The following is a 57,671-nucleotide window of genomic DNA, read 5'->3' as shown; positions in this document are numbered from 1 at the left end:
TATGCAGGTTTGAGAAGCAATGCGACTTCATTGATCCCTCCAGTATTCCAGCCATACCATGATGATGAGATGAAAGGATTCACACAAGATTTAGACAAAGCGAAAAAACTATTGGATGATGCCGGCTACAAAGATGTGGACGACGATGGTTTAAGAGAAGACAAAGATGGAAACAAACTAACCATTAACTTTGCTTCGATGTCCGGTGGAGAAACAGCGCAACCATTGGCAGATTACTATATCCAACAATGGAAAGAAATCGGTTTGGATGTCCAATACACAACAGGTCGTCTGATTGAGTTCAACTCTTTCTACGATAAATTAGAAAATGATGATCCTGAAATCGATGTTTACCAAGCTGCTTGGAATACAGGAACTGATCCAAATCCAAGTGGACTATGGGGACCAAATGCAGCATTCAACTACACTCGTTATGAATCAGAAGAAAATACAAAATTGATCAACGATATCAGTTCAAGCAAAGCATTTGATGAAGACTATTTGAAAGAAGCCTATCAAAAATGGCAACAATATGCGTTTGAAGAAGCATTTGCGATTCCAACGTTGTTCCGTAACGAAGTATTGCCAGTCAACGACCGTGTCAAAGACTGGGATTGGTCCTATGATGTACCAAACCCATGGGCAAATGTTTCTGTTACAGCAAATTCACGTTCATAATCAATAAAAAATGACCGAAAAAGGACGATGTCCTTTTTCGGTTTTTTATTTATTGTTATTTTTATGTAGCGAATAAAAATAAATGTAGTTTTTTAAAATTTTATTTTAAAAACACATTGAACATAAATATGTTATTATATATAATTTAAATAAATTTAAAAAAGAAAATCTTATAAAATATATGTTATTTAATTTAAGTTTAATAAAAATTATTGTTATTTTAAACTGATGAGAATCTTTCGCGTAGTTAATAAAAGAGAAGGTTCAAACTTATCTCTTTTTAAAATAAAAAAAGGGGGACCGAACGACTGTCGCCTTGTTGCTTGTTCAAGTATGTTTCAATAGTCACTCGTGAGACACTTTAGGCACTCAAAAAAGGGAGCGGATACAAATGAAGAGAAATGTGAAAAAGATGATAGCAAGTTCATGTACACTTATTGCCTTGAGCAGCTGGATTCCACCAATCAATGCCGTTAGTGCGGCTGATCCAGCCGCTTCTTTCTTCTAAACGATGAAAAAAATCTATCGCTTCTTTTTTCTATTCACAGTCACCAGTTTTTTATATGCTATTTCTTTTGCTGGAACCGAAATGATCAAATCAGCGATTCCAGAAATCCATTCATCGATCATCATCGAAGCAGCGAGTGGTGAAGAAAATCAACAGGAAATGTACCAGACGATTGCGAAATATGCTAGAGAAAAGCAATTGGATCTCCATAAGATCCTCTTTCGAATCGGCAAAGATGGGGAAACGTATAAAGATATCTATACATTTGGTAAAGAAGGGTATTCGACCTATAGCTTTTCCCCTATAGCATCCGATTATCCTATCAATTTTTATGATTCTTCGAAACTATCTACTGAAGAAGTACTTGGCGGTTATATGATCACAGAGGAACCGCCTGCCAATATGATCGAAGAATTTTATGATATGGGGATGGAAATAACGATTGAAAGGGCACAATGGCCGCTTTATCTAGCTTCAGGTTTGCTATTAAGTATCGGTCAATTGTTCTGTATGCTTTTCTTGTGCTTATTCTTAGCTCTATTATTCTATAAGTCCTCTATGAGAAAGAAAGTCGGGATTCTCGAAACACTTGGACGAAACAAAGCAAAACTAGTGTGTAAAGATAGTTTGATAGATGCGGCCATCTTCATGGTTATTTTAGCTGGCTTTGCATGGTTTTATCCCTATCTGCACTTTCTTTATCCCCAGATCCTGTTATGGGGGATCATTGGAATCATCATCATGCACATATCAAGCAGCTGGGTGATTTATTCATGGGGATCGATTGCTGATAAAATAAAGGGACATAAACCGTATAGATGGCTGTTCTACACGAATCACCTTATCAAGGCCGCCTTGCTTGTATTTATCGTAGTAAGCGGGAATATGATCTTGTCTAGTATGGATGAGAACAAACAACTAGAACAGCAATTAGCTTATTGGAATGACATTCCTGATTATTATCACTTGAGATTTAGTAATATCACGACCAAATTACCAGATAATTCTAGAAATTTTACGAGAGAAGAAAGAAAAAAAGAAGCGAAAAGGATCAATCAGGACATGCTTCCTTTATTAGAACGAGCAGAACAATCAGGTGGGATCCTTTTGAGGGATAATGAATTTGGCCATACGAGTGAAGTTCTTACCTACATTCAAAATGATGCTTATTGGTTAGTCAACCATAATGCCGTACACGAATTGAAAGTCAAAGATATACACGGAAAACCAATCTATCCATTAGAAGATGCCTTCTTCTATGTGTTGATCCCAGAAAATAAAAAGCAATACACGGATCTAATCGTTAAAATGGCAGAAGATGAAATCACTTTTTACCAGAATTCCTTCGAGTATGAACAAGACGAGTATCAGGGGGAATTAAAGGTGATCTATACCCAATCGAATCAAATCATCTTTAATTATAATTTTGATTTACTTGAGAATATCTTTTCTTTCAATCCGATCATTGTGTCCATTTCTTTGCCTTTGATTCAACCTAATATAGAGATATGGATAAGTGAGGTATCGAACGGCTCCTATTTGTTTCGAAATGGTCGAGAAGTTCAAGTGTTTATTGAAGAGAATGGCATTGAAGATGATTTTTACGGCCTAACATCTGTGAAAGACAGAATCAGCGAAGTAATTGCGAAAGCGCGTTCAGAATTTTACACAGCACTAGTCGTGTTCTTACTGATTCTTATCAGTTTTGTTGCTATTGAACTATATGCGAGCATGATTTATACAGAAGTAAATAAGAAAAAATCATTTTTAGCGTACATTACTGGTAAACCGCTGTTCCAGCGTCACAAAACTTACTATTACATGACGGCGGGGATATCTTCAGGTGTTTTAGGGATCTTACTCATATGGCAGAAGGACTTATGGCCGATTGCACTGGCTGTATTCAGCTTTGAGCTGTTTTTGCTACTCCCAACGACTTATCTATCTGAGAAAAAGCAACGGCTGGAGGTGATCAAAAATGATTGATGTTAGAAAAATCACAAAAAAATACAAAGAGAAAACGATTTTTGAACACCTTTCTTTTTCTGTGCCCGCGGGTTCTATGCTTGCCATCACAGGAGAAAGTGGGATAGGTAAAACGACTTTATTGAACTGTTTAGGCCAGTTGGAAACGATAAATGAAGGGGAAATCTTGATCAATAGCCAAAAAATCAGCCGAAAAAATAGAAAAACATTTTTTCGGGAACAAGCTGGTTTTTTATTTCAAAACTATGCACTGATCGACAACGAAACAGTGAAGCAAAACTTGACCTTGATCTCAAAAGATGAGCAGAAAATCAAAGAATCCCTCGAAAAATTTCAGGTAGACCATTTGATAGACAAAAAAATATTTCTCTTAAGCGGAGGAGAACAGCAGCGAGTAGCTCTTGCTCGTTTATTTTTGAAAGAACCAAAGATCATCTTTGCAGATGAGCCAACAGCCTCTCTTGATCAAAAGAACAAAGGAATCGTCCTTCAAGCATTACAAGAACTGAATGCAAAAGGAGCTACGGTCCTTGTGGTCACCCATGATCCAACATTGGCAGCAGAATTCGATCATGTGTTGGACATGAATGAATGGAAGAAATCAATCCAATAAACCTTATTTATGTGTTTATTCTGTTGGTTTTGTCTGATAGTTTACCAGTGATTGGACTGTTTATTTCAATCGTTTTATTGAAAAGTCATCAGCCAAAGATTCACCCACGATGGGTAAAATGGTGTGTGTTCATTTCGCTCCTTTTTTAAGTGTTACTAACGGTGATTCTTCTATTGAGCATTCATGTTTCAGAGGTTCAGCTAGGACCCGCCCAAGAAGTCATTGAAAACATACGAGAATAAGGGATTGTACAAAAAAAGGAATGTGACAATAGTCGTGTCACATTCCTTTTTTGTATGAACAGTGTTCAATCAGCTATTCCACGGTATTCGTTCAAGAAACGGCAAAATATGAAAAGCTGTTTTTCTGTTTATTTCTCTAATACTCCAAACTAAACGGCTTTTTCACAACTTCTCGTCAATCACTAGGATTATTAAAGCTTTACTTACCTTTTACCCGAACCATTTCAAATTTAACAAAAAACCAGTATAATAAGGAAGTATCGAAAAAATATCCATAAAAGGAATGTGGAAAATGGACAACCAGCTGACAAAAGAACTAAAAGAAAATTATAACATCGTTTTTCACGATCTAAATTTGCTTGAACAAGCTTTTACCCATTCATCCTATGTGAATGAGCATCGCAATCTGCAATTATCGGATAATGAACGACTTGAATTTTTAGGAGATGCCGTTTTAGAATTGATGGTTTCTCAGTATTTATTCCGTTTATATCCTCATTTGCCAGAAGGAAAATTGACAAAAACACGAGCAGCGATCGTTCGCGAAGACAGCTTATCGAAATTTGCCAAAGAATGTCACTTTGATCAATATGTTCTGTTGGGCAAGGGAGAAGAGAATTCAGGAGGACGTACGCGACCAGCATTGCTTTGCGACCTATTCGAAGCTTTTTTAGGCGCGTTATATCTTGACCAAGGATTCGACACGACCCATGCGTTCATCGAAAAAGTGATTTTTCCTAAAGTCAAAGCAGGTGCTTTTTCACATGAGATGGATCATAAAACAAAATTGCAAGAAGTCTTGCAAAAATCAGGTGATGTATCGATCGAATACCGATTGATCAATGAAGAAGGTCCAGCTCATGAACGAGTATTTTGGATCGAAGTTTACGTAGATGATCAATTGATTGGCACTGGACAAGGAAAATCGAAAAAATTAGCAGAACAAGCTGCGGCGGAAAATGCATTGGCAGCACTGTAAAAGTAAGTGAGGGAAAGCTTTGTATTTGAAACGAATTGAAATAGCCGGTTTTAAATCATTTGCAGACAAGACAGTCATTGATTTTGAAAACAGCGTCACAGCAGTGGTTGGACCAAATGGCAGCGGAAAAAGCAATATTACAGAAGCTATCCGCTGGGTATTAGGAGAACAATCTGCTAAAAGTTTGCGAGGCGGAAAAATGCCGGATATCATCTTTGCCGGTTCCGATACCCGTAAGCAGCTGAATATTGCAGAAGTCACAGTGATTTTAGACAATAGTGATCATTATCTGCCATTGGAGTACAATGAGATCAGTGTAACCCGCCGTTACCGACGGACTGGGGAAAGCGAGTTTTTCATCAATAAACAAAGCTGCAGATTAAAAGATATCCAAGAATTGTTCTTAGATTCTGGATTAGGAAAAGAATCGTTCTCAATCATTTCTCAAGGAAAAGTAGAAGCGATTTTCAGTAGTAAACCGGAAGACCGTCGTGGGATCTTTGAAGAAGCAGCTGGTGTGTTGAAATACAAGCAGCGGAAAAAGAAAGCAGAACAAAAGCTTTTTGAAACAGAAGACAACCTCAGCCGCGTCCAAGACATCATCCATGAATTGGAAGAACAGTTAACTCCTTTGGCCGCCCAGAGTGAGGCAGCAAAGGAGTTTTTACGGCTAAAAGAAACACTGACTCAAACCGATGTTTCTTTGATGGTTGCTGAAATCAAGACAGCAAAAAAAGATTGGGAAAACAAACAAGCACAGCTTGCGAAATTCAATCTAGAATTAGGCAAACTATCTGAGTCGATCCAAGAACAAGAATCCATTTTGGCGAAGCAGCGTAAAGAAAATGCGCAAGCCGACCGTCTGATCGAAAAAAATCAGCAAGTATTATTAGATCTTTCGGAAAAACTGAAGCAGACAGAAGGACAAAAAGATGTTTTGCAGGAGCGGACAAAGCATACACAAAAAAGCTCGCAAGAATATCAAACTTCATTAGCAGAAGCACAAAAAAAGGTTAAACATTTTGAAAAGCTTCAAGAAAGCTTGATGAAAGAAGCAGCAGAAAAAGAAACAGAGATCCAAAAAGCTGAAGCAAATCTCATAAAAACACAGCAAGAATTAGAAAAATACCAAAAATCAACGAAAGAATTATTGGCAGAACTAAGAGATCAATATGTTGATTTGATGCAAGAACAAGCAGCTGTAGGAAACGAACTGAAGTATCTAGAACGTCAATATGTACAAGAAACAGCAAAAAGCAAGCAGACGTTAGCCAAGCAATCGGAAGTAGAAGCATCAGTAGACCGATTGATCTTACAAAAAGAAGAATTGACACAAAAGCAGGCGCAGCTAAAATCATCTTTAACTGAAACAAAAGAGAAGTTAGAAATGATCCAACGAAACGGGAAAAAGTTCCAAGAAGCATTAGCAAAAGAACAGCCTAAAATGTATCAATTGATGAATCAAGTCCAGCAGCTGCGTGCTCGTCAGAAAAGCCTTCAAGAGATCCAAGAAAACTATTTTGGTTTTTACCAAGGCGTTCGATTGGTCTTGCAGCATAAACAGCAGCTTTCCGGTATTGTCGGAGCAGTGGCTGAACTGATCGACGTCCCTGCAGATTTCACGTTAGCCATTGAAACAGCTTTAGGTGGAGCAGCTCAACATGTCATCGTTGAAAATGAAAAAGATGCTCGGCAAGCTATCACGTATTTGAAACAGCAAAGAGGAGGAAGAGCAACATTCCTTCCGCTGACGACAATCAAACCAAGACAGTTACCAGCTCATATATTGACACAAGCAGTAGCTGTAGAAGGGTTTATAGGGATTGCCAGTGAACAAGTTGCTTATCCTGATCAAATCCAAACAGTGGTTCAAAACCTGTTAGGAACGATCCTTTTAGCAAAAGACTTAACTAGTGCTAATGCAATCGCGCAAACGATCCGCTATCAATACCGAGTGGTTTCCTTAGAAGGTGACGTGATGAATGCCGGAGGATCCATGACAGGTGGAGCGAACAAACGAGGAAACCAAGGCAGTTTGTTTGTACAGAACCAAGAATTGAAACAGTTGACTAGTGAATTCGAAGAAGCAGATAAACAACTTCAAGTGCAAGAAAAGAAAGTTCAGGAGCTGCAACAAGAAACAGCTCGTTTAGCCGAAGAACAAGAAGTTTTGCGTACACGAGGCGAACAATTACGTTTTGAAGAACAAGAAGCGACAAATCAGTTGCAAAACATCATAAACGAACTTGAACGTTTTGAAAAAGAAAAGCAAATCTCAACTTTTGAGACACGTGAGCTGCAGCAGTTTATCGAAGATTACGAAAAACAAACGAACGAGTTGAAAGACAAACAAACAGATCTTGAAACGCAACGTCAACAAATCGACGAAGAGATCAAATCTTTAAGTCAAGAAAGTGACCAGATGGAAGCCAGAAGAGCACAAGTGCAAAGTCAAAAAGCACAAGAACAAGCAGATCTTGCTGTCTTGAAAGAGCAGTTTAATCATCTGCAGATCCAGCTCCGCGGTGCCCGAGTCCAAAAAGCAGAGGCAATCGAACGTCAAGAAGCGATAGAAAAACAGTTGGCGACATTGACAGCAGACTTTTCTGATCATGAAGTCACAGAAGAAAGTTTGGAAAAACAAATTAACGAATTATCTGCTCAGCGAGAAACATTGAAAGCCGAGTTGGCAAAAGCCAAAGAGCAGCGAGATAGAAGGCAAAGGGAGATCGATGAGCTTGAAGCATTCTTGGCAGAGCGTAATCGTGAGCAAAAAGCACGACTGTCGGAACAATCCAAATTAGAAGTCCAAAAAGACCGAGCTGAAATGATTTTAGATAATCATTTGACCTATCTGCAGTCAGAATATCAGCTGACATTTGAGAAAGCTTCCCACGACTATCAAGAAACAACCGATATCGAAGACAGCAGAATAAAGGTTGCCTCCTTAAAAGAACAAATTGAAAAGCTAGGGCCAGTAAACTTAAATTCAATCGAACAATACGAACAAGTCAGTGAAAGACATACATTCTTAGCAACACAGCGAGATGATCTGTTAGCAGCGAAAAACCAGTTGTTTGAAACGATGGATGAGATGGATGACGAAGTGCGGACAAGATTCAAAGAAGTATTTGAAGCTATCCGTCAAGAATTCAAAATTGTCTTTCCAAATATGTTTGGCGGCGGTAAAGCTGAATTAGTATTGACAGAACCAACGGATCTGCTGAAAACAGGTATTGAGATTGAAGTACAACCTCCTGGCAAGAAACTGCAAAGTTTAAGTTTGCTTTCCGGAGGAGAACGAGCACTTACAGCCATTGCGCTGCTCTTTTCTATTATCCGTGTCTGTCCTGTTCCGTTTTGTATCTTAGATGAGGTAGAAGCAGCGTTAGATGAAGCAAATGTGAAACGTTTTGGTCGTTACTTAAGCGACTTCCAAGATGACACACAATTTATCGTAGTCACACACCGCAAAGGAACGATGGTCGCAGCAGATGTACTGTACGGAGTAACGATGCAGGAATCCGGTGTATCAAAAATCGTTTCTGTACGGATGGAAGATATCAATGAAGAGGCGAAAATCAACGAAACGAAAGTGTAGGAACGAAAATGATCAAATTAGTAGCAATTGATTTGGACGGTACATTATTAAATGAACAAAAGCTGATTTCAGATGAGAATAAACAAGCATTAGCACAAGCAAAACAGCAAGGGGTCAAGATCGTTCTATGCACAGGACGCCCCTTAGCTGCGATGGCGCATTATCTGCAAGAATTAGGGCTGGTAGATGAGGGTGACTACAGCATCACTTTCAACGGCGGTTTGGTACAAAAAAACGATACTGGTGAAATCATGGAAAAGAAAGTGATGGAAGTATTAGATATCCAACGCTTATACAAATTGGCTCAGCAATTGGATCTGCCACTAGATGTTTTGTCTGACAATGTGGTTTTACAGCTGCCTAGTGCCCCAAGAAAGCAATCCTTGTACAATGTGTTGAATAAGCTGCTGCAATTCCAACCAGCGGATATAAGCGATATTACAGATGAATTTGTGCTTAATAAGGCAGTAATCGCTTATGACCAAGAAGAATTAGATCCTAAAATCAAAGAAATACCAGCAGAATTCCATGAAATGTATGAGATCATCAAAACGAGAAGTATGCTTTTGGAATTTATGCCAAAAGGTGTCACAAAAGCTTATGGTATTTCTTTATTGGCAAAAGATCTTGGTTTGAAACAAGAAGAAATCATGGCAATCGGTGATGAAGAAAATGATTTACCGATGATCCAATACGCTGGTCTAGGCGTAGCGATGGAGAATGCTGTGCCTTTCGTCAAAGAAGCAGCAGATTTCGTGACAGCCAGCAATGAAGAAAATGGCGTAGCCAAAGTGATCCAAAAATTTGTATTAGAGTAGGGGGGAGTCAAATGGGATTTTTTGATAAAATCAAGCGTGCTTTTACTGGCGAGGAGAAAACGGAAGAAGTTGAAGTACAGGAGAAGTACGACAAGGGTTTAGAAAAGACGCGTAAAACATTTGGTGAACGGATGAATGAGCTGTTTGCCAATTTTCGAACAGTCGATGAAGACTTTTTTGAAGAATTAGAAGAAACACTTATCGGGGCAGATGTAGGTTTTGAAACAGCGATACGAATTACCGAAGCGTTACGTCAAGAAGTGAAACTCAGAAATGCGAAAAAATCGGCAGAAGTCCAAAATGCAATCATCGAGAAACTTGTGGATCTCTATGAAGCGGAAGGAATCAATGAAGTAAATGAACTAAATATCCAAGAAGACGGACTAACAGTTATTTTGTTTGTCGGCGTCAATGGTGTAGGGAAAACAACAAGTATTGGTAAACTTGCCCATCAGTTCAAAAATGAAGGTAAAAAAGTATTGATGGCAGCAGCAGATACCTTCCGTGCTGGAGCAATCGACCAATTAGTTGTCTGGGGCGAACGCGCTGGTGTTGAAGTTGTTCGTGGCAATGCAGGCGGCGATCCAGCAGCTGTCGTATTCGATGCTTTGGAAAGAGCAAAGACAGAGCAGGCAGATGTTTTACTAGTTGATACTGCAGGCCGACTGCAAAATAAAGTGAACTTGATGAACGAATTAGAAAAAATAAAACGAGTAATCCAGCGGGAATTACCAGAAGCACCCCAAGAAACATTACTTGTATTAGATGCAACAACTGGTCAAAACGCGATGGTTCAAGCAAAACAATTCAAAGAAACAACAGATGTGACCGGTCTTGTTTTGACAAAATTAGATGGTACAGCAAAAGGCGGTATCGTACTTGCTATCCGTAATGAATTGCATTTACCAGTGAAATTGGTCGGGTTGGGTGAAGGAATCGATGACTTGGAGCCGTTTGATCCAAACGATTTTGTCGTTGGATTATTCAAAGGATTACTAAAAGAAGAATAACCCATGTCTAAAAAGCAGGAGCTGTGACAAAAGTTGCAGCTCCTTGTTTGAATGATTGTTTTTAACATAGCTGTGTTTTTGATGCCTTCATTTTTATACTTATTTGTAAGCGGTTCTCAAACAATTTCGTTCTTTTTCTTAGACTTTTTGATTATAATTAGATTCATATGAATTGGAGGTCACTTAATGATGAATTTTAAGCAATTATTATTGCATGACAATGCGCGTCCTTTTATCGACCAAGCTCGATTTGGTATAGAACGGGAAGGACAGCGGGTTGATCTTGCAGGAAATCTAGCAAAAACCGATCATCCAGCAATCTTTGGCGATCGATCCTATCATCCCTATATCCAAACAGATTTTAGCGAAACACAAACAGAGATGATCACCCCTGTTACCGATTCTATTCCCGAATTATTTCAGTATCTGGCTGCTGTTTATGATGTGACTGCTCGTTCTATACCGAAAGAAGAGATGATCTGGCCATTAAGTATGCCACCTGCCTTACCGGAAAAAGACGAAGAAATCATTATTGCAAAATTAAAAAATTTCGAAGATGTCTTGTATCGACGTTATTTAGCAAAAGAATATGGGAAGCGAAAACAGATGGTAAGCGGCATCCATTTCAATTTTGAATTTGGTGACGAATTATTAAGAACATTGTTCAGCCATCAGGAAGAATTTCAGGATTTTTCTGAATTCAAAACAGAACTTTATTTGAAAACAGCGAGAAATTTTTTACGTTATCGCTGGATGATCACTTATTTATTTGGTGCTTCACCGATGAGTGAGAAAAACTATTTTATAAATGAATCGCATCCGCAAGAACCTGTTCGCAGTATTCGAAACAGTGCGCTAGGCTACACGAATCATCCAAATGTGAAAGTTTCCTATGCTTCCATGAAACAGTATTTAGCAGATATTGAGCGAATGATCGAAGAAGGGAAACTTTCAGAGGAAAAAGAATTTTATACACCGCTTCGTTTCCGAGGCGGAAAGAAAGTCGCAGATTTAGCAACAACAGGCGTTCGTTATATTGAATTGCGGAATATCGATCTGAACCCTTACGCAAGGCTGGGAATCAATCCGGAACAAGTTCGTTTCTTACAATTATTCCTGATGTATATGCTATGGACAGAAGAAAAAGAAGACAGTGACCAATGGGTGGCAGAAGGTACAACTCGAAATAACAAAGTAGCACTAGAACAACCATCAGATCAAACAGAATTTCATCAAGAAGGTAGAGAAATCCTTGAAGGGATGAAGCAAATGTTGGTTGAATTGGATTGGTTGGATTCTCTTTATTTAGTGGAGGAAGCATTGATTCAAATGGATCATCCCGAACAAACATTAGCAGCGAAACTCTATCAAGAAGCACAGCTATCGAGTCAGCAAGAAGTTGCTGTGGCATTGGGGCATCAATATTATAAAGAAAGCCATGAACGTCCCTATCAGTTGGCTGGTTTTCGCGAAATGGAACTTTCTACTCAGATATTTATGTTCGATGCTATCCAAAAAGGTGTCCAAGTCAAAGTATTAGATGAGTCGGATCAATTTTTGCGTCTGCAATTCCAAGACCATGTAGAATATGTGAAAAATGCAAACATGACAAGTAAGGACAGCTATATCGTTCCACTTATCATGGAAAACAAAACAGTAACGAAAAAAGTTTTAAAAGAAGCTGGGTTCCGAGTGCCAGGTGGTGCAGAATTTTCATCCATGGAAGAAGCCGTAAAAGCTTATCCAAGATTTGCCGATCAGGCCTTTGTGATCAAACCTAAGTCCACAAATTACGGGTTGGGTATCACGATTTTCAAGGAAGGGGCTGATCTGGAGGATTATCAAGCAGGATTGGCGATTGCTTTTCGTGAAGACAGCTCGGTTTTAGTAGAAGAATTTATGCCGGGAACAGAATATCGTTTCTTTGTAATCGATGGAGAAGTCCAAGCCATCATGTTGCGAGTCCCTGCTAATGTTATTGGTGACGGTATACGAACAGTGAAAGAACTTGTTGAAGAAAAAAATAGTGACCCTTTGCGTGGAACGAATCATCGTGCACCGTTGGAATTGATCCAATTAGGCGAATTAGAACAATTGATGTTGAAAGAACAAGGGTTAACGATCGAATCAGTTCCCCAAGCCAATCAAATTGTTTATCTAAGGGAGAACTCAAATATCAGTACGGGCGGTGATTCGATCGATATGACTGATGAATTTTCTGAAACTTACAAAAAAATCGCCGTTTCTGCGGTAGAAGCACTAGGAGCTAAAATCAGTGGTATTGATTTGATCATACCAGATAAAGAAATCGATCCTACAACCGATAAAAAAGCATACGGGATCATCGAAGCAAATTTCAATCCAGCGATGCATATGCATGTTTATCCTTTTGCAGGAAAAGGCAGAAGATTGACGATGAATGTATTGAAATTGTTATATCCTGAAGTATTTTAAACGAAAAAGCTTTTGACAGATTGTCCTATTTGATGTCAATCTGTTCAAAAGCTTTTTTACATGTAAAAATTTATGTGTTTTTTCGTTTTAAAATAAACGGTCCCAGAAGCTTTTTTTCTTTTTTGGTTTTTCTTTTTCAGCTGGCGAAGAGTTTTCTTCTGGGTATTTTTTTTCGATATCGATCACAGGTTCATTTACTGCTTCTTTTGCTGTTAAGAGCAATCCGAATTCCTCAGGATTTGCAGTAACATAATCGTTGACTACAGTAAATCGGCTATTGTTTTTCGTTGCTAGCTGGATATATTGGTTTTGGACAGAAAGGGGTAGAGCCCCATTCAAGAGTATGGAAGCATCTGGATGTTTTTTGAGTTCTTTTAAAAAGTTTTCTTTGTTTTTCGGTTGGATCATTTCAGCAACAGTCATACTAAGATAGCAACGTTCCCTGAATGTCCCTAAATATTTATGCTGTTCTTCAGGGTTCACTAAAGGTGTACCATAAAGTCCCTTATCCAAATGGCTTTTTACATCATCTTGTGCCATAAAAAATACCCTCCTTCTTCTCTTTGTCTTTCTTACGATTATAGCATATTCCCAATAATACCTAAAACATATGAAAAAGCGGTTGCTTTTGTTCAACGATTCACTTAAAATAAGAATGAAAATCATTCTCAATTAGAAAGGTGGATTGGATGCGCTACGGACGACTAGTAGCATTATTAGTTATTTTAAGTAGTATTTCATTGTTCATTGGAGTATCGAATGTACAATTGTCAGAATTGCTCCAGTTAAATGGGCAAAGTTTACAAATCTTGCTAGCGACTCGTTTGCCGCGAACGATTTGTTTGATTCTTGTGGGAGCGACTAGTAGCATTTGTGGGTTGATCATGCAACATTTGACCCAAAATAAATTTGTTTCACCGACGACTGCGGGTACGATGGATAGTGCGCGTTTAGGTATTTTAGTGGCCATGATTTTCCTACCTGGTGCATCCTTGATCGTCCGATCCTTGACTGCATTTTGCTTTGCCTTCGCAGGAACATTGCTTTTTTTATCCCTTACGCGATTGTTCCCCCAGAAAAATCAATTGATGCTTCCGTTGATTGGGGTCATGTTAGGGAATATCATTGGTTCAGTTGCTACTTTTTTTGCTTATCAATTCCAGTTGGTACAAAATATGACTTCGTGGCTTCAAGGGAATTTTGCGACTGTGATACGAGGAAATTATGAGTTACTGTATGCTGTTGTTCCATTGTTGCTCTTGGTTTGGCTATTTGCTTACCGATTTACGATCATCGGTCTGGGCGAATCGTTTGCAGTAAATTTGGGTATAGATTACCAGAAGATGCAGTTTTTAGGTATTGGCTTGGTTTCATTGGCTAGTGCAGTCATGTTGATTATGGTGGGAAGCATTCCTTTTATCGGAGTGATCATTCCGAATCTTGTCTCTAGAATATACGGAGATCAAGTGCACAAAACAATTAGCGTAACTGCTTTAGCAGGTAGTTTGTTCTTAGTATTTTGCGATCTTGTCGCTCGTGTGTTGATTTTTCCTTATGAAATACCAGTCAGTGTGATCGTTGGAATCATCGGTGGGGCTATCTTCCTTTATCTTCTGATAAGGGGGCGACGATATGCTTAAAAAAAAGCCATCTATTTTTATTGGTATGCTTGTTCTTGTTCTATTTGTTACAGGAGTGTACTTGACAATCCATACATATGGAAACTGGCATTTTGCGTGGGCATTGAGGAGTAAGAAAATTTTTGCATTTATCCTTGTCTCGCTAGCTGTCAGCAGTGCTACGATCAGCTTTCAGACAATTACGCATAACCAGTTTTTGACTCCTTCCGTATTGGGACTTGAGTCGTTATATGTCCTTGTCCAAACGGTCCTTTTCTTCTTTATCGGAGGAGTGACGATGCTTCAGCAGACAGGTACAGGTTTTTTCTTATTGAACGTTGGGCTGATGGTCGGGTTGAGTCTGTTGTTATTTTTCTTTCTTTTGAAAAAAATGAAAGCGAATCTTTTTTTGTTACTGATGTCAGGGATGATTTTAGGTACGCTTTTTGGTAGTTTCAGTACCTTTTTACAAGTTATCATGGATCCGAATGAATATGATTTGCTTCAAGGGAGATTATTTGCAAGTTTTGGCAATATCCAAAGCCAGTATCTTTTGCCTGCTTCTTTGATCATTATCGGCTGTTGGTTCCTGTTATTTCGATATCGACATGTGCTAGACGTTTTCCATCTTGGGAATGAACAAGCTGTAAACCTTGGGATAGACACAGATCGATTTGAATTTTTTATTTTGTGTTGTGTCAGTCTTTTGACAGGAACATCAACGGCTCTTGTGGGTCCAGTTACTTTTTTAGGGTTTATTGTCGCAAATGTCAGTTACCGTGTCTTTTCTACTTATCGTCATGGTCAGCTATTTATCGGAAGCTTTCTGGTAGCTATGCTATTTCTGACAGGCGGACAGCTCGCAGTAGAGCAGATTTTCGGCTGGAATACAACAGTGAGTGTCGTCGTTGAATTTGTCGGAGGAATTTATTTTGTCACAAAATTGATTCGCGAAAGGAAGAGTATCCTATGATCGATTTACAAAAGGTCAATAAACTGTACCATGGAAAATCAGTGGTCAAAGATGTACAGTTAACGATTCCTGAAAAGAAGTTGACTGCTTTTATCGGTCCTAATGGTGCTGGAAAGTCAACTGTGTTGTCGATGATCAGTCGTTTGATACCAAAAGATACAGGTGAAATCTATTTAGACCATAACGAAGTAAAGGCTTGGAAATCCAATGAATTAGCCAAAAAATTATCGATCTTGCGACAATCGAATGAAATAAATGTCCAAATCACCGTGAAAGAATTAGTAGAATTTGGACGATTTCCTTATACGAAAGGAAAATTGACGACAAAAGATCAAAAAATCGTTCAGGAATCACTGGAACACCTCGGGTTAGAAGAAATAGCAGATCAATCGATTGACACTCTTTCAGGAGGTCAACTCCAACGTGCGTATATTGCAATGGTACTAGCGCAAGACACGGATTATATTTTACTGGATGAACCTTTGAACAATCTGGATATGAATTTTGCTGTTCAAATCATGCAGATTTTGAAAAAGTTAGTACAAGAAATTGGGAAAACAATTGTTATCGTTCTTCATGATATCAACTTTGCTGCAAGTTATGCAGACGAGATCGTTGCAATGAAAGAGGGGCAGTTATTTACGCAAGGAACGACCCAAGAAATGATAAAAAAAGATGTATTGGATGAATTGTACGAAATGGACATACGGATTTGTGAGATTGAAGGCCGCAGATTCTGTCTTTATTTCTAAAACTAACATTAGGAGAGAAGAGATGAAAAAATTAGTAGTAGGTATTTTGATTCTAGCATCATTTGGTTTAGCAGCATGTGGAAATAGTAACAACACCAGTCAGGCAGATACAAAGAAAAGCAGTACGCAAGCTGAAACGGCATTAACGATAAAAGACAGTAATGGCGATCAAATCGAGGTGCCAAAGAATCCTAAAAAAGTCGTCGTATTCGACAATGGTTCTTTAGATACGATGGATGCTCTTGGTGTTGGAGATAAGGTAGTTGGAGCAGCTACGAGCAGCCTTCCTGAGTATCTTTCCTCCTATAAAAAAGTGGAATCAGCAGGTGGGATCAAAGAACCAGACTTAGAAAAAATCAATCAGCTTCAGCCAGATCTGATCATCATTTCTGGCCGACAAAGAGATTTTCAAAAAGATCTAAGTCAAATCGCTCCGACTATTTCCCTTTCTTTAGATGCGAAAAAGCCATGGGAATCTTTCCAGCAAAATGTCACTACTTTAGGGGAGATCTTTGGCAAGCAAGAAGAAGCCAAAACTCAATTAGAGGAATTATCCAATGCAATCGATCAGACGAAAAAGAAAGCAGAAGCGTCTGACAAAAAAGCACTAGTCACACTTGTGAATGAAGGGCAATTATCAGCCTATGGATCAGGTTCTAGATTTGGTTTCATCCATGATTTATTTGGCTTTGAACAAGTAGATGATCAAATCGAAGCATCCACTCACGGTCAAAGTGTTTCTTATGAATATGTGCTGGAAAAAAATCCGGATATCTTATTTGTGGTAGACCGAACAAAAGCTATTGGTGGAGACGACAGCAAAGATGATATTTCTGCCAATGAACTGGTAGCACAAACGAATGCTGGTAAAAATCAGCAGATCATCTCCCTTGAACCAGATGTTTGGTATTTAAGCGGGGGCGGTTTAGAGTCAATGAAACTGATGATCGAAGATGTGGATCAAGCATTTAAGTAGAATCAAAAATAATCGAAAAAATTGAACCGACCTCTAAAAGTTAGATTTTCCAGCTAACTTTAGAGGTCGGTTTTTATGTGTTTGGGAAATCTTTTTTCTTTAATACTCAGGTTAAAGAGCTGATTTCACAACCTTTATTCACGCATGTGTCTCAGCAAGCGGCTGATAGTTGATGATCTGCATTTTTCGATAAAAATCGGCGGGAAGCTTACTCCAACGTTTCAATAATTGATAGAAATAACTTTCTTCTGCTTTGATCTTATACTCGCTTAATATCAATCCAAAACTATTCGTTTGTTTTGCAGCTAATTTTTTATAGATATCCAATGCTTTTGTTTTATCTTCATTGACAAAAAGTGTTTTTACTTCAATATAAGAACCCTCGATGTTTTGTGTTTCTTCGATAAAATAGATACTTTTTATATATTCTTTCATAGTGATTCCTCCAAAGAAGTCTTTTTATTTGATAAGTTTACTTTACCGAAGAGTTGTTAATAATCCGTGAACAAAAAGTTATTCTTTTTCCAATAGTTATTAAGGGATGTTTATTTTTTAGAATATATTTTGTTATTTAAGGAATGGATAAGGTTGGACAAAGAACAGGTTGCTTTTTGGAGCCTGCTTCGCTATAGTAGAGAAAAAATAACGAAAGAAGCGGATTTAGATGGGAGAAGAAATTAAAACAGACCTTGTACTGGCAGAAAATCAATGGATAGAAACAGAACGACTTATTTTACGACCCGTCACTTTAGCAGATACAGAGGATGTATATGAATATGCAAGTGATGAGGTAACGACACGGTTCCTCTTTCCCGCAAACCAATCATTAGCAGAAACAAGAGCAAATATTGCTACATCCTTTATAAAGGACCCTTTAGGAAAATATGGTATAGAACTAAAAAAATCAGGTAAACTGATCGGAACGACAGATATCCGTGTGAATGACCATAACGGGACTGCCGAAATCGGCTATGCGCTCAATTCTGCCTATTGGGGAAATGGCTATATGCCTGAAGCTACCGCTGCTTTGCTGAAACTAGGTTTCGAACAATTAGATCTTGTAAGGATCTTTGCTACCCATGACGTGAGAAATTCCAATTCGGGACGGGTAATGGAGAAGTTACATATGAAAAAAGAAGGATTGATCTCAGATGCTGAGCGAAGAAATGGTGAAGTGGTTTCTTTAGTGATAAGAGGAATCACAAGATCCAAATGGTTGGCTCTCCAACAAACAGAAAACAGCTAAAACCAGACAAATTAGTTGCATCTGATGAATAAAGTGATTATTCTATGACGTGAGGTGATACAGATGAAATTAGAAGTGACAAAAGAAGCACAAGAAGTATTGAAAAATAAGTTAGAAGCAGATGATCAACTTTTATTAGATATCGAAAACGGCGACGGTCCATTTGCAGAAAGCCAAGTCAGTTGCCAATTAGACACGGCATTTCGATTGATCATTGTTAAAAAAGATACACAAACAGATCTAAGTCTTTATTCTGTAGTGGCTGATACACCAGTTGGACCAATCAAAATCAAAGACAGTGCAATACTTTACATGGATGATCCATCAACACTTGCTTTAGAACCAACTTATAATAGTTTACAATTAAAAGGACCAAGCGGCTTGAGAAAAGGCAACTTGCAAGTTGTTCGAAAAGACTAGAGGGATAAAATGGGAAAATTGGCGATCATCAGCGACTTACATGTGGACATCAATAAATTCGGCGAATCAGAGCTGATGCAGCTTTGGCAAGTTTTGCAAAAGCACAAGATCACTCGGCTTCATCTAGCCGGAGATACGGCCAATAAAGTAGATCGTTGCCTAGCTGTTGTCGAATTTTTCGTCAATAAAGGATTATCTACGACATTTCATTTCGGCAATCACGAGTTGGCAGATGTGCCCAATGAACAGATGATGGACCATTTTCCAGACCCACATTTTTTAAATGAACGGTATATTGCTTTAAATGAGCAGACCGTTCTTTTAGGGATGAATGGCTGGTACGACTATCAGTTTTCCGAATTGAAAGATTACGATGCAATCGTACGAATGAAACGTTTGTATTGGTATGATCGGTTCATCCAGCGTGGGAAAACAGATCTCGAGGTCAATGCAGAAATGCTTGCAGCTGCAAAAAAATTGCTAGACCAGTTGGAAGCAAAAAAGCTTGAGGTCATCTTATCCACTCATTTCGTTCCTAAACGAGCATTTATCGTGTATCAATCTGCTCCTTATGAGCGTTGGAACAAATTAAATGCGTTTTTAGGATCAGAATCATTCGGAAAATTACTAGACCATTACTCAAATATCAAACAAGTAGTTTTTGGTCATACGCATCGGCGGTTCGAAGATCAGTTGATCCATGGAGCAATTTATAGTTGTCGACCATTCGGTTATTATTATGAATGGCAACTAACTCGTGATTTTGTTTTGAAAGAACAGTTGTTAGACAGCTATGATCCTATGAAATTACGTGTACTCTTGCGTGCCCATCACCCAGCTTTTCAGGCCTATCAAACACAACATTTGCAAGAGGAATTTGAACAAGCGATGACGATCATTTCGTATTGAAAGAAACAGTTACACCTGTGTATGATTGATCGATAAACACATTCTAGAAAAACAAAAAAACTTGGTACAACATTCGTGTACCAAGTTTTTTTGTTTTTCTATATCTGTGGCATCATGAGAGAAAGCAATAGCGGAAAATTCATTCTATTCAAGATAAATCAAGTCGTCCCTTAGAAGATAATATAGGAATCTTCTTTCCGAGTATTTCTTGATCTTCCGCAGTAATCATTGAGTCAGTGATTAGGTAGTCAGCGTCTTTTAAAGAATAAAAACTGTAAAAATCTTTTTTATTTATTTTATGGTGATCAGCAACAATAAATCTCTGTTCAGCAATATTCAACGCACATTTTTGAGTTAATCCTTCGTCTTCATTTGAAGTATAGATAGCAGATGTATCTAATCCATTTACTCCGATAAAGCTTTTCATCACATGGATTCCTGAAATAAAATCATTTGCAATCGTCCCCACAAATGCACCTGTTTTACTCCGATAAGAACCGCCAATCAAAATCAATTCAAATCTTGGATCATGTTTGAATTTGTCGAATACATGAATGGAATTCGTGATGATCTTGGCATGGTTCACGGTTAAAAACTCATAGACCAGTTCGATGGTTGTACCTGCACCCAAAAAAACAGTCTCGTCTTCGAATATATTCTTAGCAATGATCTTTGCAATCTCCAATTTTTCATTGAGATGGATATGTTGTTTTTCTCGATGGCTTAGCTCAGTAAGTATATCATTCTTATTGTCTTCAATGATTCTTGCACCACCATGTACACGAATGATCAGTCCTTTATCTTCTAATTCTTGAAAGTCTCTACGAACAGTCATGTCAGTTATTTTAAGTTCATTGACGATGTCTCTTACTTTTAAGAATTTATATTGGCTCAATAAATCCATCAAATACTTTTGACGTTCTTCTTTTATCATTTTTTCTTGCCCCTCGTTCAAGTCCTTCTTTTATGTCCGAATTAAACATATTATATTTTGAAAATAAAGTCAATTTTAAACAGTAACTCTGCTATTGACAGGAATGATTTCTTCTTTCATGATATGTTTGGAAGAAACAAAAACAAACAAAAATAAACAAAAAGGAGAAGTCGATGAATAAAGAAGAAGCAGCAATGATTGGATTTGAAGTAGTTGCATTTGCAGGAGAAGCACGATCCAAATTAATGGAAGCGCTTGAAGAAGCAGAAAAGAAAAATTTTGAGCAAGCAGAGCGGCTAGTAGAAGAAGCTCATACCAGTTTGATGGAGGCACATAAATCTCAAACACAAATGTTAGCAGCTGAGGCAAACGGTGAATCAATCGAAATCGGTTTTATCATGGTCCATGCACAAGATCACTTGATGACGACGATGTTGTTGAAAGATACGATCAGACATTTATTCAATATCTACAAAAAAGCGTAAGGGGGCAGAAGCAGTATGAAACAGCTGATACAAACAATCGAAAAGATGAAACCTCATTTTGAAAAGATTTCGAATAATCCTTACTTGAGAGCGATTAGAGATGGCTTTATCAGCCTTATACCAGTGATTCTTTTTTCAAGTTTCTTTTTGTTAGCTGCTTATGTTCCAAATGCTTTCGGTTTCCATTGGGATACATCAATCGAAACGATTCTAATGAAGGCTTACAACGGATCAATGGGTATTCTAGGTTTGCTTATGGCCGCTACTGTGGCAAAAAGTTTGACAGAGACTTTTAATAATAAACTACCTAAAACCAATCAAATCAATCCTACTTCAACGATGATCGCAGCATTTATCGGATTTGTGATTATTGGCGTGGATACGATTGAAGGCGGTTTCTCTTCTGATTTTATGGGAACAAAAGGATTGTTGACAGCTTTTGTAGTCGGATTTATTGTCCCAAACATCTATCGTTTCTGTGTCAAAAACAATATCACTGTAAAAATGCCTGAAGAAGTTCCAGGGAATATTTCGCAGACATTCAAAGATCTTATCCCAATCACATTAGTAACTGTCTTTTTTTGGTTATTCGACTTAGGGTTCAGGCATTTAGCAGGAACAGGATTCTCAGAAAAGATTATTGAATTGTTCCAGCCAATTTTTAGTGCTGCAGATGGATATTTAGGACTGGCATTGATTTTTGGTGCAATGGCTTTTTTCTGGTTTGTCGGTATCCACGGACCTTCTATTGTAGAACCTGCAGTTGCGGCAATCTATATTACAAATGTTGAAGCGAATCTTCAGCTCTATCAAAGTGGTGAACATGCACCACGGATTCTTTCTCAAGGGATCCAATATTTTGTCGCTACTTTAGGTGGTACAGGAGCTACGCTTATCCTAACATTCATGTTTGCTTTTTTGGCAAAGTCGAAGCAAATGAAAACGATTGGCCGTGCTTCTGCTATCCCTGTGTTATTTGGTGTGAATGAACCGATCCTGTTTGGTGCACCAGTTGTTTTGAACCCGATTTTCTTTATTCCTTTTGTGACTGCGCCAATCTTAAATGTGTGGATTTTTAAGTTTTTCGTCGATACTTTAGGGATGGATGGATTTATTTATAATTTGCCATGGACAACGCCTGGACCAATTGGTTTGATTTTAGGAACAGGATTTGCTGGATTAGCAGTTTTATTAGTCATACTATTACTGATCGTTGATTTTTTAATATATTTTCCATTTTTCAAAGCATACGACAATGAATTAGTGGCAAAAGAAAACCTTGAGGAAGTAAAGGCTGAACCAATCTTTACAGAAGAACCTCCTATAGCTGAACAAGTGACTACAGGGTTAATGGAAGAAGGTGGTCAAAAAAATGTATTGGTTCTATGTGCAAATGGTGCAACAAGTTCTATGTTGGCTAATGCAATCAAAAAAGGTGCTAAAGCTCGAGCTATCGATATTGAATCTACAGCAATGGCTTATGGGCAACACAAAGATTTAATCAATGAATTTGATTTGATCGTTTTAGCTCCACAAATGGCTTCAATGTTTAAAGAGTTGGAAGAAGATGTAAAAAATTACAAAACAAAAGCTGTTTCTACTAGTGGAGCGGAGTATGTGGCTTTAGCGAAAGCGCCGAATCAAGCAGTAGATTTTGTTTTTAAGAATTTAATTTAAGGAGGTAAAGAATGAATAAGTTTCCGGAACATTTTGTTTTTGGTGCTGCGACAGCTGCTTTTCAAGCAGAAGGTGCACTATTAGAAGGAAATCGAGGGAAGAATTATTGGGATGATTATTTAAAAGAGCAAGGTATGTTTGATCCAAGTCTAGCAAGTGATTTTTATCATAAATACCCAGAAGATCTAGAATTCTGCCGTGCATTCGGTATCAATGGTCTTCGTATTTCTATTGCTTGGTCACGGATATTTCCTTCAGGTGTCGGAAAATTTGATCCATCCGGTGTTCAGTTTTATCACAAATTGATTGATGAATGTATAGCTAATGGAGTGGAACCCTTTGTCACCTTGCATCACTTTGACACCCCTTTATCTTTGTTCGAAAAGGGCGATTGGCTTTCTCAAGAAACGATTATTGCTTATGTTGATTTTGCGGAGTTTTGTTTCAAAGAATATGGGAACAAAGTAAATTATTGGATCACGTTCAATGAGCCTTGGTCTGTAGTAGCTGGTCAATACATTATTGGTCATTTTCCACCGAATATAAAATACGATCTTCCAAAAGCCATCCAAGCCATGCACAACATGATGGTTGCCCATGCAAAAGTAGTGGAAAAGTATAAAAAGGCGGAGTGCCTAGGGGAAATCGGTATTGTCCACATCTTGGAATCAAAATATGGTATTACCAATCATCTTGAAGATGAACGTTCTGCACGAAAAGAACATATTTTGGCAAATCAATTTTTATTAGACGCTACTTATAGGGGATATTACGCTGAAGATACTTTGGAGAGCATCGAAGAGATTCTTCGCGAAAACGAAGGAGTGTTGAAAACTACACGTGAAGAATTTGAGATATTAGCTTATGCAGCTGATCAAATTGATTTTATTGGAGTTAATTATTATGCTAGCCATTTCGTAAAAGCTTATATTGGTGAATCTACTATCCATCACAACGGTACGGGAGAAAAAGGAAGTAGTCGTTTTGCATTGAAAGGGGTCGGAGAAAGAGTCAATAACCCTGAAGTTCCAACAACAGACTGGGATTGGCCAATTTATCCGCAAGGACTAGAGGATATGTTGGTCTTTATCAAGGAACGGTATCCAAACTATAAAAAAATCTATGTAACAGAAAATGGAATGGGCGAAAAAGATGTGTTATGTGACAAGCAAGTGCAAGATGATTCTCGAATCGCTTATATTTTCGTACACTTGAAAGCCATTTTAAAAGCTATTGAGCGCGGGGTAAATGTAGAAGGTTACTTTGTATGGTCATTGATGGACGTGTTTTCATGGACAAATGGCTATAAGAAACGCTATGGTTTATTTTATGTCGATTTTAAAAATCAAAATCGATATGCGAAAAAAAGTGCCTATTGGTATAAGAAAATCAGCAACAGCAAATTGCTTGAATAAGGAAGAGAGGTAAGAAGATGCGTATAGTAATCGGTTCGGATAAAGATGGAATGCAACTGAAAGAAGTGATCAAGAAAGATCTAATCGAAAAAGGATTTATGATAGCAGATAAAAGTGAGACTCCTTCGGAAGATTTTATAGCATCTACTTTAGCCGTCGCGAATGATCTAATGAAGAATGAAGGAAGTTTAGGTATTACAGTAGACAGTTACGGAGTAGGAAGCTTCATCACAGCAACAAAAGTCAAAGGGATGATTGCAGCAGTAGTTTCAGACGAACGTAGTGCTTATATGACTAGAGAGCACAATAATTCTCGCATGATTGCTCTTGGATCGAAGATTGTAGGAGAAGAGTTAGCGTTATCGATCGTAAAGGAATTTTTACAAGCAACTTACGCAGGTGGTAGACATCAAGTTCGTGTAGATATGTTGAATAAAATGGCATAAAAAAGGAGAAAGTATGAAAATCGCAATTGGTTGTGACCACATCGTCACAGATACTAAAATGGCTCTATCAGATTTTTTGAAAGCAAAAGGACATGAAGTATTAGACATGGGAACCTATGATTTCACACGGACTCATTATCCTATTTATGGAAAAAAAGTAGGAGAAGCAGTAGTGATGGGAAAAGCAGATCTAGGGGTCTGTTTATGTGGGACCGGGGTAGGAATCAATAATGCAGTAAACAAAGTTCCAGGTATTCGGAGCGCATTAGTGCGTGATATGACAACAGCTATCTATGCAAAAGAACAATTGGATGCAAATGTGATCGGGTTTGGCGCTCGGATTACTGGAGAATTTTTGATTTGTGATATTCTTGATGCTTTCATTCAGGCAAACTATCAAGAAACGGATGAGAACCAGCAACTGATTGCTAAAATCAAACAAATCGAAAAAGCTAATGAGTATCAAATTGATCCGAATTTTTTTGATGAATTTATCGAAAAATGGAATCGCGATGAATACCAAGATTGTGAGGCTAATCAATGATTCTAACGATTACGATGAATCCTTCAATCGATGTTTCTTATCCATTAACAGAATTTAGTTTAGATGCAGTCAATCGTGTGAAAAATGTGAAAAAAACAGTCGGTGGGAAAGGATTGAATGTCACACGCATTTTGAAACAATTAGATGCAGAAGTGATGGCGAGTGGATTAATTGGTGGGGTTTTAGGGGAAGAAATCAAAGAGAGGTTAACGCAAGATAATATCCTTCATGAATTTTTGTCCATCAAAGGCGAAACACGAAATTGCATCGCTATTTTACATGAAGATCAGCAGACGGAAATCTTAGAAAGGGGACCAATTGTTTCTACACAAGAGGCTTCTGACTTTCTCAATCATTTAGGAAAATTGGCAGTAAAAGCTGATGTTATTTGTTTTTCTGGTAGTTTGCCTCAAGGACTTCCGATAGATTTTTACCAGCAAATGATACAAGTCTGCAGACCCAAGCCGGTCATGTTAGATTGTTCTGGTGAAGCATTGATGACAGTACTTAAAGGAGAATCTAAACCGTATTTGATTAAGCCAAACATACAAGAATTAGCGGAGTTATTAGATCAGCCTATCACTACGGATGTGAAGAAACTGAAAGTAGCTTTATCGGATCCGTTATTTGCTGGTATTGACTGGGTTGTAGTCTCGATGGGTAGAAAAGGTGCATTTGCTAAACATTCGAATCGATTCTATCATGTGATGATCCCTTCAATCAAAGCCGTAAACCCTGTAGGTTCTGGTGATGCAATGTTAGCTGGTTTAGCGGTTGCTATTGAAAAAGAAAAATCAGTTGATGTGGTGCTGAAGCAAGGAAATGCTCTGGGAATACTAAATGCACAAGAAGAAACCACGGGTTATATTGAGTTAGTAAATTATCATACATTAATTAAGCAGATACAAATAAAAGAAGTCTAGGAGGATATCAATTTGAATGAAGAAAAACGACGATTTATCAATCGCTTATGTAGTAGCGAGGGGATAATTGGTGCTTTAGCAATCGACCAACGTGGTGCATTGAAGAAAATGATTGCTCAATTCAAGGGAAGTGAAGCAGAAGACACAGAGATTGTAGAATTTAAGAAAATCGTTGCCTCTGAATTAACGGAATATGCATCATCTATTTTATTAGATCCAGACTACGGGCTACCTGCTGCTGATGTAAAGAACGAAAATTCAGGATTATTGTTAGCTTATGAGAAAACTGGCTATGATACCTCCACTCCTGGACGCCTCCCAGATTTGTTAACTGCTTGGTCAGTTAAGCGCTTGAAAGAAGCTGGTGCGGATGCATGTAAAACACTTCTATATTATGATATTGATGAATCTGAAGAAATAAATCATCAAAAGCACGCCTTTATTGAACGAATTGGTTTGGAGTGCCAAGCAGAGAAGTTACCATTCTTTCTAGAATTGCTGTCTTATGATGCAACCATTCCTGATTCAGCATCGAAAAAATATGCACGCGAAAAACCCCATAAAGTGATTGGAATGATGAAAGAATTCTCTAAAACACGTTACGGGGTGGATGCACTAAAAGTAGAAGTGCCAGTCAATATGAAATATGTCGAAGGGTATGGGATAGATGAAGCCATTTATACAAAATCAGAAGCAGCAGCTTTTTTCAAAGAACAAGCTGAATCTACTCCTCTGCCTTACGTTTTTTTGAGTGCTGGTGTAACCTCTGAATTGTTCCAAGAAACCTTACACTTTGCAAAACATGCTGGTTCTACCTTCAACGGTGTTCTTTGTGGTCGTGCCACTTGGGCTGATGGAATCAAACATTATGTCCTTGATGGAAAAGAGGCAGCAATTGAATGGATGAATACACAAGGACGAGCAAATATCGAAAGCTTAAATACCGTATTGAAGGAAACCGCGACACCTATTGATTTTAATAGGTTCTAATATTTTTTCTGTTATTACTACGGCAGTGATGGAATATCATCAACGACAAAGAAAATCCCTGTCAAATATAAGGATAAGTAAGAGCAGTAGATACATTTATCGTGGATCTGCTGCTTTTTTACTGTGGAGAATAGTCAGCGAATGTTTATTTGATCAATCGATTCATAACATAGGGAGTACTAGATGCAAGCGTTTATTCTTTTTTTATCTGATACTGTCAAAAAATAATATAATATGTATTTTTTATTTACTTATAATAACTATTGATTGCAGTCTTGACAGTCAAGTCATATTTTGATGGATGGAGGTGTGAGACGTACAAATGATTTTAAAGACTATGACAGCTATAGTTCTAATTTTAATTGCATCAAGCGGCAATAGAAAAATAAGAATCAAAACGGACTGATAATCATCTAACAACTAATCGACATATATGAGCAGACACGGGACGATATTCTTCTCTCTCATAAGTTCCGTAAAGCAAACATATGCTATGGATCGATTGTATATTTATTAAAAAAAGAAAGAGGAATGGCAATGATGAAAAAAGAAACTATATTAGTAGCAACGATGTTATTCAGTATGGCAGTAAGTACGACTTTTGTTTCTGCAGCTGAAGTATACCCAAAGGAATATAACACAGACGGAACGATCACATTTGAAGCAGGAGATGAGGGAATAACTCCTCCAGTTGATCCGGAAGATCCTGATCCCAACGTCCCTGTCGATCCAGTAGACCCTCCAAGTCCTGGAACAGGAGGAGCATTATCGATTGATTATGGATCAAAATTCAAATTTGGGACTCAAAAAATTTCTACTGCAGATAAAACGTATTATGCATCTGCTGATGAAATGACTGATGGTTCTAAAAAACCGACATATGTCCAAGTGACAGATAAAAGAGGAACACTATCTGGGTGGAAATTAAGTGTAGCCCAACCAGAACAATTTAAAACTGCCAGTGGGGACGAACTAGTTGGAGCACAGCTGAAGTTTACGAAAGGACAGGCTGTTTCTTTGGTTGATCCAACATATACACCTGAAACGGTCAATTCTGAATTAACGCTGACACCAGGAGGAAATAATACGTTAGCAATCAATGCTAAATCAGGAACAGGTGTGGGGACTTGGGTCTATCGATTTGGTGCGAATGAAAATGAAAATAAAGATGCGGTACAGCTTTCGGTACCTGGTACATCTGTCAAGTTAGCGCAACAATATTCTACTAAATTAGTTTGGACATTAGAAGATACACCTAATAACTAGTTTACTTGCAAGAACAGTTCATCTGGGAATTCAACGATCAGGAGGAAAAGATATAGTGAAAAAGAGAAGGATCGCGCTCATTTTAAGCAGTCTATTAGCGACTAATATCTTTCCGATTATAGGGTATTCTTTGGAATCGAATCAGTTGGTGAATGATAATAGAAGAGTCGAAGAAAGTAAAGAGGCTTCGACACTCGATCGTTTAACAGAATCCAGCCAGATCCAAGAAAGCAGTGAGAATTCAAGTACTACTGACAGTAAAGAGACCACTGACAAAGAAGAATCTGAAGAGTTAATCAAACAGCCATTGGAGAATGCCCCGACCTATCGAGTGGGGCTGCCTAATGATCCCAATATTATTTCTATTGATAAGATTTTTCAACAACCCATCGGTACCAGCACGTCCATATTGGAAAACGGGAAGCTATTGCAATTGAATCCAGCAGAGAGGTCTCAAAGAGGAGCTATTTGGTCAAACAATAAAATCGATTTACGCTCAGATTTTACATTTAAATGTTATTTATATTTAGGAGATCAACGAGATAAAGCGGGAGATGGTATGACTTTTACATTGACTGGTGATTCTAGAATGGCTAATGATCCCAGTCAAGTCATTGGTTCTCCAGGTATGGGAATTGGTTCTTATTCGACTCGATCAGGACAGCCTTATGTCGCAAATGCACTCTCGATTGAGTTCGACACATATAAAAATAGTGGCTCTTCTGATCGAATGGATCGTGAAATAACTGCCGATAATAAGGGACATGGACATGTCGCCTTTGTCACTCCTAAACCAAATAACAACAATTATTCCGGAGAGCATACTGGCGTAACAGTAGCACCTACCTTTCTCTCTGATGGTACATGGCGTACATTAATCATTCAATGGGACGCGTCTCAAAGAAGTCTCACCTATGATCTGGAAGGTGTCGGTCGCTCTTCTCACATTGTACCTGATCTCATCAGTCAATTCGGTTCTACAGAAGTAAATTGGGGATTTACTTCTTCAACAGGTACATTTTTTCAAGAAAACGCTATCGCGATGACGCAACTTCCATCTAATGTGTCATCAACAGCTGATGTAAAAGTCAATGATAGTGATTATGGGGCCATCGCTGAAGTTGAAAGAAACGATAAGATAACTATCAGAAATACATTGAAAGTCACTGGGAATTTTCTTGAAGATAAGAAATTGGAAACTAGTATAGACCTACCACAAGAATTAAATATTCCTGAGCGTATCTTGATCAACGGAAATCAAGTTGATGCCAAAGATATCCTGATAACAGGAAACCGAGTCACACTCAATCTAGGAGATTATTTTGTTCTTGGAGATACATTGATTATTGAGTTGGAAACAGACTTGCGAGAAGTCATTCCCGAAAAGGTACTCACTATGCACTTTGAATATCTTGAGAATGCAAAGTTAATTGAGCAATCAAATGATATAAGTCTGACGATTGCGAAGCTGAAGGAAATAGATGTCCATGTTTATTATAAAGAGAAAGAGAGTCAAAATGATCTCGCAGAAATGAAAACAATCACTGGAAAAATCGGAGAGAATTATAAAGAAGTTCCTATTGATATTGAGGGATATGTTTTTGACTCTGATTCAGCGAATACAGAAGGTGTCTTTTCCGAAAATACAGCAGATATCTATTTTTATTACAGAAAAGGAAAGCTTTATCTTTCAGCGGCTCCTCAGTATGTTGATTTTGGGAAACATAAAATATCCAGTAAACCATTAAGTGTATTTGGGCAGTTCTCAGGTGGATTGAAAATCGTGGATGAACGGGCTTCTGGAGGTTGGACCTTACAATTGAAACAAGAAAAAGTTCTTACAAATGGAACGTTTGAACTCCCGGAAGCTCTTTCGTTTGTTACTTCTGAAGAGACAACGGTTATAGGGTCATCTGCTGTTACGATTTTCGAAAGTGACCAAAAAGGCGAAAGTGATTTGTCTGCTATTTTAGATTCTACATCTCAACATGGAATCAGAATAGATATTCCTGTAGAAAATCAAAGGATTGGAACATTTGAGGGGAAACTATCCTGGATCCTTGCAGATGTCCCAGAAAATTAATAAAAAGAGAAGATGAGGACAAAAGCATGGTTCACCAAGGACAACAGGAACCATAAATACTTATTTTCTGCACAGCTTACAACTGCAGAGACACGCTTTTGTTCCCGTCTTTTCTTACATATGATGAAAGGAGCAATTTTCTTGAAACCAAAACAGCAATTATTTGTAACACTCCTAGTTATTATAGGGACACTTTTTAACCATTTACCAGTGACGGCTAGTGCATTCAATTTTTCGGTGACGCCAATAACTTCGGAGAATCAAATCGATAAAAGAAAAACTTATTTCGATCTTCAACTTGTTCCAGATCAGGAAGTAGAATTAAAAGCAGAATTGAGAAATGATACGGAAAAAGAAGTGAAAATCGACATTTCTGTGAATAGCGCAACGACTAATTCAAACGTAATGGTTGAATATGGAAAAAATGAGATTGAAAAAGACGAAAGTCTAATTTTTGATCTGATCGACTATGTGAGTTATCCAGAGACAGTGACACTGGAACCTAAAAGCGTTCAAACCGTGGTTTTCCATGCCAAGATGCCAAAAGATCGATTCGATGGTGTATTGGCCGGTGGGATCACATTCAAAGAAATTGTGACGGAAAAGGATCAAACAGAAAACAAGGATCAAAGCTTATCGATTGAGAATGAATACGCCTATACTGTTGCCTTGTTAATGCGACAGACACTGAATGAAGTTGCTCCTAATCTAGTACTCCATGAAGTTGAACCTGATCAAATCAATGCAAGAAATGTCATTTTAGCAAACGTTCAAAATGATCAAAAAACCTATGTCAATCAAGTAGTTATTGAAACAAAAATTACAAAAAAAGGACATTCTGAAGTTTTATATCAGGAGGAAAAAGAAGGATTGCAGATTGCGCCGAATACAAACTTTTCTTTTCCAACAGCTTTGGATGGTCAGCCACTAACTCCAGGCGAATATCATCTCACAATGACCATTCTAGGAAATGAAAATGAAAACGGAAAATTCTCAAGAAAAAAAGAAAATACCACCATCAACTATACCGACCAATGGATATTTGAAAAAGTGTTTATGATAGACGGGAAAGAAGCCAAGGAATTGAATACGAAGGATGTGACGATTAAAAAGGCCAATAATTGGATCTACATCTTGGAAGCGCTGATGTTCTTGTTGTTCGTTTTAATACTTATCCTTTGGTTTATTTTGAGAAAGAAAGAAGAGAAAGAAAAGTAAGAACAAAATAACAAATAATAGTTTTTCCTTATTGCGTGATATTTACGTTCTTTTTCGATAGTATAAAATGCTTTTGTATTAGCGTAGATGCCTATAAGTAAATGATATAATCATTATAATAGGTCTAACAGCAAGAATGGTCAATAAACGGATCCTCCAGGTTGTGTAGCGTACAGTTGGGACGATGTAGGAAATATGAATAAGAAGGGATAGTAGCAGTGAAGGAATGGAAACAGCAATATACGTAGAAAGAGCTGATGGATAATGAATTATGAGTTTTTTTTAAGCAAGGAAGATTATAGAAGTTATTCATTACTTAAATATTTAGAAGCAAGCTCAAATTTATCAGAATCAATCTCGGATATTCAAGAGAAACTATCGTTATCGACATTTCTCTTGAAAAAAACTATCGATAAGCTAAAACATGATTTACAAATGTTCGATTTAGAGAAAAATTTTCGTCTAACTGTTAGTGAATTGGTGATATGTTTGGAAATCAATGGTAAAAGTTCTAGTAAAGCCCTATTATCTCGCTATATAACAGATTCTTTATCCATGAAAATGGTATTGGCTTTCTTTCAGGAAAAATATATCTCAATAGAAAATTTTGCTGAACAGCATCATGTGAGTTATTCTGTGGCTTATAAAGTATTGCAAGGGCTGAAAAGAAATCTAAAAAAGTATCAAATTTTTTTTGAGAAAAGAAAGTTGGCAGGAAATCCTAAAAACATCCGCCTTTTTTTATATAATCTTTTTAACTCAACAGAAATAAGTGTTGAAAAGTTGTATGCGCTACCTATAATTATAAAAACAGAAAAAATGGTAAAAAATTTAAATCGGTATTATCCTCTTTCCGCTTATGAAAAAAAGAAATTATTCCACTTTTTAGCAATCAATCTATTGTCTGAACAAGAAGATTCTTTAGATATTGTCAACAATCAGCCGCTATTTTTCTCAGATATAGGATTTTTCTATCTAAAAGGAGTACTGGAGACAGAATCAGTTGTTTTTATCTATAAGACCCTCTCGTGGCTTTATCTCCATGATAAGTTAGATCAAAAGTATTTGAGGAAAAAAGAAGATGAAACAATCGAATGGTTGAATGAGCGGTTCATTGAAAGTTTTGAAAAACGGTTCAAACGGTTACCGAAAGAAACAAGAAAATCGATCCAAGATGAGTTAACCAAAATACATTTTAAACTTTTGCATTATACCCTTAATAAATCGGATGAATTTCCACTAGATATTTCTTTTTTTAATCAAAACTATCCTACATTTTATTGCTATCTGTTAGAGTATATGAATGATTTAATGTCAGAACACAAAGAGTTGCTTCAAGATAAATTTTTTCTTTTTTTCAGTTATTTATTGTTATTGATCAATCACATACCCGTTCAACTGGTTTCTGAGCCAGTAAAAATCATCATCGATTTTTCTTATGGTGCTGCCTATAATCGATTTATCAAGAAAAATTTAAGTTTGTACATTAATCTGAATACGGAAGTGATAGAGGCTGGAAAGCCTGATTTTCCGGATGTTATAATCACGAATAGAAACAATTTATATGAAGAAAGTGTGTCTCAAGTAGTGGTTTGGCTTGATCCGCCAAGAGCAGTAGACTGGGGGAACCTTACAAAGATTTTGTTGACTATCCAAGAAGAGAAATACAAAGACAGCAAAATTGACAAGCAAATAGACGATTTTCCTGAAGAAATCATCGACAGGATCGAATAGTGAACTTCTTTTAGAAAGTCTGACTGCTTTTTCTAAAAATAAAAAAACTTGGTACGCAATCGCTGTACCAAGTTTTTTTATTTAGCTTTTAATTAAGCCATAAATAATAATTTATATAAGAATACTGCTACGACACCAGCACAGATAGGTGCAACAACGGGTACCCATGCATATCCCCATTGAGAAGAACCTTTATGTTTCAATGGAAGTAATGCGTGTACAAGACGTGGTGCAAAGTCACGAGCTGGGTTCAGTCCAGGACCTGTAGGACCACCAAGTGAAGCAACTAATGTCCATACAAGGAAACCAAGTGCTAAGTGAGCTGTACCAAGGTTATCTTGGAAGAATGGTGCTTTTGTAATACCTAAAGCTCCAAAGAATAAAACGAATGAACCAAAGAATTCATTGACGAAACCATTGAATTTAGAACCAACACTGTTGATTGTTGAGAATGTACCTAACACATGGTTTACATCTTCTGTTTGGTCGTAGTAAGGTTTGTAACAAGCCACTACGATCAATTGTCCGATCGCTGCACCAATCAATTGTGCAATGATATAAGGAACAACTTCAGCCCAAGGGAACAATCCGTTAGACGCTAAGGCGATCGTAAATGCTGGGTTGATGTGGTTACCGCTGATTCCGCCAAAGATCATTGCCGGCATCATAACCCCAAATCCATATCCGACAGCAATCAGCATCCAGTCGCTGCCATATCCTTTTGTACCTTTTAAATCTACGTTTGCTACAGCACCGTTACCTAGAACGATTAGTAATGCTGTACCAATCATTTCCGCCGCAAGACGGGTCATTAGTGAGTAATCCATAAATACCTCCAAATGTTATAAAAATGCAAAAAAAAAGAAACATCAACACGAAAAGCATCGGTGCAGTGTTTCGTGTCGGAAGGATTTCTGCAGTCTTAACAAATGTGAATAAAAAAATGATTTCCATTACGTATAAGAAACCAGACCAACAGTAAAACTCCAACTCTTTTTAAAAGTTCTCCACAAATCACCAAGCTTAACTATAAATATACCAAAAAAAAAACGTTTTTTTTCTCAAAAATTGTATCTTAGAAACAACATGTTTTGAAACTTTCAGAAAAGGTTTGTTAGTAAAATGAAAGCTATACGTAAGGAGTGTTGTTTGATGAAATTTTTTCAAGAGTTTTTCATTATTATTTTCTTTTCTGTATTAGGAGAAGGTATCCGAATTTTTGCTCATTTACCTATTCCTGGGAGTATCTTAGGGATTCTTTTTTTATTTTTAGCATTTGAAATGCATCTTGTTGATCCTGAAAAAATCGGAGCAACTGGTGATTTTTTATTGAATAATCTAGCTATTTTATTTGTTCCAGCTGGTGTAGGTTTATTGGAATATTTTGACGACATTGCTTCGATATGGCCTATTTTATTGGGGGCAGTCGTCGTGTGTTCCATCGTCACGATGGTCGCAGCGGGAAAAACGGCAGAAGGGGTAGAAGCTTTGCTGGTCTATGTCCGTAAGAAAAAAGCAGGCAGGGTATCTGTAAACGAAATGGAGGAGAATCAAATTGACTGAGTTTTTTGTGAATCCATTATTTGGCTTAAGTTTGACTTTAGGAGTGTACGTATTATCTGACAAATTTTTGCGGAAATATAAACTGCCTGTTTTGAATCCTCTCGTATTATCGATTGTTGTTATTATCTTATTTCTGCATTTTTCTGGCGTCAGCTATAAAGAGTATAATATCGGCGGCAATTTTTTGACTATGCTGATTACTCCTGCGACAGTGGCACTTGCCATCCCGCTTTATAAAAACTTCCGTTTGCTGAAAGAAAATTTTTATCCTGTAATAGCTGCGATTTTAGCAGGAATAGTCGCAAATTGCTTGGTTAGTGTAGGGATCGGTTATTTCTTCTCTCTTCATAAAGAGATGGTCATCTCCTTACTACCGAAATCTGTAACGACGGCTATTTCTGTCGATTTGTCTCATACGATGGGCGGGGTGAATGCCGTGACTCTTGCAATTGTGGTCTCTACAGGTATTTTTGGCTCGCTGATCGCTACTCATATTTTCCGCCTATTCAAGATCGAAAGTCCCGTTGCTCGCGGTGTGGCGTTAGGAAGTACTTCTCATGCTATCGGTACAGCAAAAGCAATCGAGATCGGCGAAGTAGAAGGGATCATTTCAGGGCTTGCGATATGCGTAAATGGGATATTGACCGTTTTGTTGCTGCCGTTATTCTTTCAGCCTTTTGCTGGCTTGTTTTGATGCGAAAACCACTATTTTATGCTACAATAACCAAAACGTTCTAGCATAAAAAAGGAGGGAAAGACGTGTATTTGTCTTCCGAGTATCTTAAACAATTTGATAAAGATCTATATTATAAGATTCTCCTCCTAGAAAGTTTTGAGGATCAAGCTTGGCATACTGCTGCACAATTAGCGCAAGTTGTTCAGCTGGATGCCCGCAGTGTGTCGAAATACCTAAACGAGCTGTCTAAAAACTATCAGCAGTTTAGCGGTAAGACGCACCCTTTGTTTACAAAAAATCACCGTTCCGGTTATAACTTTTATGATACGCTCGATTCGATCGAACATGAGCGTTTTTTGATCTATCTCGTGCAAAGTACGCTGAAATTCCAGCTGCTGCACGACATTTTTTTTGAAGAATTCCACACGATGTACCAATTTGCGCAAAAGCATTACATTAGTGAATCCACTGCTCATCGAAAAATCAATGAATGGAAACAGCAACTGCAAACTTATGGCATTCGTCTGCAACGAGGTACATATATCGCGCAAGGCGAAGAAGAAATCATTCGACTTTACTTGCATATGACATTCTGGCAGTTGTTTCGAGGGAAAATCTGGCCGTTTGAAACGATTTCTCAAATGGACGTAAAAAATATGGCAGAACATATCATGGCTTTTTTCAACGTTCGTTTGAATGAAATCAAAAAAAGACGATTGGAATACATGCTAGGTGCCTTTTTTTTAAGAAAATCACAGAAGCATTATGTGGTATTGAATGAGAAAAAAAGACGGCTGATCGCAGACAATCTGTTGTTCCAGCGATTCTGCCAAGTCATGGAGCCGGTATTTCCTAATTATTTTCAAGTAGAAGACGAGTTAGGCGCATTATTTCTTGTTCTGATGACGCGTGAAGAATATTATAGTGATCCTAAGATACGGAAGAAAATCTTTGATTTCCATCAACAAGCAGAAACACCGCCTTTTGCAGCTCTTTCTGAAGCAAAAGCAGCTCTTTCTCTTTATCAAGAAGAGCAGGAGCTACCAGCGGAAAATCTGACCTTTGAGGCAGAAAACTATTTGTTCAGTAGTCATTTTTTCGCCTATCTTTTTCCTAACGCAAAAGAAACGATTGATGGAAACAGTAGTGACTTCATTAATCATTTAGTCATTGAAAACAAGGAATTAAAACAATGGTTAGTACGCTTTTTTGAAAGCCGACACAAACAGCCTAATCATCTGGCGTTTAAAAATCATGCGTTTTTGATGGGGCGGTATCTGACTGTGTTTAAAACATTAGGAGCCTTTACTCCACAGCTTCCAAAGATCACGATCCTCTTGATGACAGATTTCCCATTATTTGAAGAGCAACTGTTAGAGGAGGGGTTACGGACGTTTTTCCGTAATGATTATCAGCTGATTTTTCTACCAACGGATTATCGGGGAAGAGAAGTGGATCTTTTGATTTCAACAAGTAAAGTTCATCGAAAACCATGGGCGGATCTTGACTATTTTATTGTGACCGAAGAATTAAAATTGATAGATTACATTCAGCTATCTCAAAAATTTGAAATGATTCAAAAACAAAAACAATCAAAACAATAACAAAAAAAGGAGAATAAAGATGACATTTGAAGAAATTTTACCAGAATTGAAAAAAGGTGCAAAGATTATTCGTAAAGGATGGAGTGGATTTGAGCTTTATGTTGTTCTCGTATCCGATGATGAATTTGATGGCTGTCCGGTGACGCCTTACTTATTGATCAAAACAAGTGATGAAGGTTTTTCTAGCTTTGCTCCTACAGTTTGCGATATTTTAGCAGATGATTGGGCGATCGTAGAATGAAAAACCGTTATCCAGATTTAGCTAAACAGGTCGTATTTATTACAGGAGCTGCTTCTGGTATTGGTGCCGCACAAGCCCAAGCTTTTCTGGAACAAGATGCCTTTGTGTTTGGATTAGATCAAAAATTTGGAAAAATGGAAGAACTTTCTTTTCGATTTCCTGAAACTTTTGCCTACGCACTAGGGGATGTCCGACAGAGGAAAGAACTCCAGCAAGCGGTATCGAAATGCCAAAATCATTTTGGTGAAGTTACGATTTTATTGAATACTGCGGGGGTACTAGATGCATACAAATCCTTGATGGAAACTGACGAATCGCTGTGGGATCTGATTTATGAAACGAATGTGAAAAGCATGTATCATCTAACAAACATCATCCTTCCTGATATGATCCGCCGAAAAAGCGGAACAATCATCAACATGGCTTCGATCGCGGGTTTGGTTGCTGGCGGAGGTGGGATCGCTTATACAAGTGCGAAACATGCAATCGTCGGTTTTACCAAACAACTCGCTCTGGATTACGCAGAGCAGGGGATCCGAGTAAAAGGAATTGCTCCAGGAGCCATCCAAACGCCGATGAATGCGGCTGATTTTGAAGGGGAAGGTGAGATGGCAGAGTGGGTGGCAAATGAAACACCAGTCAAGCGATGGGCGCAGCCGGAAGAAGTAGCGGAGCTGACATTATTTCTTGCCTCTCCTCAAGCAAGCTACATACAAGGAACGATTATTCCAATCGACGGTGGCTGGTTGCTAAAATAACCTTGTGTTTTTTTCAAGCTTCTGTATGATAAGAAATAAAGAGAGAACCAAATGGTTGATGATAAAAGAAAGTCGATGATTGTTCCCGGCATTTGATGTCAGACAGCTTTTTCACAACCTTCTGATATAAACGGTGTTCAAAAGCTTGCAACTGCGGTAATAAGTCCAGCCAAATGAAAAATAGGAGGAGCTATTTTTATTTGACTATTCTTATTACTTGTTGAAGGGCAGCTTTTTCACAACCTTCTGCGGCACTTCAGTTGGAATTTTCTTCCCATCCTTTGGTCGCAGTCATTACCAAGATAAAATTATCTTGCAAAGGAGAAATAGAACATGGAAAAAAATAATACCCGTTCAGCCAAACGCTGGACAACGACAGATGTGACTCGGATGGCGCTAGTCACTGGTTTATATGTGGCAGTGACGCTGGTTTTGTCTGTTTTTAGCTTTGGAGTGATTCAGATTCGTCTCTCGGAGATGTTCAACTATCTGTCCTTGTATAACAAAAGATACATCGTCGCGGTAACAGCGGGAGTAGCTTTGGCTAATATTGCTTCTCCTCTTGGACTGATAGATGTTGTAGTAGGAAGCGTCAGCACGCTGATTGTATTGCTTATCAACTATAAAATCACTAGTCGCATCAAAAACATGAAAATCAAAATGGCAGTGACAGCATGCGTATTTGCTTTTTCCATGTTTACAGTAGCTGGTCAGCTAACGATTTTATATCAACTACCTTTTTTCTTGAATTGGTGGGTGATTGCTTTAGGAGAATTGGCATCAATGATTGTCGGTGGGATAATTATTTATTGGATCGGTAAAAAAATGGATTTGACAAAATAAAGATCTGTTTAAATTAAAATATGGCAGCGTGGAAGAGACCGGATGTTGAGTCTTCTTCCATGTTGCTTTTTTGCTCAATTCGTTCGAAGAAATCGATTTAGCCGTTTCTTCAACAAGACACCGATATAGGCTGCTCCAGTTGCTTTGATTGCTTCCGGCAGTAAAAAAGGCAGCAGCCCACTGGCAAATGCAGTTGTAAAAGTAAGGTCGCCACTTATCTTCAGCCAGATCGTCCCACAGACTAATGCGGCAAGAGAACCCATTAGATTGGCAAAGATTGCATACAAGTAATGAGCGTCTGTTTTTTCGATCATCCAGCCAGTTAGCCATGTTTGAAGGAGAAATCCAATCAAATATCCGCCAGTTGGACCAAATAAAACAGCTATGCCTCCAGTCATCCCTGAAAATACAGGAAGACCGATTAAACCCAGTAAAAGATAAACTGTAACAGATATCAATCCCAGTTTTCTTCCGAGAAAAGTGGCTGTCAGTCCAATAGCAAATGTTTGCCCTGTCAAAGGAACCAAACCAAAAGGAATGGTCATCTGAGAAAGGACAGAAATAATCGCGGCAAATTCCGCAGCAAGTATCAATTCTTTCAATGTTCGGTTCATAACGCCCTCTTTTCGTTAACTTAATATTTTTATTTGGTTAACGAAATTGTAAAACAAAGTGATTGCTTTGTAAATAGAAAATACAAAAAAAGACCAACTATCCAATAGATAGCGGTCTTTTTCAAGAAAGCTTTTGAAATTATAAGCTTTGGTTGTAGTATTCAACGACAAGAGCTTCGTCGATTTCTGGATATAGTTCGTCACGTTCTGGTAAACGAGTCAATGAACCTTCCAATTTTTCAGCGTCAAAGCTTACGAATGCTGGACGTCCAACAGTTGCTTCTACAGCTTCTTTTACTGTTACGATATTTTGTGATTTTTCACGAACTGAGATCACTTGACCCACTTCTACGTGGTATGAAGGGATATCAACGCGTTTGCCATCAACTAAAATGTGACCATGGTTAACTAATTGACGTGCTTGACGACGAGTCGTTGCAAGTCCTAAACGGTAAACAACATTGTCTAAACGTTGTTCTAGTAAGATCATGAAGTTAACACCATGTTTACCTTCTTTGATTTTGCTAGCTTTTACGAACAAGTTACGGAATTGACGTTCGTTCATTCCGTACATGTGACGAAGTTTTTGTTTTTCAGTTAATTGCATGCCGTATTCTGATTGTTTGCCACGGCTGTTAGGTCCGTGTTGACCTGGTGCGTAAGGGCGACGTGCTAATTCTTTTCCTGTGCCTGACAATGAGATGCCTAAGCGACGAGAAATTTTCCATGATGGTCCTGTATAACGAGACATTAAAATTTCCTCCAATGAATATAAGTTTTTGGAGTAAAATAATCCGTTGAAAAATTCATAATCATATAGTTTGTTCTTCAATCTTCACCTTTGCAGCCGCGGTTACACAATCGAACCCGAGACGGGGCAACAAACTAGGGATGAGTTATTATTTTTCTGCTGCATTATTTTACACAAACTACAGTATATGATAGATCATCCATGAATGTCAAGATAATTAGTGCGTAAAAACGCTTTACAAACCTAGGCTCTCTTTATAAAATGAGAAGGTATGTGCAAATGGAAAAAAAGTGAAAGAAGTTTAAGGAGAAAATCAATGAATCCGGTATCACCATTATTTGAGAAAATCGATGCTTCAATTGAAAAGAAGGCGAACCTTTTTGAAAACAGCTTTTCACGTTACGCTGTTCGAGCGGTTCTTGCCTGTTTGTTTTTGACTTTAGGAACGGCTGTGGCATTTGCGATTGCGATGAAGGGGGAAGATATCGCGCACGGTCTAGGAAAGATTTTATACGCATTTATGTTCAGCTGGGGTCTGGTCATGATTCTATACATGAACGCCGAATTAGGAACATCGAATATGCTTTATATGACCGTGGGTGTTTTTCGGCAGAGACTTGCTTTAAGTAAGGCAGCCAAGATTCTATTTGCCTGTATTTTTTTCAATATGATTGGCGGCATGTTATGTGGATTTCTTATTTCTATGACTACGCCATTTCAAGATTTAACGTTGGACAACTTTATGTTAGAATCAATAGCAGTAAAACTAGCAAAACCTGCAACAACGATTTTGGTGGAAGGGATGTTTGCGAATATCGTTGTCAATACCGCTGTACTGATCAGCATGCGGATGAAAGAGGATGCTGGGAAAGTAATCACGGTCGTATTCATTATTTTCATTTTTGCTTTTTTAGGATATGAACACGTGATAGCGAATTTTCCTGCCTTTACGCTTGCTTACTTTGCTTCTCAAGGCCAGATGGATGGAATGACAGCCAGCAATGTGTTACATAATTTGTTTTTTGCTTTGGCAGGGAATTATATTGGTGGCGGTTTAGTGATGGGACTGGGTTATGCTTGGCTGAATCAATCAAAATCATCCTATGTGGACTAAAAAGTCGTTCATTAAGGGAGGAAATACCATGGAAGTGTTAGTTTTTCCAAAAAATGAAGAAAAAGCGTTACAAATGGAAAAGTACATGAAAAATCTCTTTCCTTTTGCTGGGGTACCTAAGCCGGAACGCGCTCTTTTGCAACAGCCGTTATTGGATGAAAGCAAACATTTATCTGTTTCTGAAGTTTTAGCTTTTGTTCATTATTATTATGAACAAATCGAAAGAGAATATCAGTATGTGGCGATCGATTTAGTCCAAAAAAACATCAAACGTCTTACCTTTGAAGAGATAGTTACATTGTTACCACTAGTCCAGAAAAAAGAATGGTGGGACAGCATCGATTCTTGGAGAAAAGTATACAGTACATGGTGTAAAGCCCATCCAGAGCAACGTAAAGAAGTCTTTCAGTTGTTCGAAAAAAAGGAAGATTTCTGGTTGCGTCGAATAGCAATCACGTTGCAATTAGGTTATAAACAGCAAACAGACACAGCACTATTGATCCGAGCAATAGACGAAGACCGTCAAACAAAGGAATTCTTTATCCAAAAAGCAATCGGTTGGGCATTGCGTGATTATAGTAAGACCGATGCCGCTTGGGTAAAAAGTCAGCTGACAACAGATTTGAGCAAGTTAGCTGTTCGAGAGGCAAGCAAGTATTTATAAGAAAGCGAGACGACAAGAGATGAGACGCAAATTATTTGCTTTTGATATTGATGGAACGTTGTTAGATTCAAATAAACAAGCTTTAGATAGCACGAGAGAAGCATTGGAAAAATTACGCAAAGCCGGTCATCTGGTCACGATTGCTACAGGGCGGAGCCGATTCCATGCGCAAGAAGTCATTCGAGATCTGGATTTTACGAACTACATTTTATGTAATGGAGCGGCCGGTTTTTTAGACCATGAACAAGTATATAAGAATTTACTAGATCGCGAACAGTTAGATGCATTCGTCCAGGAAGCGCATCATGAACAGATCGACACAGCTTTTGTCAGCTTAGACAATATCAAACGTTCTTCTTCCAATGATGTAACGGTGATGGAAGAGGCGATGCATTCTTTCGGCGCTGTCTTGCCTGAACTAGATCAGTTTTTTGCAGAGGAACAAGAAATCTATCAAGCGTTAGCATTTTTCGATCAAACATATGACGGAAAATTCTCTTCATATGATAAGATTCGATTTGTCCGCTGGCATGAGAACAGTGTAGATGTCGTTCCCCAAAACGGTTCTAAAGCGGCGACGATCCTACACTTAGCAGAACAAGTAGGTATCCCGCATGAAGATATTATCAGCTTTGGTGACGGACAAAATGACCGTGAAATGTTGCGTATGTCAGGGATCGGAATAGCTATGGGGAATGCTGTGCCAGAAGTACAAGCAGAAGCCAAGATGGTCACTGATACAAATGATCAAGATGGTATCTGGAAGGCATTGAAAGAGTTAAGTGTGATTTAAAAGAGGTTGTGAAAAAGCTGTTCTGCATCAAGTAATAAGCCCAGCCAAACAAAAATAGCTCCTCCTATTTTTCGTTTGGCTGGGCTTATTACCGCAGATGCAAGCTTTTGAACACCGTTTAAGGAAGATGTCGTGACAGAAGTGGTCAGTTTCAAGTAATAAGAAGAGATTTATGAAAATTGCTTCTCAAATTTTTGAAAAATTTCGGCTTATTTCTGAAGAAGCAGCAGATGGAACAACGTTTATTCGGGAAATGGGACGGTGATAAGACTTTTATCACCGTCCCATTTCTTTATTTTATTTTTCAAATCTAAGAAATATCAGGAAAGAGTTCCTTTTGTTTGACCTTTTCTTTCTTATTGAAAACAACTATAATATAGAGTGATGTTAAAAGAGAAGAGGAATTTAGTGTGCGGGTATTGTTTATTGGTGATGTAGTAGGTTCAATGGGACGAGAGATGATTACTGAATATCTTCCTAGGTTGAAGAAGAAGTATCGTCCGCAAGTAACGATCGTAAATGGTGAGAATGCCGCTTCTGGACGTGGAATCACAGAAAAAATCTATAAAAAATTTTTGCAAGACGGTGTAGACGTCGTGACGATGGGAAATCATACGTGGGACAACCGCGGGATTTTTGAGTTTGTAAATGAAGCCAAAAAGATGGTTCGGCCGGCAAATTTTCCGGAAGGGACGCCTGGACAAGGGATGGTCTTTGTCAAAGTGAATCAGATCGAATTGGCAGTAATCAACATGCAAGCTCGTTCTTTCATGGTGGACTTGGATGATCCTTTTCGTAAAATGAAGGAACTAGTAGAAGAAGCTAGGAAACGTACGCCAATCATTTTTGTAGATTTTCATGGAGAGACAACAAGTGAAAAACAAGCGATGGGCTGGTTTTTAGATGGGAAAGTTTCAGCAGTGGTCGGTACACATACACATGTCCAGACAAATGATGCGCGAATTTTGCCAAAAGGCACAGCGTATCTGACAGACGTTGGGATGACAGGACCCTATGATGGTATTTTGGGTATGCGCAGAGAACCTGTGATCGAAAAGTTTCTGACCGCATTACCAAAACGTTTTGAAGTTGTCGAACAAGGCCGATCGATTTTAAGCGGCTGTATCTTAGAATTGGATGATACGACAGGTCATGCAAAAGAAATCCAGCTGATTCAAATCAATGAGGATCGACCGTTCATGGAGTAGAAAGAGAGGCAGTTTTTTGCAGCAGGAGCCGGAAATTCAAAAAGAAGTAAGGAAACTGACAAAACTTTTAAGAGAAAATGAAACGATCATTCGCTACAAAGAACTTGAAGAAAAGATCCAGCAAAACCAGTATTTAGCTGAGTTGAGAGAGAAAATCAAACAAGCGCAAAAAGAAGCTGTTCATTTTGCCCACTATGACAAACCAGCAGCAGAACAAGAAGCAATCAAGCGAGCAGATCAATTCATGAAAGAATTTGATCAGCATCCGCTTGTTGTAGCTTATAGAGAACAGCTGTTGGAAGCAGATGATCTGCTTCATCATTTAACAACGATGATACAAGAAGAAATCAATGGACAAATAGAGGAGGAAAAACATGCCTCAAAAAACTAAAAACACTCCTATGATGGAACAATATCTAAGCATCAAGGCACAATACCAAGATGCTTTTTTGTTCTATCGTTTAGGAGACTTTTATGAATTATTTTATGAAGATGCGATCAAGGCATCACAGCTTTTGGAATTAACGTTGACGAGCAGAAATCGAAATGCAGAAGAACCTATTCCTATGTGCGGTGTCCCTCACCATGCAGCACAAGGATATATCGATGCCTTGATTGAAAAAGGCTATAAAGTAGCGATTTGCGAGCAGGTAGAAGATCCAAAGACGACTAAAGGGATGGTCAAGCGCGAAGTGATCCAGCTAGTCACTCCTGGTACAGTCATGGACAGCAAAGGATTGTCGGCAAAAGACAACAATTTTTTAACAGCTGTAGTTAGCCAAGGAAATGAATTTGGCTTTGCTTATGCCGATCTAAGTACGGGAGAATTGAAGACGGCCCGGTTGCATGATGAAGAAGCTGTTTTAAATGAAGCCTCTGCATTGCAGACAAAAGAACTCGTATTAGGCAGTGAGATCACTGATACCCTTCGTGAACAGCTAAGCGGGCGTTTAGGGCTAGTCTTTTCTCAACAAAATGAGATGGAAGAAAACGCGGAATTTAGCTTTTTGACAAGCGAACTAGTCGATCCGCTGGAAAAAGAAGCAACCGGCAAACTATTGACTTATTTATCGGTGACACAAAAGCGGAGTTTAGCTCATATCCAAAAAGCAGTAGAATACCAACCAGATCATTTTTTGAAAATGGATTATTATTCAAAATTTAACCTAGAATTAAGCCAATCTATTCGGACTGGGAAAAAGCACGGCACTCTTCTATGGTTGTTAGATGAAACAAAAACAGCAATGGGTGGCCGCTTATTAAAACAATGGCTAGACCGTCCGCTTATCCAGGCAAAACAAATTAAAGCAAGACAAGAAATGGTCGCTTCTTTGCTAGACAGTTATTTTGAACGTATCGATTTGCAGTCAGCATTAACGAAAGTCTATGATCTGGAACGCCTAGCAGGTCGAGTAGCTTTCGGTAATGTCAATGGGCGAGACTTGATCCAGTTGAAAACTTCTTTAGAACAAGTGCCAATGATCAGAGGGTTGATTGAAGGAATCGATCAAGGTCAATGGCAAAGCCTGCTTTCAGAAATGCAACCGATGGACCATCTCGTCCAATTGATCGACCAAGCTATCCAAGATGATCCGCCGTTACAAATAACGGAAGGAAACATCATCAAAGATGGATTCAATGAGCAGCTCGATACGTACCGTTCTGCTATGAGAAACGGAAAGAAGTGGCTAGCAGAACTTGAAGCAAAAGAGCGTCAAGAAACAGGAATCAAGAACTTAAAAATCGGATTTAACCGCGTTTTCGGTTATTATATAGAAATCACAAAAGCAAATCTTGGAAATGCAGAACTGGAGAAGTATGAACGAAAACAAACCTTAGCAAATGCAGAGCGTTTCATCACGCCAGAACTAAAAGAATTGGAGACACAAATCCTCGAAGCAGAAGAAAAATCTGTTGATTTAGAATATCAGTTGTTTTTAGCTGTGAGAGAAGAAGTCAAAAAGGCTATCCAGCCGCTACAAGTACTTGCAAAAGCAATCAGCACAGCAGATGTGCTACAAAGTTTTGCAACGATCAGCGAACGCTATCAGTATGTTCGGCCAGAACTTGTCAGTGACAAGCATCAGCTTCTGATCAAAGACGGACGACATCCTGTAGTAGAAAAAGTATTAGGACATCAGGAATATATCCCTAACAGCGTAGAAATGGCAGAAGACGAAATGATCTTACTGATTACAGGACCGAATATGTCTGGTAAAAGTACGTATATGCGCCAGTTGGCATTAACTGTTCTGATGGCGCAAATGGGCTGTTTCGTTCCGGCAAAACAAGCAGTTTTACCTATTTTTGATCGGATTTTTACCCGAATTGGTGCAAGTGACGACTTAATTGCTGGACAAAGTACTTTTATGGTAGAGATGATGGAAGCCAATCAAGCCCTGCGTTATGCTACGCCAAACAGTTTGATTTTGTTTGACGAACTCGGGCGAGGAACAGCAACCTATGACGGAATGGCGTTGGCCCAAGCAATCATCGAATATATCCATCGTCATGTACAAGCAAAAACACTCTTTTCTACCCATTATCATGAACTGACGGTACTTGAAAAAGAACTTCCGCAGCTTAAAAATGTCCATGTTGGAGCTGTTGAAAAAGACGGAGAAGTTGTCTTCTTGCATGAAATGATGGATGGACCTGCGGATAAAAGCTATGGTATACATGTGGCAAAAATCGCAGGGTTGCCTGCCAATCTACTAGAGCGAGCAGCAGATATTCTGCATACGCTAGAAAATGGCGATAACGGACACCATACTGTTCCAGCTGAAATAGAAGAGAAGACTAAAACAGCCAAACAGGAGCAAATAAAACCACCTGCAGAAAAAGTAAACCAAGACCCTATACAAGACAGTGTCAAAGAAGAAAACCAACAACTTTCTTTATTCGGTGAATTATCCGAAAATGAAACAGAAGTCATTGAATCACTGAAGCAAATAAATTTACTAGAAATGACGCCAATGGATGCACTAAACACATTATATGAATTACAAAAACAACTGTAGGAAGAAGGCGGATATCGATGGCCAAAATCCAAGAATTATCTGAACGTTTAGCTAATCAGATCGCTGCGGGAGAAGTAGTGGAACGACCAGCTTCCGTCGTGAAAGAATTAGTGGAAAATGCAATTGACGCCGGTAGTACTCAGATTGATATCTTAGTTGAAGAAGCGGGACTGCGGACGATCCAAGTGATTGATAACGGAGAAGGCATTTTGGCAGACGACGTAGAGAATGCCTTCAAGCGGCATGCGACAAGTAAGATCCATAATCGCGACGATCTTTTTCGCATACGAACGCTAGGCTTTCGAGGGGAAGCTTTGCCAAGTATTGCCTCTGTTTCTGAAATGACTCTGGAAACGGCGAATCAGGAAGAAAACCAAGGTACTTATCTTTCGCTCAAAGGCGGCGAGGTCATGGAGCATCGGCCAGCACCTCTGCGTCAAGGAACGAAGATTACCGTCAGCAACCTATTCTTCAATACACCAGCCCGCTTGAAATACGTGAAAACACTGCACACAGAATTAGCAAACATCGGGGACATCGTCAATCGTCTGGCATTAAGTCACCCAACAATTGCTTTTCGTTTAGTACATGATGGAAACAAAATGTTGGCAACTGCTGGAAATGGCGATCTGAAGCAAACGATTGCGGGAATCTACGGGTTATCTACCGCTAAAAAAATGTTGAAAATCGAAGGAAAAGATCTAGATTTTGAGTTATTTGGTTATGTTTCATTGCCAGAGGTGACTCGTGCCAGTCGGAATTACTTATCGACGATCATCAATGGACGTTTTATCAAGAATTTTTCCTTAAATAAAGCAATCGTTGCAGGTTATGGATCAAAATTAATGGTCGGCCGTTTTCCTATTGCTATATTGGAAATCAAGATGGACCCGCTTTTAGTCGATGTAAATGTCCATCCGACGAAGCAGGAAGTCCGGTTGTCGAAGGAAAAAGAACTAACAGAGCTAATTAGTAACGCCATTCAACAAGCATTGTCCCAAGAAAACCTGATCCCAAGTGCCGCGGATAATCTACGGTTCAAGAAAAAAGTACCAGATCAGCCTAAAACGGAACAAATCGAAATCGATTTGTCCTACGCTTTTGAAGAAGAAAAACCTAAAAAGCCAAGTAGTTTGAATTTTGACCGAGAGACAGGAACCTTTTTTGTAGAAGAACCAAAGAGCACATTTGTTGACAGATCTGTTGATAAGTCTGTGGAAAATGTTGAAAACTTTTCTGGTTTTTCTGAAGAAAACACCAGTTATCCAGAAAAAACAGCGAAAACGGTGGATAAGTTTGGTGAAAATGTTGATAACTTTGTAGAAAAAACAGTGGAAAAATCTGAAAAGAAAGAAATTCCTACTGTGGATAACACGGAAGAAATAAATAAAGAACAACTAGATATATCCTTGGAAGAGGATGAACAGATTTACGAGGAAGAATTGACACTCCACCCTGAATTTGATTTCACTCAAGGAAACGACAAAACATTAGAACAAGCGATCAAGAAACTAGAAACGGAAAAACCAGTTCAACGTTTTCCTCAATTGGAATATTTTGGACAGATGCACGGAACGTATCTTTTTGCCCAAAGTAGCGAAGGATTGTACATCATCGATCAGCATGCTGCTCAAGAGCGTATCAAATATGAATATTTCCGGGAAAAAATTGGGGAAGTATCTGATGATTTGCAAGAATTGCTTGTTCCATTTGTGTTGGACTATCCAAACAGTGATGCTTTGAAACTAAAAGAGCAAAAGCATTTGCTAGAAGATGCAGGGATTTATTTAGAAGAATTTGGTCAAAACAGCTTTATTGTACGGGCCCATCCCACTTGGTATCCCAATGGTGAAGAAGAATCGATTATTCGCGAGATGATCGACATGCTACTGACGACAGGAAGTGTGAGCGTAAAAAAATTCCGTGAAGCAACAGCAATCATGATGAGCTGTAAACGATCGATCAAAGCCAACCATTATTTGAATGAAGCACAAGCACGTGTGCTGCTGAAAGATTTAGCACAATGCGAAAATCCGTTCAATTGTCCCCATGGCCGCCCAGTATTGATTCACTTTACCAACTCGGATATGGAAAGAATGTTCAAACGGATCCAAGACCCGCATTAAGTCAGAGAGAAGAGGGAAACATGAAGATTATACTAGCATCTCAATCACCAAGAAGAAAAGAGTTATTGGCTCACATCGTTTCAGAATTCGAGATCGAACCTGCTGATATTGATGAAACGCCATTTCCAGACGAACTGCCAGTCGATTATGTACGCAGAATGGCTGAAGAAAAAGCACGAACTGTTTGGGAACAAAAAGAAAAGAAAGACAGCTTAGTGATTGTTAGCGACACGACTGTTGTTCTCAACCAGGAGATCATGGGTAAACCAGAAGATATGGCTGAGGCTGAAGTCATGTTGAAAAAATTAAGTGGGGAAACACATACTGTATACACAGCAGTTGTTTTAAAAACAAAGGAGCGAGAAGAACGAATACTAGCAGAAGCACATGTCACTTTTTATCCACTGACAGATGAAGAAATCAATCGTTACTTGGAGACGGGAGACTATGCGGATAAAGCAGGGGCATACGGCATCCAAAATGCTGCAAGTGTATTCGTCAAAGAAATCTCTGGAGATTACTACAGTATCGTAGGGTTTCCAATTGGTGCTGTCAATCAGGCACTGAAAACATTCAATTAAACAAAAAAAGCGGACTATCTGATTTTCGATTGAAAATCCATGATAGCCCGTCTTTTTTATTGAAAAGATTACTTATCTACTCTGACTAAGATTTTACTTCAGCGTTACCGACTGCTTCGCCTGGGCGAACAAGTCCTGATTGGTCAAGGGATAGACCAGCAACTTTTTCGTTATTAGTTAAAGCAACAATAATGTCAGTTTTCTTACCAGCTTGTTCGATTTCTGGCAATTCCATTTCAGCAATCAGAGTTTCTGGTGTGACAAGATCTCCTTCTTTCACGAATACAGTGAAAGGAACGCCTTTTAGTTCAACGGTATCTAATCCCATGTGAACAAGTACTTCCAGCCCCTCATCAGAAAGAATACCAATGGCATGTTTTGTTTCAAAAACACTCGTTACTTTACCATTTACTGGTGCATAGACTTTGCCGTTTGACGGTTCGACAGCATAACCGTCACCCATCATTTTTTGTGAGAAAACTGGGTCATTTACTTCAGTAATTTCCTTGATGTTCCCAGCAGCCACTGCGAATAATGTTTCTTTTGTTGCAACTGCCGTACCAGTTGCTGAAACAGGTTCGAAAGACTGTGGCGTTGCTGTTGCACCATTCGCTGTTTGAAGCTGTACATCAGCAGCATTTTCAGGAACAGCAGGATCAATCTTATTCAAGATTCCCTGACGTCTAAAGACGATCGTCAAGCCAAATGGAATGATGATAGCGATGATCATGGCGATGATGAAAGGTACCCATGTTTCTGCTTGGATAGCTAGTATTCCTGGCAAACCACCTACTCCGATCGCGTTTGCTCGAACATCCATCAAGTTGGCAAACATGCCAGCTAATCCAGAACCGACCATTGCTGCGACGAAAGGATAGACGTATTTCAAATTGATTCCGAACATCGCAGGTTCAGTTACGCCTAAGTAACAAGAAATCATTGCTGGAATCGAGATTTGTTCTTCTTTTTTGTTCCCACGATGCAAGAAGACGATGGCTAAGACTGCAGAGCCTTGGGCGATATTTGATAAAGCAATCATCGGCCATAAATTTGTTGATCCGAAATCTGCAATCAGCTGCATATCAATCGCATTGGTCATATGGTGGAGACCAGTAATTACTAAAGGTGCATACAGGAACCCGAATACAGCACTAAACAACCAGCTGATAGAAGACGTCAACCCGGTATTTACGATAGTTGAAATCCAGCTTCCGACTGTCCATCCGATAGGACCTAAAATAACGTGAGCAGCTAAAACAGTTGGTAACAATGAAAACAATGGAACAAAGATCATTGAAATCGACTGAGGGATATATTTGCGGAAGAAAATCTCTAGATACGCTAACATAAACCCTGCCAGCATGGCTGGAATAACTTGTGCTTGATAACCAATCATTTGGACTTGAGCAAAACCAAAATCCCAAAATGGAATATCTGCTGCGGCTGTGGAAGCTACACCATAAGCATTTAATAATTGCGGAGAAACTAATGTAATTCCTAAAACGATTCCTAATATTTGTGTAGTACCCATCTTTTTCGCAATACTCCAAGTGATACCTACTGGAAGAAAATGGAAAATTGCTTCACCTGGCAGCCATAAAAAGGCATTGACGCCATTCCAAAATTGCGAGTGTTCAACGATCGTTCCACCAAGGCTTTCAAACTGGATACCTTCAAGTACATTTCTGAACCCAAGGATCAATCCGCCGACGATAATTGCAGGAATCAGTGGTGTAAAGATTTCTGCCAAGACGGCAATGGCGCGTTGTACGGGATGAAGGTTTTGTTTTGCTGCTGCTTTTCCTTGTTCTTTGGAAACCCCTTCAACTCCGGATACTGCAACGAAGTCGTTATAAAAAGTAGAAACATCGTTTCCTATGATGACTTGGAACTGCCCAGCATTCGTGAACATCCCTTTCACGCTAGGAATATCTTCGATTGCTTTTTGATCTGCTTTTCCAGGATCATTTAGGACAAAACGCATACGAGTTGCACAATGACTAACTGCAGCAATATTTTCTTTTCCGCCGATATCATGTAGCAGTTTCTCGGCGTCTGCTTGATACTTTGCCATATCAATAACCCCCTTTCTTTTAACTTGTCTATGCAAGTTGCTTCTTCGTTTACTATACTTTTTTTTAGGAAGAATTGCAAGCGTTTTATTCAAAAACATCCAGAAAAATGATATCGTTTTAAAAAGCATAAAATAAGCTTTTCTTAAAAAGAGGAACATTGAAATACAAAAAGAGCTGTAGTATAGTGAAGAAATGATGGAAGAACGAGTGAGGGAAAAAACATGAACAAGTTCAATGAAATTTTTTTAGATTTGGAACAGAAAATTTTAGCGAAAGAATATCCTCCGCATTCGCTTTTGCCTAGTGAGAACCAATTGATCAAAATCTACGGTGTTTCACGAGAAACAATTAGAAAAGCACTGAATCTTTTGACGACGGAAGGATATATTCAAAAAAAACAAGGAAAAGGGTCGATCGTACTAGATCGAAACCGCTTTGATTTTCCTATTTCTGGACTGACAAGCTATAAAGAGCTACAGGAAACCCAACGTATTCCAAGTGAAACGATTGTTCATACGTTAAAAGAAACGGAAGTAACAAAAGCACTGAATGAGATTACTGGCTGGGAGATTGGTGCACCTGTCTGGCATTTGATACGCGAAAGAAAAATCGACGGCGAAGTGGTTATATTAGATACTGATTATCTATTAAAGGAGATCGTTCCTCATTTAACCCCAGTACAAGCACAAGGATCGATCTATGAATATTTTGAAAATGAGCTTTCTTTAACGATTGCTTACGCACAAAAGGAAATCACAGTAGAAGAAGTAACAGATATCGTGAAAACAACGATGGATCTTCACGATGATACTTACGCAGTAGTCGTCAGAAGTCTTGTTCATTTGGAAGATACCCGCTGTTTTGAGTATTCTGAGTCGGTACACCGATTAGATAAATTCCGTTTCGTTGAGTTTGCCCGGCGCCGAAAAGTGTAAATGATTCGAAAGAAAGCAAATTGTTGGCATCTGTCTGCTTTGGCGCTATGATAGGATCACAAAGGGGGCATTTTTAATGGATAAACCAACAAGACCAGAAAAAGAAGAACTGAAAGAAAAATTATCACCGATGGCTTATGCAGTCACACAAGAAAATGCAACAGAACGTCCATTTACCGGAAAATACGATGATTTTTACGAAAAAGGGATCTACGTCGATATCGTCAGCGGCGAACCGTTATTTAGCTCTGCGGAAAAATATGACGCTGGTTGTGGCTGGCCATCATTCAGCAAACCAATAGCGAAAAGACAAGTACGCGAAAAAGCCGATTTTTCTCATGGCATGCATCGAATAGAAGTTCGAAGCAAAGAAGCAAACTCTCATCTTGGACATGTATTTACCGATGGCCCAGTAGATAAAGGCGGTCTGCGTTACTGCATCAATTCTGCCTCACTAAAATTCATTCCCTATGAAAAGATGGATGAACTCGGTTATGGCGAATACAAATCACTGGTAGAATAATGAAAATACAAAAAGAGCGGTACAATACGGGGCTTCACTCGATCGTCCGCTCTTTTTTATTCAAGCGATTGCTATTTGAAAGAAACGCTCCCCAGACTCCTTTTTTCACAAGGGGAAATGTGCTACAATAAAGGGAACGTATGTGTGCAAAAGAAAGAGGACTAGAATATGTATGAATATCTGACAGGTGTGGTTACCTTTATCAACCCCTATTACATAGTAGTAGAAACCAATGGTATCGGCTACCAGATCGCACTAGGAAATCCTTACCGCTACAGCAGCAAACTAAATCAAAAAATAAAAATTTATGTCCATCAGGTGATCCGCGAAGATGCGCATCTTTTGTATGGATTTGATTCTTTAGAAGAAAAACAACTGTTTTTGCGATTAGTCAGTGTTTCAGGAATCGGACCAAAAAGTGCTCTTGCGATCATGGCAAGTGAAGACCACTCCGGTTTGATCCAAGCAGTGGAATCCAGTGACGTCACTTATTTGACAAAATTTCCAGGGGTAGGGAAGAAGACGGCGCAACAAATGATCTTGGATCTAAAAGGAAAATTTGGTGAGCTGAGTATCGATACGCCCTTCAGTCTATTCGATGAAGCAAATACAAAAGACGCTACCGCTCTATCTGAAGCAATGGAGGCTCTCTCAGCTCTTGGTTACAGTGATAGAGAAATCAAACGTGTAGAAAAACAATTAAAAGAAGTCGATAATCAGACAACGGATGAGTATTTACGCCAAGCACTCAAGCTGATGATGAAAAAATAAGGAGGAGACCAAATGACAGATGAATACTTGTTATCACCAGAAACTGGCGAAAATGAACTGAGTTTGGAAAAATCTCTTCGTCCGCAGCTGCTTTCTCAGTATATCGGGCAGAGAAAAGTCAAACAAGAACTTCAGATCTACATCGAAGCTGCCAGAAATCGGGAAGAACCATTAGATCATGTTCTGTTGTATGGGCCTCCTGGATTAGGGAAAACGACGATGGCTATGGTCATTGCTAATGAGATGAACGTGAACATTCGTACGACAAGCGGCCCCGCTATCGAACGTCCGGGTGATTTAGTAGCGATCTTGAATGAACTGGAAGCAGGGGATGTCCTATTTATCGATGAGATCCATCGATTGCCTAGAGTAGTAGAAGAGATGCTTTATTCGGCCATGGAAGATTTTTATGTAGACATCATGGTAGGACAAGGACCAACCGCACATCCGGTCCATTTCCCTCTTCCTCCCTTTACTTTGATTGGGGCGACGACGCGAGCAGGTATGCTTTCTGCACCTTTACGCGATCGATTTGGCATCATTTCACATATGGAATATTATGACGAACAGGAACTGCAGGAGATCGTTTTACGTTCTTCGGATATTTTTCAAACAGAGATTATTGAAGAAGGGGCATTGGAAATTGCTCGCCGATCGCGAGGAACGCCTAGAATCGCGAATCGCTTACTCAAACGGGTTCGTGATTTTGCGCAAGTTCAAGGAGATGGGAAAATCGATCGTCCTATAGCAGATCAGGCACTTACTTTACTACAAGTCGATCAAGCTGGTTTGGATTATGTTGACCAGAAATTGTTACGGACGATGATCGAATTATATGGCGGCGGACCCGTAGGATTAAGCACGCTTTCCGTAAATATAGGAGAAGAACGAGAAACAGTCGAAGATATGTATGAACCGTACTTGATCCAAAAAGGATTTCTAAAGCGTACACCTAGAGGGCGAATGGCTACGGCTTATGCTTATGAACATTTCGGCTACGACTATCATATGTGATTTTTGCTTTTAGATTGGAGGAAAATGAATGAGTGATACAACACGTACGAAACAATTGATCAAAAACGTATTGATTGATTTGTGCCAAACACAATCTTTTCGAAAAATCAGCGTCCAAAAAATCGCAAATGAAGCAAAAATCAATCGTCAAACATTTTATTATCATTTTACAGATAAATACGATTTGCTTCGTTGGGTCTATTGTGAGGATGCCTTGCATTATTTAGACCCGCAATGTCTTACTCTTGATAATTGGGAAGAGCAAGCATTGAAAATGCTGAAAGCAATTGCTGAAAAGAAAGAGTTTTACGCAAATACTGTGCTTTCTGACCAAGAAATTTTACAAAAAGAATTCTCTCAACTAATCCAAAAATCTTTTATCAAGATTTTTGAGCAAATGGATGAAGAAAGGCAGCTTTCTGCAAAAGATAAACTATTTTATGCTCGTTTTTTTTCTTACGGTTGCAGCGGCGTGTTAGTCAATTGGATCACGAATGAATATGAAGAAACACCGATGGAAATCGCTATGCAGCTTTTCCGTTTAGCCAAGGATACGGAATTATATTCTTATCGTCTTTATGCAAAAGAAGAGTTGGAAGAACAGTAATAGAAACAATCTTTTGTTGAAAAATCCATGATCGTTAAAAGGAGATGGGAAAATGACAAAAATTTTATTTGTTTGTTTGGGAAATATTTGCCGTTCACCAATGGCAGAAGGCTTGTTGAAGAAACGAATAGCATCAGAAGGAAAGGAAGCAGAATTTTTTGTGGATTCTGCTGCTACAAGTACGTATGAAGTTGGAAAGACACCGCACCCTGGAACGAAAAAAATATTAAACCAAGAAAATGTAGATATGACGAATATGGTTGCTCGTCAAATCACACCCCACGATTTTGAAACTTTTGATTGGATCATTGGCATGGATCAAGAAAATGTAGAAGAACTGAAAAGAAGAGCACCACGCTCAGCACAGGAAAAAATCCATTTGTTTTTAAGTAGCATCCCTGGAAAAGAAAAAGAAAATGTTCCCGATCCATACTATACCAATAACTTTGATGAGACATATCAATTGATCACAGAAGGGTTAGATCATTGGTGGGACATTTGGATGGATGAAAATAAAATAACAAACAGTTTCTAAAATTAGCGCTTTCTTTTTTGGGAGACGTTAGAGCATTTCCTTGTTTTTTTGTAAAATGTAAGGTAAAATAAGATTAATTAAGTAACACTTTCTTAGCTAAAGGAGGAGTGCATTCGATGAACGAAGAGACAGTATCACCAATGAAGAAGCTTACGAAGTTAGTTACTCATACCTCGTATCAACTTTTTGATTCTTTTGTAAATGACACTGAAGAACATGCTAAGAATGTACGATTGCAAGGAAAGTTTATTCTTGAGCTACAAAAAGCTGCGACTGAACATAGTTTAGTTATCTTACAAGTAAGAGCGAATCGTTTGAGTAGCAAGTATGAAACAATCTCAGGTTGGGTGGCGATAAAAACGGTCGAAAAAGACCGAGTAATGATCCGCCTACAAAACGAAGAGCAGCAGATCCGCATGGTTCCCGTAGAACAAATTGAAAAAATAACAATCCTTTCGCCAGCAGGAGAACAGGAACGGTTATCAAAATAATTTATACCAGATAGAAAAGCACGTATGAGCTTGTACCATCAATCATTACTAATCAAAAATAACCGAATGCTTTAAGCGGATATCGATAAAACGAAACGTTTTACGATGAGTAACACAGCATGACAGCATTCGGTTGATTAGTTGAATCGATTGTATGGGACAAGTTTTTTTGATAAAAAAAGGTCCTGCTAGCCGGGGAGCTAGCAGGATAAGGAGTTAAAAATGAAAAAGTGTTGTTAGGGTTGTTTGTTGGTATGCTTATATAATAGTCATTAGTTGTGAATATTTTGTGACGAAAGTTTTCGAAAGTTGTTAAGTTTTTTTGCGAAATTTATTTTTATATCATATATTTGTCTAAAATTTTATACTATAAAAAGACACGTTGTGCAATCAGCTACCCTTTGGTATTAGTTCAAAAAACGGTAAAATAGCTCCTTATATTTTGCTGTTTTGCTTTTCTAATACTTAAGCCAAGGCGCTGATTTCACAACCTTTTTTTACAAATCCAGCGATTCCCATGAGTCATGAACTATCTTTTCTTTAAAAAGAAATAATAGGAATAGAAGCCTTGATAGTTGCGATAAAATAAAAATGGATAGATAAAATTCGAGAGAAACATGTATTGACGTGGCAGATGAAAGGGTCAGTTGTGTTGGTGTATCAGG

Annotated in this window: 53 protein-coding genes and 1 pseudogene (1 of these 54 running past the window's edge); 47 read left to right on the top strand and 7 right to left on the bottom strand. The window is 38.5% G+C overall.

The features are described from left to right. The 8 genes from ESP02_RS03250 to gshAB all read left to right on the top strand — a co-directional run. A protein-coding gene (locus ESP02_RS03250) for an oligopeptide ABC transporter substrate-binding protein (RefSeq protein WP_038398328.1) crosses the window boundary here: on the top strand, positions 1-678 show its end. The gene continues 1,104 nt to the left of window position 1, outside the view; only the last 678 of its 1,782 coding nucleotides appear in the window; its start codon lies beyond the left edge, outside the window; its stop codon occupies positions 676-678. Positions 679-1,189: 511 nt separating this feature from the next. Beyond that, complete coding sequence (locus ESP02_RS03245; RefSeq protein WP_002372505.1) at positions 1,190-3,172, top strand: DUF1430 domain-containing protein; 1,983 nt, start codon at positions 1,190-1,192, stop codon at positions 3,170-3,172. Beyond that, complete coding sequence (locus ESP02_RS03240) at positions 3,165-3,785, top strand: ABC transporter ATP-binding protein (protein WP_038398331.1); 621 nt, start codon at positions 3,165-3,167, stop codon at positions 3,783-3,785. The genes ESP02_RS03245 and ESP02_RS03240 overlap by 8 nt, the downstream gene beginning before the upstream one ends. Before the next feature lie 534 nt (positions 3,786-4,319). Beyond that, positions 4,320-5,006 (top strand): ribonuclease III, encoded by a 687-nt coding sequence (rnc, locus tag ESP02_RS03230; RefSeq protein WP_002287896.1) that lies wholly within the window; start codon positions 4,320-4,322, stop codon positions 5,004-5,006. A gap of 19 nt (positions 5,007-5,025) precedes the next feature. Continuing rightward, positions 5,026-8,607: a chromosome segregation protein SMC gene (gene smc, locus ESP02_RS03225; RefSeq protein ID WP_025478255.1), complete on the top strand. Its 3,582-nt coding sequence runs from the start codon at positions 5,026-5,028 to the stop codon at positions 8,605-8,607. 8 nt (positions 8,608-8,615) lie between these two features. Beyond that, on the top strand, positions 8,616-9,425 hold the full coding sequence (locus ESP02_RS03220) for a Cof-type HAD-IIB family hydrolase (protein ID WP_002372512.1): 810 nt from the start codon (positions 8,616-8,618) through the stop codon (positions 9,423-9,425). Between the two features lie 11 nt (positions 9,426-9,436). Then, positions 9,437-10,435: a signal recognition particle-docking protein FtsY gene (gene ftsY / locus ESP02_RS03215; RefSeq protein ID WP_002287900.1), complete on the top strand. Its 999-nt coding sequence runs from the start codon at positions 9,437-9,439 to the stop codon at positions 10,433-10,435. Between the two features lie 186 nt (positions 10,436-10,621). After that, positions 10,622-12,889, top strand: coding sequence for a bifunctional glutamate--cysteine ligase GshA/glutathione synthetase GshB (gshAB, locus tag ESP02_RS03210; RefSeq protein ID WP_002372514.1), 2,268 nt, complete (start codon positions 10,622-10,624; stop codon positions 12,887-12,889). 87 nt (positions 12,890-12,976) lie between these two features. On the opposite strand, the gene ESP02_RS03205 is transcribed toward gshAB, so the two are convergent. Beyond that, entirely contained in the window at positions 12,977-13,429 is a 453-nt protein-coding gene (locus ESP02_RS03205; RefSeq protein ID WP_002287902.1) for a YueI family protein, read from the bottom strand. 149 nt (positions 13,430-13,578) lie between these two features. On the opposite strand from ESP02_RS03205, the gene ESP02_RS03200 reads away from it, so the two are divergent. The 4 genes from ESP02_RS03200 to ESP02_RS03185 are packed head-to-tail and all read left to right on the top strand — an operon-like array spanning position 13,579 to position 17,209. Beyond that, a complete protein-coding gene (locus tag ESP02_RS03200; protein WP_025478257.1) occupies positions 13,579-14,529 on the top strand; it encodes an ABC transporter permease in 951 nt (316 codons plus the stop codon). Next, positions 14,522-15,481, top strand: a complete 960-nt coding sequence (locus ESP02_RS03195; RefSeq protein ID WP_002372518.1) for an iron chelate uptake ABC transporter family permease subunit — start codon at positions 14,522-14,524, stop codon at positions 15,479-15,481. Before ESP02_RS03200 ends, ESP02_RS03195 begins: the two co-directional genes overlap by 8 nt. After that, a complete protein-coding gene (locus ESP02_RS03190; protein ID WP_002372520.1) occupies positions 15,478-16,233 on the top strand; it encodes an ABC transporter ATP-binding protein in 756 nt (251 codons plus the stop codon). Before ESP02_RS03195 ends, ESP02_RS03190 begins: the two co-directional genes overlap by 4 nt. A gap of 22 nt (positions 16,234-16,255) precedes the next feature. After that, a complete protein-coding gene (locus ESP02_RS03185; RefSeq protein ID WP_025478259.1) occupies positions 16,256-17,209 on the top strand; it encodes a siderophore ABC transporter substrate-binding protein in 954 nt (317 codons plus the stop codon). A gap of 138 nt (positions 17,210-17,347) precedes the next feature. Here the strand turns inward: ESP02_RS03185 and ESP02_RS03180 are convergent, their stop codons facing one another. Next, positions 17,348-17,644: a hypothetical protein gene (locus ESP02_RS03180; protein ID WP_002290488.1), complete on the bottom strand. Its 297-nt coding sequence runs from the start codon at positions 17,642-17,644 to the stop codon at positions 17,348-17,350. Positions 17,645-17,873: 229 nt separating this feature from the next. Between ESP02_RS03180 and ESP02_RS03175 the strand changes: the two genes are divergently transcribed. The 3 genes from ESP02_RS03175 (at position 17,874) to ESP02_RS03165 (ending at position 19,784) form a co-directional block, all read left to right on the top strand. After that, entirely contained in the window at positions 17,874-18,455 is a 582-nt protein-coding gene (locus tag ESP02_RS03175; RefSeq protein ID WP_002372524.1) for a GNAT family N-acetyltransferase, read from the top strand. Between the two features lie 63 nt (positions 18,456-18,518). Next, positions 18,519-18,875 carry an iron-sulfur cluster biosynthesis family protein gene (locus ESP02_RS03170; RefSeq protein WP_002287910.1) on the top strand — a complete coding sequence of 119 codons (357 nt, stop codon included), beginning with the start codon at positions 18,519-18,521 and terminating at the stop codon, positions 18,873-18,875. Between the two features lie 9 nt (positions 18,876-18,884). After that, positions 18,885-19,784, top strand: coding sequence for a metallophosphoesterase (locus tag ESP02_RS03165; protein WP_002372526.1), 900 nt, complete (start codon positions 18,885-18,887; stop codon positions 19,782-19,784). Positions 19,785-19,932: 148 nt separating this feature from the next. Here the strand turns inward: ESP02_RS03165 and ESP02_RS03160 are convergent, their stop codons facing one another. Beyond that, positions 19,933-20,718: a DeoR/GlpR family DNA-binding transcription regulator gene (locus tag ESP02_RS03160; RefSeq protein WP_025478260.1), complete on the bottom strand. Its 786-nt coding sequence runs from the start codon at positions 20,716-20,718 to the stop codon at positions 19,933-19,935. A 173-nt stretch (positions 20,719-20,891) separates the two neighbouring features. Between ESP02_RS03160 and ESP02_RS03155 the strand changes: the two genes are divergently transcribed. The 11 genes from ESP02_RS03155 to ESP02_RS03105 all read left to right on the top strand — a co-directional run bounded on the left by ESP02_RS03155 (position 20,892) and on the right by ESP02_RS03105 (position 33,499). Next, complete coding sequence (locus ESP02_RS03155) at positions 20,892-21,203, top strand: PTS lactose/cellobiose transporter subunit IIA (protein WP_002372533.1); 312 nt, start codon at positions 20,892-20,894, stop codon at positions 21,201-21,203. 15 nt (positions 21,204-21,218) lie between these two features. Continuing rightward, the gene (locus ESP02_RS03150; protein WP_002372535.1) at positions 21,219-22,880 is read left to right on the top strand and encodes a lactose-specific PTS transporter subunit EIIC; all 1,662 of its coding nucleotides are present in this window, start codon (positions 21,219-21,221) and stop codon (positions 22,878-22,880) included. Between the two features lie 11 nt (positions 22,881-22,891). Then, positions 22,892-24,295: a 6-phospho-beta-galactosidase gene (gene lacG / locus ESP02_RS03145; RefSeq protein ID WP_002372537.1), complete on the top strand. Its 1,404-nt coding sequence runs from the start codon at positions 22,892-22,894 to the stop codon at positions 24,293-24,295. A 17-nt stretch (positions 24,296-24,312) separates the two neighbouring features. Then, entirely contained in the window at positions 24,313-24,741 is a 429-nt protein-coding gene (gene lacA / locus ESP02_RS03140) for a galactose-6-phosphate isomerase subunit LacA (RefSeq protein WP_038398336.1), read from the top strand. A 13-nt stretch (positions 24,742-24,754) separates the two neighbouring features. Next, complete coding sequence (gene lacB / locus ESP02_RS03135) at positions 24,755-25,285, top strand: galactose-6-phosphate isomerase subunit LacB (RefSeq protein WP_002372540.1); 531 nt, start codon at positions 24,755-24,757, stop codon at positions 25,283-25,285. After that, positions 25,282-26,208: a tagatose-6-phosphate kinase gene (gene lacC / locus ESP02_RS03130; RefSeq protein ID WP_002372543.1), complete on the top strand. Its 927-nt coding sequence runs from the start codon at positions 25,282-25,284 to the stop codon at positions 26,206-26,208. The genes lacB and lacC overlap by 4 nt, the downstream gene beginning before the upstream one ends. 12 nt (positions 26,209-26,220) lie before the next feature. Next, complete coding sequence (gene lacD, locus ESP02_RS03125) at positions 26,221-27,198, top strand: tagatose-bisphosphate aldolase (protein WP_002372545.1); 978 nt, start codon at positions 26,221-26,223, stop codon at positions 27,196-27,198. A 537-nt stretch (positions 27,199-27,735) separates the two neighbouring features. Then, positions 27,736-28,464 (top strand): WxL domain-containing protein, encoded by a 729-nt coding sequence (locus tag ESP02_RS03120; RefSeq protein ID WP_010731736.1) that lies wholly within the window; start codon positions 27,736-27,738, stop codon positions 28,462-28,464. Between the two features lie 55 nt (positions 28,465-28,519). Continuing rightward, entirely contained in the window at positions 28,520-30,547 is a 2,028-nt protein-coding gene (locus tag ESP02_RS03115) for a MucBP domain-containing protein (RefSeq protein ID WP_002372548.1), read from the top strand. Between the two features lie 120 nt (positions 30,548-30,667). Then, positions 30,668-31,765, top strand: a complete 1,098-nt coding sequence (locus ESP02_RS03110; RefSeq protein WP_029682494.1) for a DUF916 and DUF3324 domain-containing protein — start codon at positions 30,668-30,670, stop codon at positions 31,763-31,765. 264 nt (positions 31,766-32,029) lie between these two features. Continuing rightward, positions 32,030-33,499 carry a helix-turn-helix domain-containing protein gene (locus ESP02_RS03105; protein ID WP_002372552.1) on the top strand — a complete coding sequence of 490 codons (1,470 nt, stop codon included), beginning with the start codon at positions 32,030-32,032 and terminating at the stop codon, positions 33,497-33,499. A 92-nt stretch (positions 33,500-33,591) separates the two neighbouring features. On the opposite strand, the gene ESP02_RS03100 is transcribed toward ESP02_RS03105, so the two are convergent. Next, entirely contained in the window at positions 33,592-34,326 is a 735-nt protein-coding gene (locus ESP02_RS03100) for an MIP/aquaporin family protein (protein WP_002290500.1), read from the bottom strand. A 325-nt stretch (positions 34,327-34,651) separates the two neighbouring features. Here ESP02_RS03100 and ESP02_RS03095 point away from each other — a divergent pair, with 325 nt between their 5' ends. The 6 genes and pseudogenes from ESP02_RS03095 to ESP02_RS03070 all read left to right on the top strand — a co-directional run bounded on the left by ESP02_RS03095 (position 34,652) and on the right by ESP02_RS03070 (position 39,184). Next, a complete protein-coding gene (locus ESP02_RS03095; protein ID WP_025478265.1) occupies positions 34,652-35,062 on the top strand; it encodes a CidA/LrgA family protein in 411 nt (136 codons plus the stop codon). Continuing rightward, entirely contained in the window at positions 35,055-35,756 is a 702-nt protein-coding gene (locus tag ESP02_RS03090; RefSeq protein ID WP_002315539.1) for an LrgB family protein, read from the top strand. Before ESP02_RS03095 ends, ESP02_RS03090 begins: the two co-directional genes overlap by 8 nt. Continuing rightward, positions 35,756-37,342 (top strand): annotated as a pseudogene (locus ESP02_RS03085) (helix-turn-helix domain-containing protein). Before ESP02_RS03090 ends, ESP02_RS03085 begins: the two are co-directional and overlap by 1 nt. Positions 37,343-37,361: 19 nt before the next feature. Continuing rightward, positions 37,362-37,583: a DUF2829 domain-containing protein gene (locus ESP02_RS03080; RefSeq protein WP_002290506.1), complete on the top strand. Its 222-nt coding sequence runs from the start codon at positions 37,362-37,364 to the stop codon at positions 37,581-37,583. Next, entirely contained in the window at positions 37,580-38,341 is a 762-nt protein-coding gene (locus tag ESP02_RS03075; protein ID WP_002372559.1) for a 3-oxoacyl-ACP reductase, read from the top strand. Before ESP02_RS03080 ends, ESP02_RS03075 begins: the two co-directional genes overlap by 4 nt. Before the next feature lie 333 nt (positions 38,342-38,674). Then, positions 38,675-39,184, top strand: a complete 510-nt coding sequence (locus ESP02_RS03070) for a QueT transporter family protein (protein ID WP_038398340.1) — start codon at positions 38,675-38,677, stop codon at positions 39,182-39,184. Positions 39,185-39,258: 74 nt separating this feature from the next. Here ESP02_RS03070 and ESP02_RS03065 read toward each other — a convergent pair whose 3' ends face one another. Then, complete coding sequence (locus tag ESP02_RS03065) at positions 39,259-39,798, bottom strand: biotin transporter BioY (protein WP_002372564.1); 540 nt, start codon at positions 39,796-39,798, stop codon at positions 39,259-39,261. 139 nt (positions 39,799-39,937) lie between these two features. Then, the gene (gene rpsD, locus ESP02_RS03060; protein ID WP_002294265.1) at positions 39,938-40,549 is read right to left on the bottom strand and encodes a 30S ribosomal protein S4; all 612 of its coding nucleotides are present in this window, start codon (positions 40,547-40,549) and stop codon (positions 39,938-39,940) included. Positions 40,550-40,865: 316 nt separating this feature from the next. Here rpsD and ESP02_RS03055 point away from each other — a divergent pair, with 316 nt between their 5' ends. From ESP02_RS03055 to ESP02_RS03020, 8 genes are all read left to right on the top strand, one after another. Continuing rightward, entirely contained in the window at positions 40,866-41,663 is a 798-nt protein-coding gene (locus ESP02_RS03055; RefSeq protein ID WP_025478266.1) for a formate/nitrite transporter family protein, read from the top strand. A gap of 28 nt (positions 41,664-41,691) precedes the next feature. Then, positions 41,692-42,327, top strand: a complete 636-nt coding sequence (locus tag ESP02_RS03050; RefSeq protein WP_025478267.1) for a DNA alkylation repair protein — start codon at positions 41,692-41,694, stop codon at positions 42,325-42,327. Positions 42,328-42,346: 19 nt separating this feature from the next. After that, complete coding sequence (locus tag ESP02_RS03045) at positions 42,347-43,120, top strand: Cof-type HAD-IIB family hydrolase (RefSeq protein ID WP_002309794.1); 774 nt, start codon at positions 42,347-42,349, stop codon at positions 43,118-43,120. 410 nt (positions 43,121-43,530) lie between these two features. Beyond that, positions 43,531-44,328, top strand: a complete 798-nt coding sequence (locus ESP02_RS03040; protein ID WP_002290518.1) for a TIGR00282 family metallophosphoesterase — start codon at positions 43,531-43,533, stop codon at positions 44,326-44,328. Continuing rightward, complete coding sequence (locus tag ESP02_RS03035; RefSeq protein ID WP_002372570.1) at positions 44,303-44,719, top strand: YlbF family regulator; 417 nt, start codon at positions 44,303-44,305, stop codon at positions 44,717-44,719. Before ESP02_RS03040 ends, ESP02_RS03035 begins: the two co-directional genes overlap by 26 nt. Beyond that, complete coding sequence (mutS, locus tag ESP02_RS03030; RefSeq protein WP_146925979.1) at positions 44,703-47,348, top strand: DNA mismatch repair protein MutS; 2,646 nt, start codon at positions 44,703-44,705, stop codon at positions 47,346-47,348. Before ESP02_RS03035 ends, mutS begins: the two co-directional genes overlap by 17 nt. Before the next feature lie 17 nt (positions 47,349-47,365). After that, positions 47,366-49,474 carry a DNA mismatch repair endonuclease MutL gene (gene mutL / locus ESP02_RS03025; RefSeq protein ID WP_002372572.1) on the top strand — a complete coding sequence of 703 codons (2,109 nt, stop codon included), beginning with the start codon at positions 47,366-47,368 and terminating at the stop codon, positions 49,472-49,474. A gap of 20 nt (positions 49,475-49,494) precedes the next feature. Further along, positions 49,495-50,055: a nucleoside triphosphate pyrophosphatase gene (locus ESP02_RS03020; RefSeq protein WP_002372573.1), complete on the top strand. Its 561-nt coding sequence runs from the start codon at positions 49,495-49,497 to the stop codon at positions 50,053-50,055. An 85-nt stretch (positions 50,056-50,140) separates the two neighbouring features. Here the strand turns inward: ESP02_RS03020 and treP are convergent, their stop codons facing one another. Further along, positions 50,141-52,129: a PTS system trehalose-specific EIIBC component gene (gene treP / locus ESP02_RS03015; protein WP_038398342.1), complete on the bottom strand. Its 1,989-nt coding sequence runs from the start codon at positions 52,127-52,129 to the stop codon at positions 50,141-50,143. 222 nt (positions 52,130-52,351) lie between these two features. Here treP and treR point away from each other — a divergent pair, with 222 nt between their 5' ends. The 7 genes from treR to ESP02_RS02980 all read left to right on the top strand — a co-directional run bounded on the left by treR (position 52,352) and on the right by ESP02_RS02980 (position 57,006). Continuing rightward, positions 52,352-53,065 carry a trehalose operon repressor gene (gene treR, locus ESP02_RS03010; protein WP_002372578.1) on the top strand — a complete coding sequence of 238 codons (714 nt, stop codon included), beginning with the start codon at positions 52,352-52,354 and terminating at the stop codon, positions 53,063-53,065. A 76-nt stretch (positions 53,066-53,141) separates the two neighbouring features. Beyond that, positions 53,142-53,588 (top strand): peptide-methionine (R)-S-oxide reductase MsrB, encoded by a 447-nt coding sequence (gene msrB, locus ESP02_RS03005; protein ID WP_002309788.1) that lies wholly within the window; start codon positions 53,142-53,144, stop codon positions 53,586-53,588. Between the two features lie 168 nt (positions 53,589-53,756). Further along, positions 53,757-54,359: a Holliday junction branch migration protein RuvA gene (gene ruvA, locus ESP02_RS03000; RefSeq protein WP_002290528.1), complete on the top strand. Its 603-nt coding sequence runs from the start codon at positions 53,757-53,759 to the stop codon at positions 54,357-54,359. Positions 54,360-54,371: 12 nt separating this feature from the next. Then, positions 54,372-55,373, top strand: coding sequence for a Holliday junction branch migration DNA helicase RuvB (gene ruvB / locus ESP02_RS02995; protein ID WP_002372581.1), 1,002 nt, complete (start codon positions 54,372-54,374; stop codon positions 55,371-55,373). A 28-nt stretch (positions 55,374-55,401) separates the two neighbouring features. Then, entirely contained in the window at positions 55,402-55,980 is a 579-nt protein-coding gene (locus ESP02_RS02990; RefSeq protein ID WP_002290530.1) for a TetR/AcrR family transcriptional regulator, read from the top strand. A gap of 52 nt (positions 55,981-56,032) precedes the next feature. Next, a complete protein-coding gene (locus tag ESP02_RS02985; protein ID WP_025478272.1) occupies positions 56,033-56,515 on the top strand; it encodes a low molecular weight protein-tyrosine-phosphatase in 483 nt (160 codons plus the stop codon). A gap of 116 nt (positions 56,516-56,631) precedes the next feature. Continuing rightward, positions 56,632-57,006 (top strand): hypothetical protein, encoded by a 375-nt coding sequence (locus ESP02_RS02980; protein ID WP_002372588.1) that lies wholly within the window; start codon positions 56,632-56,634, stop codon positions 57,004-57,006. The last annotated feature ends 665 nt before the right edge of the window (positions 57,007-57,671 follow it).

Source organism: Enterococcus sp. NBRC 3427 (assembly GCF_007996925.1).
GTDB classification, from domain to species: Bacteria; Bacillota; Bacilli; order Lactobacillales; family Enterococcaceae; genus Enterococcus_B; species Enterococcus_B lactis.
This window is presented reverse-complemented; position numbering and strand designations above follow the sequence as displayed.

Excerpts from the sequence above, each read along its gene's own strand:
- lacB (WP_002372540.1), top strand. The coding sequence starts at position 24,755 with ATGAAAATCGCAATTGGTTGTGACCACATCGTCACAGATACTAAAATG.
- ESP02_RS03095 (WP_025478265.1), top strand. The coding sequence starts at position 34,652 with ATGAAATTTTTTCAAGAGTTTTTCATTATTATTTTCTTTTCTGTATTA.
- ESP02_RS03180 (WP_002290488.1), bottom strand. The coding sequence starts at position 17,644 with ATGAAAGAATATATAAAAAGTATCTATTTTATCGAAGAAACACAAAAC.
- lacA (WP_038398336.1), top strand. The coding sequence starts at position 24,313 with ATGCGTATAGTAATCGGTTCGGATAAAGATGGAATGCAACTGAAAGAA.
- ESP02_RS03100 (WP_002290500.1), bottom strand. The coding sequence starts at position 34,326 with ATGGATTACTCACTAATGACCCGTCTTGCGGCGGAAATGATTGGTACA.
- ESP02_RS03155 (WP_002372533.1), top strand. The coding sequence starts at position 20,892 with ATGAATAAAGAAGAAGCAGCAATGATTGGATTTGAAGTAGTTGCATTT.
- rnc (WP_002287896.1), top strand. The coding sequence starts at position 4,320 with ATGGACAACCAGCTGACAAAAGAACTAAAAGAAAATTATAACATCGTT.
- rpsD (WP_002294265.1), bottom strand. The coding sequence starts at position 40,549 with ATGTCTCGTTATACAGGACCATCATGGAAAATTTCTCGTCGCTTAGGC.
- ESP02_RS03050 (WP_025478267.1), top strand. The coding sequence starts at position 41,692 with ATGGAAGTGTTAGTTTTTCCAAAAAATGAAGAAAAAGCGTTACAAATG.
- ESP02_RS03080 (WP_002290506.1), top strand. The coding sequence starts at position 37,362 with ATGACATTTGAAGAAATTTTACCAGAATTGAAAAAAGGTGCAAAGATT.
- ESP02_RS03105 (WP_002372552.1), top strand. The coding sequence starts at position 32,030 with ATGAATTATGAGTTTTTTTTAAGCAAGGAAGATTATAGAAGTTATTCA.
- ESP02_RS03070 (WP_038398340.1), top strand. The coding sequence starts at position 38,675 with ATGGAAAAAAATAATACCCGTTCAGCCAAACGCTGGACAACGACAGAT.
- ESP02_RS03175 (WP_002372524.1), top strand. The coding sequence starts at position 17,874 with ATGGGAGAAGAAATTAAAACAGACCTTGTACTGGCAGAAAATCAATGG.
- ESP02_RS03170 (WP_002287910.1), top strand. The coding sequence starts at position 18,519 with ATGAAATTAGAAGTGACAAAAGAAGCACAAGAAGTATTGAAAAATAAG.
- ESP02_RS03055 (WP_025478266.1), top strand. The coding sequence starts at position 40,866 with ATGAATCCGGTATCACCATTATTTGAGAAAATCGATGCTTCAATTGAA.
- ESP02_RS03020 (WP_002372573.1), top strand. The coding sequence starts at position 49,495 with ATGAAGATTATACTAGCATCTCAATCACCAAGAAGAAAAGAGTTATTG.
- ruvA (WP_002290528.1), top strand. The coding sequence starts at position 53,757 with ATGTATGAATATCTGACAGGTGTGGTTACCTTTATCAACCCCTATTAC.
- ftsY (WP_002287900.1), top strand. The coding sequence starts at position 9,437 with ATGGGATTTTTTGATAAAATCAAGCGTGCTTTTACTGGCGAGGAGAAA.
- mutL (WP_002372572.1), top strand. The coding sequence starts at position 47,366 with ATGGCCAAAATCCAAGAATTATCTGAACGTTTAGCTAATCAGATCGCT.
- ESP02_RS02990 (WP_002290530.1), top strand. The coding sequence starts at position 55,402 with ATGAGTGATACAACACGTACGAAACAATTGATCAAAAACGTATTGATT.
- treR (WP_002372578.1), top strand. The coding sequence starts at position 52,352 with ATGAACAAGTTCAATGAAATTTTTTTAGATTTGGAACAGAAAATTTTA.
- ESP02_RS03045 (WP_002309794.1), top strand. The coding sequence starts at position 42,347 with ATGAGACGCAAATTATTTGCTTTTGATATTGATGGAACGTTGTTAGAT.
- ESP02_RS03035 (WP_002372570.1), top strand. The coding sequence starts at position 44,303 with ATGAGGATCGACCGTTCATGGAGTAGAAAGAGAGGCAGTTTTTTGCAG.
- ESP02_RS03240 (WP_038398331.1), top strand. The coding sequence starts at position 3,165 with ATGATTGATGTTAGAAAAATCACAAAAAAATACAAAGAGAAAACGATT.
- ESP02_RS03065 (WP_002372564.1), bottom strand. The coding sequence starts at position 39,798 with ATGAACCGAACATTGAAAGAATTGATACTTGCTGCGGAATTTGCCGCG.
- ESP02_RS02985 (WP_025478272.1), top strand. The coding sequence starts at position 56,033 with ATGACAAAAATTTTATTTGTTTGTTTGGGAAATATTTGCCGTTCACCA.
- ESP02_RS03205 (WP_002287902.1), bottom strand. The coding sequence starts at position 13,429 with ATGGCACAAGATGATGTAAAAAGCCATTTGGATAAGGGACTTTATGGT.
- ESP02_RS02980 (WP_002372588.1), top strand. The coding sequence starts at position 56,632 with ATGAACGAAGAGACAGTATCACCAATGAAGAAGCTTACGAAGTTAGTT.
- lacG (WP_002372537.1), top strand. The coding sequence starts at position 22,892 with ATGAATAAGTTTCCGGAACATTTTGTTTTTGGTGCTGCGACAGCTGCT.
- lacC (WP_002372543.1), top strand. The coding sequence starts at position 25,282 with ATGATTCTAACGATTACGATGAATCCTTCAATCGATGTTTCTTATCCA.
- msrB (WP_002309788.1), top strand. The coding sequence starts at position 53,142 with ATGGATAAACCAACAAGACCAGAAAAAGAAGAACTGAAAGAAAAATTA.
- ESP02_RS03110 (WP_029682494.1), top strand. The coding sequence starts at position 30,668 with ATGATGAAAGGAGCAATTTTCTTGAAACCAAAACAGCAATTATTTGTA.
- ruvB (WP_002372581.1), top strand. The coding sequence starts at position 54,372 with ATGACAGATGAATACTTGTTATCACCAGAAACTGGCGAAAATGAACTG.
- ESP02_RS03185 (WP_025478259.1), top strand. The coding sequence starts at position 16,256 with ATGAAAAAATTAGTAGTAGGTATTTTGATTCTAGCATCATTTGGTTTA.
- ESP02_RS03195 (WP_002372518.1), top strand. The coding sequence starts at position 14,522 with ATGCTTAAAAAAAAGCCATCTATTTTTATTGGTATGCTTGTTCTTGTT.
- ESP02_RS03200 (WP_025478257.1), top strand. The coding sequence starts at position 13,579 with ATGCGCTACGGACGACTAGTAGCATTATTAGTTATTTTAAGTAGTATT.
- ESP02_RS03190 (WP_002372520.1), top strand. The coding sequence starts at position 15,478 with ATGATCGATTTACAAAAGGTCAATAAACTGTACCATGGAAAATCAGTG.
- gshAB (WP_002372514.1), top strand. The coding sequence starts at position 10,622 with ATGATGAATTTTAAGCAATTATTATTGCATGACAATGCGCGTCCTTTT.
- ESP02_RS03150 (WP_002372535.1), top strand. The coding sequence starts at position 21,219 with ATGAAACAGCTGATACAAACAATCGAAAAGATGAAACCTCATTTTGAA.
- ESP02_RS03075 (WP_002372559.1), top strand. The coding sequence starts at position 37,580 with ATGAAAAACCGTTATCCAGATTTAGCTAAACAGGTCGTATTTATTACA.
- ESP02_RS03120 (WP_010731736.1), top strand. The coding sequence starts at position 27,736 with ATGATGAAAAAAGAAACTATATTAGTAGCAACGATGTTATTCAGTATG.
- ESP02_RS03245 (WP_002372505.1), top strand. The coding sequence starts at position 1,190 with ATGAAAAAAATCTATCGCTTCTTTTTTCTATTCACAGTCACCAGTTTT.
- ESP02_RS03160 (WP_025478260.1), bottom strand. The coding sequence starts at position 20,718 with ATGATAAAAGAAGAACGTCAAAAGTATTTGATGGATTTATTGAGCCAA.
- ESP02_RS03165 (WP_002372526.1), top strand. The coding sequence starts at position 18,885 with ATGGGAAAATTGGCGATCATCAGCGACTTACATGTGGACATCAATAAA.
- ESP02_RS03220 (WP_002372512.1), top strand. The coding sequence starts at position 8,616 with ATGATCAAATTAGTAGCAATTGATTTGGACGGTACATTATTAAATGAA.
- treP (WP_038398342.1), bottom strand. The coding sequence starts at position 52,129 with ATGGCAAAGTATCAAGCAGACGCCGAGAAACTGCTACATGATATCGGC.
- mutS (WP_146925979.1), top strand. The coding sequence starts at position 44,703 with ATGCCTCAAAAAACTAAAAACACTCCTATGATGGAACAATATCTAAGC.